Origin of the sequence: Bradyrhizobium sp. AT1 (assembly GCF_001590795.1) — a bacterium.
Classification (GTDB): Bacteria; Pseudomonadota; Alphaproteobacteria; order Rhizobiales; family Xanthobacteraceae; genus Bradyrhizobium.
This window is the reverse complement of sequence record NZ_JXDL01000001.1, coordinates 4101346-4152346: the sequence shown is the minus strand read 5'-3', so window position 1 is coordinate 4152346 and position 51001 is coordinate 4101346. Positions and strand designations below refer to the sequence as shown.

At 64.6% G+C, this 51001-nt stretch carries 43 protein-coding genes; 21 read left to right on the top strand and 22 right to left on the bottom strand.

The annotated features are described in order from the left end of the window. The 3 genes from SE92_RS19360 to SE92_RS19350 all read right to left on the bottom strand — a co-directional run bounded on the left by SE92_RS19360 (position 1) and on the right by SE92_RS19350 (position 3106). Positions 1-1227 carry an ABC transporter substrate-binding protein gene (locus SE92_RS19360; protein ID WP_063203636.1) on the bottom strand — a complete coding sequence of 409 codons (1227 nt, stop codon included), beginning with the start codon at positions 1225-1227 and terminating at the stop codon, positions 1-3. Positions 1228-1380: 153 nt separating this feature from the next. Next, positions 1381-2310: an alpha/beta hydrolase gene (locus SE92_RS19355; protein ID WP_063203635.1), complete on the bottom strand. Its 930-nt coding sequence runs from the start codon at positions 2308-2310 to the stop codon at positions 1381-1383. A 229-nt stretch (positions 2311-2539) separates the two neighbouring features. Next, positions 2540-3106: an alpha-ketoglutarate-dependent dioxygenase AlkB gene (locus SE92_RS19350; RefSeq protein ID WP_063197528.1), complete on the bottom strand. Its 567-nt coding sequence runs from the start codon at positions 3104-3106 to the stop codon at positions 2540-2542. 82 nt (positions 3107-3188) lie between these two features. On the opposite strand from SE92_RS19350, the gene SE92_RS36750 reads away from it, so the two are divergent. After that, positions 3189-3329, top strand: coding sequence for a hypothetical protein (locus SE92_RS36750; RefSeq protein ID WP_008133926.1), 141 nt, complete (start codon positions 3189-3191; stop codon positions 3327-3329). Here the strand turns inward: SE92_RS36750 and SE92_RS19345 are convergent. Genes SE92_RS19345 through SE92_RS19335 form a run of 3 tightly spaced genes read right to left on the bottom strand, consistent with a single transcriptional unit; the run spans position 3326 to position 7123 of the window. Next, positions 3326-4912 (bottom strand): ATP-binding protein, encoded by a 1587-nt coding sequence (locus SE92_RS19345; RefSeq protein WP_063197526.1) that lies wholly within the window; start codon positions 4910-4912, stop codon positions 3326-3328. The two genes, SE92_RS36750 and SE92_RS19345, sit on opposite strands and share 4 nt — an antisense overlap. Further along, a complete protein-coding gene (locus SE92_RS19340) occupies positions 4909-5613 on the bottom strand; it encodes a response regulator transcription factor (protein ID WP_063197524.1) in 705 nt (234 codons plus the stop codon). The genes SE92_RS19345 and SE92_RS19340 overlap by 4 nt, the downstream gene beginning before the upstream one ends. A gap of 16 nt (positions 5614-5629) precedes the next feature. Then, a complete protein-coding gene (locus SE92_RS19335; RefSeq protein WP_063203634.1) occupies positions 5630-7123 on the bottom strand; it encodes a DUF4153 domain-containing protein in 1494 nt (497 codons plus the stop codon). Positions 7124-7312: 189 nt separating this feature from the next. Here SE92_RS19335 and SE92_RS19330 point away from each other — a divergent pair, with 189 nt between their 5' ends. Further along, entirely contained in the window at positions 7313-8710 is a 1398-nt protein-coding gene (locus SE92_RS19330; RefSeq protein WP_063203633.1) for a glycoside hydrolase family 3 N-terminal domain-containing protein, read from the top strand. On the opposite strand, the gene SE92_RS19325 is transcribed toward SE92_RS19330, so the two are convergent. Both SE92_RS19325 and SE92_RS19320 read right to left on the bottom strand, forming a co-directional pair. Next, on the bottom strand, positions 8649-10271 hold the full coding sequence (locus SE92_RS19325) for an ABC transporter substrate-binding protein (RefSeq protein WP_063197523.1): 1623 nt from the start codon (positions 10269-10271) through the stop codon (positions 8649-8651). The genes SE92_RS19330 and SE92_RS19325 overlap by 62 nt on opposite strands. A gap of 75 nt (positions 10272-10346) precedes the next feature. Beyond that, positions 10347-11228 (bottom strand): LysR family transcriptional regulator, encoded by an 882-nt coding sequence (locus SE92_RS19320; RefSeq protein WP_063197521.1) that lies wholly within the window; start codon positions 11226-11228, stop codon positions 10347-10349. A 98-nt stretch (positions 11229-11326) separates the two neighbouring features. Here SE92_RS19320 and SE92_RS19315 point away from each other — a divergent pair, with 98 nt between their 5' ends. Then, positions 11327-12004: a peroxiredoxin-like family protein gene (locus tag SE92_RS19315; protein WP_063197519.1), complete on the top strand. Its 678-nt coding sequence runs from the start codon at positions 11327-11329 to the stop codon at positions 12002-12004. Between the two features lie 64 nt (positions 12005-12068). Here SE92_RS19315 and SE92_RS19310 read toward each other — a convergent pair whose 3' ends face one another. Next, positions 12069-12677, bottom strand: coding sequence for a TetR/AcrR family transcriptional regulator (locus SE92_RS19310; RefSeq protein WP_084251852.1), 609 nt, complete (start codon positions 12675-12677; stop codon positions 12069-12071). Between the two features lie 103 nt (positions 12678-12780). Here SE92_RS19310 and SE92_RS19305 point away from each other — a divergent pair, with 103 nt between their 5' ends. The 3 genes from SE92_RS19305 to SE92_RS19295 all read left to right on the top strand — a co-directional run bounded on the left by SE92_RS19305 (position 12781) and on the right by SE92_RS19295 (position 14176). Next, on the top strand, positions 12781-13476 hold the full coding sequence (locus SE92_RS19305) for a PspA/IM30 family protein (RefSeq protein WP_063203632.1): 696 nt from the start codon (positions 12781-12783) through the stop codon (positions 13474-13476). Between the two features lie 40 nt (positions 13477-13516). After that, on the top strand, positions 13517-13792 hold the full coding sequence (locus SE92_RS19300; RefSeq protein WP_063197515.1) for a YiaA/YiaB family inner membrane protein: 276 nt from the start codon (positions 13517-13519) through the stop codon (positions 13790-13792). Positions 13793-13969: 177 nt separating this feature from the next. Further along, positions 13970-14176, top strand: coding sequence for a hypothetical protein (locus SE92_RS19295; RefSeq protein ID WP_008145196.1), 207 nt, complete (start codon positions 13970-13972; stop codon positions 14174-14176). Between the two features lie 43 nt (positions 14177-14219). On the opposite strand, the gene SE92_RS19290 is transcribed toward SE92_RS19295, so the two are convergent. Beyond that, positions 14220-15065, bottom strand: a complete 846-nt coding sequence (locus SE92_RS19290) for an SDR family NAD(P)-dependent oxidoreductase (protein ID WP_063197513.1) — start codon at positions 15063-15065, stop codon at positions 14220-14222. 183 nt (positions 15066-15248) lie between these two features. Here SE92_RS19290 and SE92_RS19285 point away from each other — a divergent pair, with 183 nt between their 5' ends. The 5 genes from SE92_RS19285 to SE92_RS19265 all read left to right on the top strand — a co-directional run bounded on the left by SE92_RS19285 (position 15249) and on the right by SE92_RS19265 (position 21699). Beyond that, a complete protein-coding gene (locus SE92_RS19285; RefSeq protein WP_063197511.1) occupies positions 15249-16745 on the top strand; it encodes an aldehyde dehydrogenase family protein in 1497 nt (498 codons plus the stop codon). A 201-nt stretch (positions 16746-16946) separates the two neighbouring features. Beyond that, positions 16947-17810 (top strand): outer membrane protein, encoded by an 864-nt coding sequence (locus SE92_RS19280; protein ID WP_063197509.1) that lies wholly within the window; start codon positions 16947-16949, stop codon positions 17808-17810. Positions 17811-17964: 154 nt separating this feature from the next. Continuing rightward, positions 17965-19092, top strand: coding sequence for an alkene reductase (locus SE92_RS19275; protein WP_063197507.1), 1128 nt, complete (start codon positions 17965-17967; stop codon positions 19090-19092). Between the two features lie 171 nt (positions 19093-19263). After that, on the top strand, positions 19264-19767 hold the full coding sequence (locus SE92_RS19270) for a GFA family protein (protein WP_063197505.1): 504 nt from the start codon (positions 19264-19266) through the stop codon (positions 19765-19767). 270 nt (positions 19768-20037) lie between these two features. After that, positions 20038-21699: a thiamine pyrophosphate-binding protein gene (locus SE92_RS19265; RefSeq protein ID WP_063197503.1), complete on the top strand. Its 1662-nt coding sequence runs from the start codon at positions 20038-20040 to the stop codon at positions 21697-21699. 152 nt (positions 21700-21851) lie between these two features. Here the strand turns inward: SE92_RS19265 and SE92_RS19260 are convergent, their stop codons facing one another. After that, complete coding sequence (locus SE92_RS19260) at positions 21852-23231, bottom strand: LLM class flavin-dependent oxidoreductase (protein WP_063197501.1); 1380 nt, start codon at positions 23229-23231, stop codon at positions 21852-21854. 277 nt (positions 23232-23508) lie between these two features. Between SE92_RS19260 and SE92_RS19255 the strand changes: the two genes are divergently transcribed. From SE92_RS19255 to SE92_RS19230, 6 genes are all read left to right on the top strand, one after another. After that, positions 23509-24894, top strand: coding sequence for a M20 family metallopeptidase (locus SE92_RS19255; RefSeq protein WP_063197499.1), 1386 nt, complete (start codon positions 23509-23511; stop codon positions 24892-24894). A 99-nt stretch (positions 24895-24993) separates the two neighbouring features. Continuing rightward, positions 24994-25905 (top strand): amino acid ABC transporter substrate-binding protein, encoded by a 912-nt coding sequence (locus SE92_RS19250; RefSeq protein WP_063203631.1) that lies wholly within the window; start codon positions 24994-24996, stop codon positions 25903-25905. A gap of 130 nt (positions 25906-26035) precedes the next feature. After that, the gene (locus SE92_RS19245) at positions 26036-26767 is read left to right on the top strand and encodes an amino acid ABC transporter permease (RefSeq protein WP_063197497.1); all 732 of its coding nucleotides are present in this window, start codon (positions 26036-26038) and stop codon (positions 26765-26767) included. Positions 26768-26770: 3 nt separating this feature from the next. Next, positions 26771-27463 (top strand): amino acid ABC transporter permease, encoded by a 693-nt coding sequence (locus SE92_RS19240; RefSeq protein WP_063197495.1) that lies wholly within the window; start codon positions 26771-26773, stop codon positions 27461-27463. A 12-nt stretch (positions 27464-27475) separates the two neighbouring features. Then, complete coding sequence (locus SE92_RS19235; RefSeq protein ID WP_063197493.1) at positions 27476-28207, top strand: amino acid ABC transporter ATP-binding protein; 732 nt, start codon at positions 27476-27478, stop codon at positions 28205-28207. Positions 28208-28395: 188 nt separating this feature from the next. Further along, the gene (locus SE92_RS19230) at positions 28396-29256 is read left to right on the top strand and encodes a D-amino-acid transaminase (protein ID WP_063197491.1); all 861 of its coding nucleotides are present in this window, start codon (positions 28396-28398) and stop codon (positions 29254-29256) included. Between the two features lie 113 nt (positions 29257-29369). Here SE92_RS19230 and SE92_RS19225 read toward each other — a convergent pair whose 3' ends face one another. The 3 genes from SE92_RS19225 to SE92_RS19215 are packed head-to-tail and all read right to left on the bottom strand — an operon-like array spanning position 29370 to position 32652. Next, positions 29370-29831, bottom strand: coding sequence for a carboxymuconolactone decarboxylase family protein (locus SE92_RS19225; RefSeq protein ID WP_063197490.1), 462 nt, complete (start codon positions 29829-29831; stop codon positions 29370-29372). A 30-nt stretch (positions 29832-29861) separates the two neighbouring features. Next, a complete protein-coding gene (locus tag SE92_RS19220; RefSeq protein ID WP_063197488.1) occupies positions 29862-31472 on the bottom strand; it encodes an MDR family MFS transporter in 1611 nt (536 codons plus the stop codon). A 4-nt stretch (positions 31473-31476) separates the two neighbouring features. Then, complete coding sequence (locus tag SE92_RS19215; protein ID WP_063197486.1) at positions 31477-32652, bottom strand: HlyD family secretion protein; 1176 nt, start codon at positions 32650-32652, stop codon at positions 31477-31479. 212 nt (positions 32653-32864) lie between these two features. On the opposite strand from SE92_RS19215, the gene SE92_RS19210 reads away from it, so the two are divergent. Beyond that, entirely contained in the window at positions 32865-33773 is a 909-nt protein-coding gene (locus tag SE92_RS19210) for a LysR family transcriptional regulator (protein ID WP_063197484.1), read from the top strand. Between the two features lie 324 nt (positions 33774-34097). Continuing rightward, on the top strand, positions 34098-35147 hold the full coding sequence (locus SE92_RS19205; protein ID WP_084251851.1) for a DUF3616 domain-containing protein: 1050 nt from the start codon (positions 34098-34100) through the stop codon (positions 35145-35147). A gap of 30 nt (positions 35148-35177) precedes the next feature. Here the strand turns inward: SE92_RS19205 and iaaH are convergent, their stop codons facing one another. Both iaaH and SE92_RS19195 read right to left on the bottom strand, forming a co-directional pair. Continuing rightward, complete coding sequence (gene iaaH, locus SE92_RS19200) at positions 35178-36599, bottom strand: indoleacetamide hydrolase (protein ID WP_063197480.1); 1422 nt, start codon at positions 36597-36599, stop codon at positions 35178-35180. Between the two features lie 73 nt (positions 36600-36672). Beyond that, positions 36673-40122, bottom strand: a complete 3450-nt coding sequence (locus SE92_RS19195; protein ID WP_063197478.1) for an indolepyruvate ferredoxin oxidoreductase family protein — start codon at positions 40120-40122, stop codon at positions 36673-36675. Between the two features lie 154 nt (positions 40123-40276). Between SE92_RS19195 and SE92_RS19190 the strand changes: the two genes are divergently transcribed. After that, positions 40277-40732, top strand: coding sequence for an Lrp/AsnC family transcriptional regulator (locus tag SE92_RS19190; protein ID WP_063197476.1), 456 nt, complete (start codon positions 40277-40279; stop codon positions 40730-40732). A gap of 104 nt (positions 40733-40836) precedes the next feature. Here the strand turns inward: SE92_RS19190 and SE92_RS19185 are convergent, their stop codons facing one another. Genes SE92_RS19185 through SE92_RS19175 form a run of 3 tightly spaced genes read right to left on the bottom strand, consistent with a single transcriptional unit; the run spans position 40837 to position 44079 of the window. Further along, on the bottom strand, positions 40837-41622 hold the full coding sequence (locus SE92_RS19185) for a fumarylacetoacetate hydrolase family protein (RefSeq protein ID WP_063197474.1): 786 nt from the start codon (positions 41620-41622) through the stop codon (positions 40837-40839). Between the two features lie 15 nt (positions 41623-41637). Continuing rightward, a complete protein-coding gene (locus SE92_RS19180; RefSeq protein WP_063197472.1) occupies positions 41638-43005 on the bottom strand; it encodes an LLM class flavin-dependent oxidoreductase in 1368 nt (455 codons plus the stop codon). 21 nt (positions 43006-43026) lie between these two features. Beyond that, entirely contained in the window at positions 43027-44079 is a 1053-nt protein-coding gene (locus tag SE92_RS19175; protein ID WP_063197470.1) for an Ldh family oxidoreductase, read from the bottom strand. Positions 44080-44375: 296 nt separating this feature from the next. Here SE92_RS19175 and SE92_RS19170 point away from each other — a divergent pair, with 296 nt between their 5' ends. Beyond that, a complete protein-coding gene (locus SE92_RS19170; RefSeq protein WP_063197468.1) occupies positions 44376-48491 on the top strand; it encodes a sensor domain-containing phosphodiesterase in 4116 nt (1371 codons plus the stop codon). A gap of 80 nt (positions 48492-48571) precedes the next feature. Here SE92_RS19170 and galE read toward each other — a convergent pair whose 3' ends face one another. The 3 genes from galE to SE92_RS19155 all read right to left on the bottom strand — a co-directional run. Beyond that, entirely contained in the window at positions 48572-49564 is a 993-nt protein-coding gene (galE, locus tag SE92_RS19165; protein WP_063197466.1) for a UDP-glucose 4-epimerase GalE, read from the bottom strand. Between the two features lie 19 nt (positions 49565-49583). Further along, entirely contained in the window at positions 49584-50387 is an 804-nt protein-coding gene (locus SE92_RS19160; RefSeq protein ID WP_063197464.1) for a WecB/TagA/CpsF family glycosyltransferase, read from the bottom strand. Beyond that, a partial coding sequence (locus SE92_RS19155; protein WP_502686769.1) for a nucleotide-binding protein occupies positions 50380-51001 on the bottom strand: 622 nt, incomplete at its 5' end. The genes SE92_RS19160 and SE92_RS19155, both read right to left, overlap by 8 nt.

The following is a 51001-nucleotide window of genomic DNA, read 5'->3' as shown; positions in this document are numbered from 1 at the left end:
TCACCGCACCGCCCCTTCCGTGAATGCCGTCTCGATCACATCCCCAAAAGGCTGCCACGACCGTCCGTCGAACTGCACCAGCCGCATCTGCTTGATCGGCAAATAGTTGCTCGGCGAAGTGTTCATTCTGATGTCGGGCAGCGCGACGGAGGGATGATAACTGCTCAGCGAAGCCGCCTGGCGCATGATGTTCTCGCGCGACAGGTCGTCGCCGCATTGCGTCAGCACCTTGGTCAGCGCTTCGGCCGCGGCATAGCCATAGAGCGCGGCGCTGTTGTTCGTGCTTTCGACCTGATGGTACTTGTCCATGAAGCTGAACCAGTCCTTCATGGCGGCGTCGTCCTTCCAGGCGGGATCGCTCGGATCCTTCAGGAAGGCTGCCGAGATCACGCCGGCCGAGTTCTCCAGGCCCGCGGGCGCCATCGCATTGGCGATCGAGGCGGAGGAATCGTTGACGATGAACACCGGATGCCAATTCAGTGAGGCCGCCAGCTTGATCACCTTGGACGCCGTCGACGGCACGCCGAGAAAGACGAAGATGTCGGCCCCAGTGCGCTTGAGGATCGAGACGTGCCCGTCGAGATGTTCGTCGTTGATGTCGAAGGCGATGTCGACGAGGACATGCCGGTTCAGATCGCCGAGCCCTTCCTGGATGCCCTTGTAGAGCATGCGTCCGAACTGGTCGTTCTGCCAGAGCACGACGATCTTCTTCCGGGGGTAATAGGCCTGGATGTAGTTGGCGTAGATGCGCCCCTCCGACCGGAACGACGGCTGCCAGCCCATGGTCCAGGGAAACGCCTTTGCCCGGCTCAGCTCCTCGTCGCCGGAGGCCACGAACAACTGCGGGATCTTCTTCTCGTTCAGATACCAGCGCGCGGCGAGATTGCCGGGCGTGCCGAACGAGCCGAACATCAGGTGCACATCGTCCTTCTCGACCAGATTGCGCGTCAGCTCCAGCGCGGCAGCCGGATCGGAATTGTCGTCGCGCGTGATGAAGCGGACCTTGCGGCCGTTGATGCCGCCGCGCGCATTGATCATGTCGAAATAGGCGGCTTCCGCCTGGCCGATCGCGCCGAATTCCGAGAGCAGCCCCGAATACGGCATGACATTGCCGATGCGGATTTCCTTGTCGGTCGCCGGTTGCTCCGCGTGTTGTTGCTGCGACATCGCGCCTAGCGAGGCTAGAGCGGCGATCAAAACGAACAGAACTCTTCCGGTGACGCGCATGCTCGGCACCTTGTCGTTGGCCCCCAACGAGGTCGGCTTAGTCCGCACCAAGGCGAGTTGATCTACGTCAAGCGTTTGGCGATCGTGTGGCTTGGCGGCCCGCTTCCACAGAGCGCGAGTCCGGGACGAAATGGCAGGCGTGCTGACACGCCGCTACGGCAGCCCACGCGCCTCGAGCTGATGCACCAGCAGCAGCGTCGGCTCGGCGAGGCTGTCGCCGGAGCCGTCGAGGCCGAAGGCGCCAGCGATGCCGTCGCGGCTGCGCAGCATCGCGCTGCGCGGGCAATGACCAGCGCCGCAGAGCGTCTTCTTCAGGGTCTCACCCTGTTTCATGACGCCGGCGGAATCGTCCGCGGCCCAGGCCAGCACGATCGGAACGTCGACGTTCAGGATGCCCGGAAACACCGATCGCTTGTCGTATTGCGTCGCGTCGCTGCCGAGATAGGCCTTCTCGCTGTCGTTCGCGTCCTTGCCGGCGCGGTAGATGCCGGACACCAGAACGACGGCGGCAACATCGGCGCGATCGGTCTGAAACTCGGGATGCGCCAGCAGGGTTGCGACGTGGAAGGCGCCGGCGCCGTAGCCGACCGCGACGATCTCGCGGGCATCGCCGTTGAACAGGTCGATATTGCCGTGAACCCAGGACAGCGCGGCCGCCACGTCCGTCGCCCCCATCGGCCAGGTCGCCGAAGGAGCCAGGCGATAATTGACGCGCACCCCGATCATGTCGTTGCGGGCGGCAAAGCACATGACCTGGTCCTGGATCTGGCGCGACAGCTCGGGGGCGGCGCGGTCGCCGGTGAAGGTGTCGCCGGCCACGAACAGCAGCACCGGCCGCGGCGTATCCGCCTTGGTCGTGCTGGCGGCGACGTCGAGCACATTGGCTTCGCTCTCGCCGTAGCGCAGGCCGCGCGAGAAGGTGACCTGCTCGCAGAGCCGCGCGGTGCCGCCTGCGCTGGTGTCGGAATCGGTGAGGCCGACCCGGATGAGATCGGAGGGCGGCGACAGCCGGGCCGGCAAGGGGCCGTGGGCGGAGGCCGTGGTCATGGTCAGAAGCAGGAAAAGCGTCAGAAAATTCTTCATGATGATGCCGGCCTTGGGGGCCGATATTGGCTCGCTGATCTGGCCTGTCTTTTCAATTCGCATCATTTCTCGGCTGGGCTTGAGGCGAATTCACGGCACCTTTGGCAGGTCCGCGGCCGGCGCGGAACGGGCGGCCGGTGCGACATGCCGCCGCGTTCGGGGCGCAAAAGCGGGCTTGCGCTCTACTGTGCATGGGGTTGTTTTCGCAAATTTTGCTTTGGGCGGGCTGTCAGGTCCGATTCATGGTCCGGAACGTGACGGAATAACGACGCGCCTCGACCGGCGGGATGCTGTGCTCCCATTGCGAGCGCGCCTCGCCGTCCATCATGTAGAGCGAGCGCGGCAGGGCCTCGAGGGTGTGGCGCTGCCATTTGTCGCTGCTGCGGCGGCGGAAGCGGAACTTGCAAGGAGAGCCCAGCGACAGGCCGAGCACCTTGTCGAAATGCGGCTTGTCGCGGTGCCAGCCGATGCCGACCCCGACCTCATATTCGGTACAGAGCACCTGCCGGACGCTCCCCTCCCGCAGCCCCGCCCAATGCTCGACCTGGCGCGCGATCGGCAGGAGCCAGTCCGGGATCGGCTCCGCCTCGGTCAACCGCTGCAGCGCATAGTCAAAGCGATAGCCGAAGGACGCCACCCGGCGATGGCCCTCGAACACCCCGAACTGGAAGCGCTGTAGCGGCAATGCTGCGATGCGGCCGATCAGCGCCTGCTCGCTGGCGGCTTCGATAAAGTTGTCCGCATAGCGAAGGCCGGCCGGTCCTGCGTCCGGTTCGGCGAACAAGCCAAGCTGCATCGTTCCTCGCATTTCCGTGACGGAACCTTTTGGCGCCCCAAGCGACTTACATAGGACGCGGGGAGTAACGTGCGAGGCTGTCATGGCACATAAGCATACCGCCGATCCCACGGAGATCATGCGGGCGACCGGTCATCCCGAGCTGGAATATGCCGCCGGCTGGACCATCGCCGGTCTGGTCACCATCGGCACCATCGTCGCCGCCTGGGTGTTTGCGATCTAGGCAATCGGAAACTGAAGCTCGAAGGCCGCGCCCTCGTCGGTCGGCCTGAGGCTGATCGAGCCGCCATGGCTCGCCATCACCGCGCGTGCGATCGCCAGCCCCATCCCGGTGCCGCCCTGATCGCGGCGGGTGGTGAAGAACGCATCAAAGATCCTGTCGCGGTTCGGTGCCGAGATCGGTTCGCCGTCATTGCTCACCGTCAAACGCAAGGTCGTCCGCTCAAAGCTCGCCTCCAGCCGGATCGACCGCGCCTTGTGCCGCACCGCGTTATCAGTGAGATGCGACAGCACGATCAGTGCCTTCTCGCCGGACATGCCGATCGGGCGGTCCAGGCTGCCACTGGCCGAGATGTCGGTGGCCGGAAACTGGCTTCGGAGGTCGGCGATCACGGGTGCGAGCTCCGTGCGCTCGTTTTGCGGCAAGCTCTCTGCGCGAGCCAGTTCGCGCAGCCGCTGCGCCATCGCCTCCAGCCGCTGCGTGTCGGACAGGATGTTGGCGATGAACGTGTTCTGCTCGGCCGGCGTCAGGCCCTCGGACTTGCCTTGGACCGAATCCTGCAACAGCTCGGCCGCGCCCTTGATCGAGGTCAGCGGCGATTTCAGCTCGTGGGTGAGATGGGCCGAAAAGGTCGCGATATAGTCCGAGCGCCGCGCCAGCTGCTCGGCCATGCCGAGGAAGCTGTGCGAGAGCTGGGCGAACTCGCGCGTGCCGTAATGCCGCAACGGCTGAAACGCCTCGCGGTCGCCGCGGCCGATCCGTGCGGCCCGGTCGATCAGCTCGCGCATCGGCAGCGTGATGGTGCGGGAGAACACGAGGCCGATCGCGATGGTGCCGAGGATCACGGCGAGGCCGGCCAGCACGAACTTGGTCCGCTCCTGGTAGAGATGATCGAAAATGTTGCTCGGCGTCCGCGTGGTGTAGATCACGCCGGCGACGCGGTTGTTGACGGTGACGGGCATCGCCGAGAACACGTGCACGCCGAGGCCGCGGCTGAATGAGTAGATCGGCGGCGGCGGCTTGTCCGGCACGCGGTTGCGCAAGGTCGCGCGGTATTGCCCGTGCAGCGCATCCGCGACCTCCTCGATATGGGCGAGCGACTGCCCGACCTCCTGCCGCCCGGCGATGACGACACCTTGCGGATCGAGGATCCGGAAGCCCGCCAGCGTCACCTTCTGGGTCTCGCGGATGATCGGCGTCAGTTTTGCGCCGATCTCGACATAGGCAGGCTGCGCGGGCCGGGAGGCGGGCAGCGCATCCGGTCGCCGCCGCAGCAGGTCGTTGGCGGTGAGATCGAGCGCGGGCCGGATCGGCGTGACGGGGTCGCCGGGGTCGGGCAGCACGTTCGGAGGCACCTCGGCCCCGAGTGTCAGGCCATCGTCGAGCCGCGCCGTGACCTCCTGCGCATAGATCGTCGCCAGCACGCGGCTCTGCGCGATCAGCTCGGCCTGGGTCTGGCGGATCAGCTGGTTGTCGTAGAGGCGGAAGAAGAACAGGCCGACCAGCGGCAGCACGGCGACGGTCGCCAGCACCGTGAAGATCACGAGGCCGAGCGACGGCCGCCATTTGTCAGGCGCCGCGCTCATGCCTCTTTCTCGCAGCGGCCAAGCTTGAAGCCGACGCCGTGGATGGTCTCGATCACGTTCTCGCAATGCTGCGCCGCGAGCTTGGCGCGGATGTTGCGGATGTGGCTGTCGATGGTGCGGTCGGAGACCTGGATGTTGAGCTGATAGGCCGCCCGCATCAGCTGCTCGCGGTTGAACACCGAGGTCGGCCGGGTCAGGAACGCACGCAAGATGCCGAACTCGATCGCGGTCAGCTTCAGCGGCGTGCCTGCAAACGTGGCGACATGCTGCTCGGGATCGAGCAGCAGGCCCCCTTGCACGAGCGCGGTGGGACCGGCCTTGGCCTCGCCATTGCGCGGGGTGAGGCGGCGCAGGATGACGTTGACCCGCGCCACCAGCTCACGCGGGCTGAACGGCTTCGTCACATAGTCGTCGCCGCCGATCTCGAGGCCGAGGATGCGGTCGATCTCCTCGTCGCGCGCCGACAGGAACAGGATCGGCACGTCGGAGCTCTTGCGGATCTCGCGGCAGACGTCGAGGCCGTCGAACTCGGGCATGCCGATGTCGAGCACGATGAGATCGGGCCTGTCGGCGGCAAAGCGGGCGAGCGCCTCCCTGCCGTCGCGAGCCTCGATCACGTCCATGCCGGCCTTCTTCAGCGCAACGCGGATGACCTCGCGGATGTGGCCCTCGTCGTCGACGATGAGAATGCGATGCGCCAAGAAACTCTCCGCCTGCTCAGCCGGCCGGCTGATCCTTCACTTGCGCCGCCAGCCTATGCTGGAGCCGCCAATTCCTGAAACCCCAGCTCCGCCAAGCCAGATCCTGGCGCTGCTGTTCTACAAGGCGGTCGCGGCGCGACACAAGGCAGCTCTCGGGATTGCCCGGCCTGAGCATGATCGCCCTGTCGATGGCGGGCAGCGCCTGTGGTCCGAGCGTCAGGAGATAGTTGATGTCGACTTGCAATCCGTTGCCCGATGCTTCCCGGCTGTGGGCGACATTGTAGTCGGCAATGAAGGCGTCGAAGTTCACCAGCGAGCAGCCATAGAGCACGATCGTGAGCGCGGCCAGATTGATGCCCACGAGCCATTGGTTGGACCGGTTGAGGGCGATGCGGGCGACGATCAGGATCAGCCCCAGCGCGACCAGCCCCATCCAGATGAAAGCCGCGATGCGCCAGTAGGTCAGCATGTAGATGTCGACATAGAGGTCGAGCCGAAGGATGGACGAGGCGACCAGCAGCACGTTCTGTCCGACCCACACATAGACCAGCGGCCGGATCACCTTCGATTTCTCGGCCGGCCCGCCCGGCCGCATCGCCACCAGCACGAAGGCCGCGGCGAGCAGGGCGGTTGCGATCAGCGGATAGGCGCCACGATGCGCATAGCCCGCATAGGTCAAATTGTCGGGCAGCGCCACATGGCCCCAGAGATAGATGCCGTCGAGAACGGACTGCGCCGCGAACAGCAGGTTGAACAGGATCAGCGAGCGCAGGATGGTGGAGGGGCCAAGAAACTCCGCCGACACCAACGGCGGCAGCGGCGGCGGGAGGGGGCCGTCCGCGACGGTGCTGACCATCGTCCTGCTCCGCCAGCGCACATGAATGAACGGCCAGACCAGTGCCATCATCAAGGCCCAGAACAGCACGCGCGGGATGCTGACATATTGCAGGATGAGTTTCGGATTGAGCAGGGAGACCCACTGTTCGATCACCGGATTGGCCGCGGCGAAGAGCGCGACGAAGACGGTGCTGAGCGCTGCGGGGAGCAGCCAGCGCGCGATGCCACGCGTCAACGCCGTTGCGTTGAATGCCTGGGGCGCATCGAGGAAGAACCGGAAGGGTCCGAGCAGTACGAAATTGCGCAGCGCGCGGGCGCGCTCGGCAAGCCCGGTCGTTTCCGCATTGGTCACGAGCAGCAGCGCAATCGCCAGCGACGCGACGAGGATCAGGAACGACAACGTGTTGAGCTCTTCGACAACAGGCACGAGTCCGGCGGCGAGAACGGCCGAGCCGACCATGGCTCGGCGCAGATCCAGGGCCGCGCGATTGAAGAGCACCGATACGCCGGCGAGCGCGATCGCAAAGAGCGTCAGCGACAGCCCGATCCGCTGCCCGTAGAACAACCAGTCGGCGAATGCGGCCAGCGCCAACGCGAGACCGACCTTGGCCGGGATCGAGGAATGATTGATCGGCTTGATCTCTTCTCCGATCGTCGAAGCCAGGCTCGTCATGTCCGGAAGACCTTTCGTGATGGTTGGCATCACGAAGTCTGAACGTCGTTTGTGCAGAAGGCGGGATCGCCGTCTGCACGGTTTCAGGAGTCTTTTGCAGTTTTCGTGCAGGCCCGCGTTTGCCTCTCGCGCAGGCCAAATCGCTTTGATAGGTGCGAAGCATTCGTTCCTCATCGCATGTGGCACATCATGCAATTCCTCCGTCGCACCGGTCTCGTCCTGCTCTGGCTTGCCGCGCCTCTCCTTGCATTCGCGGCCGCGAACAAGAACGATCCCTATCTGGTCCCGCTGCGCGGCGCCGGAAACATCGCGCTTGTCGCTGCAAGCATCATGATCGTCATCCTGCTGTTGCGTCGAGGGCGCTGGCGTACCATCGCGGGCAAGCTGCTCGTCATGTTCTGGTGTCTGCCGCCGGTGCTGATGTCGGCCGCGCATCTGAAGTACGAGCTGCGCAAGAACGAGGTTCTCGGTGCGAGCGCAGCCGAAGCGCGTCAGCTCGGGCCGCACTTCATGGTCGGCTATTCCTCGTTCCCCGAGGTCGCGCGTCTGGCCAGGCTGGGTCTGATCGGCGGCATCTATGTCACCCGGCACAACATCCGAGGACGGACGGTCGAGGCGCTGCGTGCTGAGATCGAAGCGCTCCAGGACGTCAGGCGCGCCGCCGGCCTGCCGCCGCTTGTCGTCGCCGCAGACCAGGAAGGCGGCATCGTCGGGCATCTCGCACCTCCGCTGACAAAGGTGCCGGCGCTCGCGACGCTCGCCGGGCTTGCTCCCGACGAGCAGCAGGCCAAAGCGGAAGAATTCGGCCGCATCCATGGCCGCGAGCTCGCAGGGCTCGGCGTCAACCTCAATCTCGCCCCGGTGCTCGACCTCAAGCCGCCACAGCGGCGCAACCGGCTCGACTTCCACACGCTGATCGGCCAACGCGCGATCGCGACAGATCCCAGCGTCGTCAGCACGATCGCGAGCGCCTATGTCCGCGGGCTGGAGGAGTCGGGCGTCGGCGCCACGCTGAAGCACTTTCCCGGCATCGGGCGCGTGCGCACCGATACGCATCATTTCAGCGCCAATCTCGACACGCCGGTGAGGGAGCTCGAAACCACCGACTGGCTGCCGTTCCGCGAGGTGCTGTCGCATTCGCGCAGCGCGCTGATGGTGGGCCATGTCACGCTTACGGCGGTCGATCCCGATCGCGCCACCTCGCATTCGAAGCGCGTCGTCGACGGCATCATCCGCGAGACATGGGGTTACCAGGGCATGGTGATGACCGACGATCTCGTGATGGGCGCGATCTACCAGAACGACGTCTGCAAGGCCGTGGTCGAGGCCATCAATGCCGGCGTCGATATGCTGCTGGTCGCCTATGACGGCGCGCAGTTCTACCGGGTCTTTGCCTGCGCGCTGGAGGGATCTCGGCAAGGCGGGCTCGATGCGGCCATGTTGCATGCGAGCGCGGCGCGGCTGGAGCGCGGTTTTCCGACCGAGCAGGCGCGAGCCGCCTCGGGCGCAATCCACCTCGTCGAAACTAGCCCTTCGCGAACTGGCGGTAGTCCGGCTCGCGGTGAAACCAGAATTCGTAGCCGGTGACGGCCTTCTGCATCGCGACGTCGTGGATCGGCTGGTTGAGCGGAACGACGGGAACGTCGCGCATGCAGAGCGCGATGAAATCCTTCACGCACCGGTCGTACTCCGCGCTATCTGCGGTGAACCGCGCCTTGTCGATCAGCGCGTCCATCGCCTTGTTCTGGTAGGACGAGATGTTGAAGATCGAGTTGTTGCCGTGGAAATTCCAGTAGAAGTAATATTCGGGATAATCCAGCCAGCCAGAGAAACGATTGAGCGCGAGCGGCAGCTCCTTCTTGTTCAGCGTCGTGCGCCAATTCGCGCCGGGGATCTTTTCGATGCCTGCCTTGATGCCGATCTTGGCGAGGCTCTCCTGGATCAGGATCGCGGTCGGCTCGCCGACGGTGGCGGTGCCCGTGTCGAGCGACAAGGTCGTCTCCAGGCCGGATTCGAAGCCGGCTTCCTTCATCAACGCCTTGGCCTTGTCGAGGTCGGTGACATAGGGAAACGGTTGCGGCCAGACCGGCTTTGAGACTTCCGCCGCTCCGCCGTACATCGGAACGGCGCGCCCGAAGAACGCGCTGCTTTGGATCTGCTCGTACGGCATCGCCCAGGCAATGGCCTGGCGCAGCTTCGCATTGTCGAACGGCGGCTTGGCGGTGTTGAGCGCGACATACCAGAGCGCGTTCGGGATCGGCACGCCTGAGACCTTGACCTTGCCCTCCCTGATGATCTGCTCGAAATCGCGCGGCGCGAAGCCGCTGGAAATGTCCGCATCGCCCCGTTCCAGCATGGCGCGGCGGGTACCTGCGGAGGGAACGTCGCGCGCGATCACGCGCTTCACCTTCGGCAGCGGGCCGCTCTTCCAGTCGTCGAACCGCGCCAGCACGGTCTCGCTGCCGGGCTTCCAGCTTTCGATCTTGTAGGCGCCGCCGCCGGCCTCGTTGGTCCTGAGCCACGCCAGTGCCCAGGGGTCTTCAGCCGTCGCATTCTTCTTCGCCAGCTCGGAGTTGATGATGAAGGGCACGACGACCGCGACGTTGAACAGCAGCATCTTGTCCTTGCGGACATAGTCGATGCGGAAGGTGTGGTCGTCGACCACGACGAACTGCTCGGGCTTCTCCAGCGACCCCGCCGACATCTGGAAGGTCGGAAAGCCGCCGACCTTCACCGCGCGGTCGAACGACCATTTGACGTCCTTGGCGGTCACAGGCGTGCCGTCATGGAATTTTGCATCTTTCCGCAAGCGGAAGGTGCAGGACATGCCGTCGGTGGCGACCTCCCAGCTCTCGGCGAGCTCGGGCGCGAGCTTCTCGCGATCGTACGAGATCGTGCCATCGGGCAGCGTCTTCGAGGCGTAGCTCAGCAGGCGATCATAGCAATTCCAGGACAGGCCGTTCACGGTCTGGTTGGAGCCGACGCCCTGCATGTCGAGCGAGTTCGGCCCGAGCTCCTGCACCACCAGCAGCGTCTCGCTGCGCCCCTGCGCCAGGGCATGGGGAGACGTGATGGCCGTCATTGCAGCGGCGCTCAAGCCGCCGAGGACGACGTCACGGCGGCTGACATGGAAGGTTGAATCGCGCATCGCTGTCCCCTGAGAGAGTTGTCCCGGGATCGAGAGGCAAGGCGTGTGCCATCAGCGCGCTTCGAGATGCCGCAACTATCTCAGTTCCTCCGCGAGGAAATCGACCAGTGCCCGTATCTTGGTCGAGGGACGCGGGCCGCCCGGGAAGACGGCGTGCACGGCGAGGGGCGAGGCCTTGTAGCCTTTCAACAGTGGAACGAGCGCACCCGATTTGATTTCGGGCGCGGCCATCACGGACGTTGCCATCGAAATGCCGAGGCCCGCCAGGGCACAGGCGAATACGCCCGGACCTGAATCGGTATGGATACGGCCGCGCACGTCCACCGACGTTTCCGCGCCGTTGCGCGTGAACACCCAACTCGCCCGGCCGGAATGACCGGGCCCGAAGATGCAATCATGTGAAGCGAGATCGGCCGGCGTTTTCGGCGTGCCGCGGGCGGCGAGATAGGACGGGGACGCCACCAGGAGGCGCTGCAAGGTTTCGAGCTTGCGTGCGCCGAAAGCGGAATCGTCGAGCTCGCCGAGGCGGATGGCAAGATCGGCGCCTTCGGCCACGAGATTCTGCCGTTCGTCGACCACCGACAGCTCGACGTGCAGCATCGGATGCATCGCCAGGAATTTCGGCAGATGCGGAATGATTTGCCGCATGCCGTACATGATGGGCATGGCGATGCGGATGGTTCCGCGCAACGAATCGATGCCGCGTGCGGCGTCCTCCGCGTCCTCGATGTCGGCGAGGACCTCACGTGCGCGCGCGAGGAAGAGTGCCCCAGCGTCGGTCACGGTGATGCGGCGCGTGGTCCGCAGCAGCAGCTTGACGTCGAGCCGCGCCTCCAGCTCGCCGATAATGCGGGATACCGAGGGCTGCGACAGGCCGAGCTCACGGGCCGCCCTGGAAAAGCTGCCGCATTCGGCGGCCCGCACGAACACCGTCATTTCCTGAAGCCGGTCGCTCATTTGGATTCCAAATAAATCTTCTCCGGCCGAGCGGTATACCCCTCGGCTTCCAAATGATCCAGATAGGCCGGGCCAACAGCAATCGACGGAGTTTCGCCATGGCCCTGCAAGACAAGCTCGATGCCTTCAAAGCCGATTTCGAAGGCGGCCGCCTGCCGCTCAAGCCCAGCCGGGAGGTGCTCGACATCATGCACCGCGCCACCGCCGAGCTGATCGCGAGCGGTCAGGCACAGCGGGCGAAGAGGGCCGGTGACGCCGCGCCGGAATTCACCCTGAAAGACCCCGAGGGCAGGCAGGTCGCCTTGCGTGAGCTGCTCGCCAGGGGACCGCTGGTCGTGTCGTTCTATCGCGGCGTTTGGTGCCCCTATTGCAATCTCGAGCTCCAGGCGCTCCAGGAAGCGCTGCCGGAGATCGTCGCCCGCGGTGCCAGCCTCGTTGCGATCTCACCGCAGACCGCGCCGAACAGCCGGAAATCGGAGCGCGACAACAAGCTGTCCTTCCCCATCCTGAGCGACGTCAGGAGCGCGGTTGCCGAGGCCTTCGGCATCCGTTTCGCGCTGCCGCAGGAGCTCGTCGCGCTCTACCAGTCCTTCAAGAACGATCTGCCGACGTTCAACGACGATCCGGCCTGGGTGCTGCCGATGCCGGCGCGTTACGTCATAGGCCGCGACGGAATCATCGCCTATGCGGAGGTGAATCCGGACTACACGCACCGTCCTGATCCGTCGGAGCTTATGCCGGTGCTGGATCGTCTAAGCGCCGGCAAGGCGGCTTGAGACTTACGATGTGATTGCTCCGCGCGCCGCTACGCGCGGGGCGGTTGGATTCCGCCGGAGATGGCTACCGCTGGCGTGCGATCAATCCGTCGATCATCGCGCGCACCAGGTCCGCGATCTCCCTGCGTAGCGCCGGCAGCGGCACGGCAACCAGCTTCTGCTCCAGTCCCAGTGCCACCATGCCATGCACGGCCGAGAACAGGCTGCGCGCGGTGATGCCGAGCTCCTCGGGGCTTCGCTTCGGAAACAGTGCGGCCAGCGGCTGGTAGATGTGGCGGAACAGCTGCATCTGGTCTGCGACGGACCAGTCGGGGACGGCCTTGTCTGCCTCCATGCGATGCTCGAACAGCGCGCGCCAGAGTTGGAGATTCTCCGCGGCGAAATCGCAATAGGCGAGGGCGATGCGGACCAGGCTTTCCTGCGGTGATGGCTCGCCTGCGCTGACCGCTGCGCTGAGCACCTCGTCGAGCCGGAGTAACGTGCGCGAACCCACACGCAGGATCAGCTCGTCCATGTCGGCCACGAGATTGTAGACCGCGCCGTTGGCGCAGCCGATCTCGCGGGCGAGATCGCGGGTTTTCAGGCCCGACAATCCGCGATCGGCGATCATCCGCTCCGCCGCCAGGATCAGGGCGGATCGAAGTTTTTCTCGTCGTTCCAAGGCCTTAGACATCAATTGCAAAATTCTTTGAGCATTGCTCAAAATATCCTTGAACGATGTTCAAGTTTGCTGCTACAAACGGCTTGTGAGCAACGCTCATAACAGGGAGCTGAAGATGTTCAAGACCGTCGTGACACTTTTCCGCGGCAGCGTGGCCGCCGCCGGCGAGGAGCTGGAGGACCGGACGGCCCTCCTCATTCTCGACCAGCAGATGCGCGATGCGGCCGCGGCCGTCGAGCGCAGCAAGCGGACGCTGGCGCTGGCGATCGCGCAGGACCAGCAGGAGGGCCGCAAGCTGGAGGCCACCGTCGCCCGCATTGCCGATCTCGAGACCCGCGCGGTTGCGGCGCTCGATGGCGGCCGTGAGGATCTCGCCAGGGACGCCGCCGAAGCCATCGCGGGCCTTGAGGCCGACCGCGATGCGGCGATGACGGCTCGCGCCCTGTTCGCAACCGAGATCGCCCGGCTGAAGCGGCACGTTGCAACCGCGCAGGCCCGCATCACCGAGCTCGATCGCGGCCGCCGTCTCGCCCGTGCCTCGGAGGCGGTGCGCTCGCTTCGCCGCAGCGGCATCGAGGCCGCACGTCCTTACGAATCCACGTTGCCGGAGGCGGAGGGCACTTTGCGGCGTCTGCGCGATCGGCAGATGGAAGCCCAGGCTGCCGACGATGCGCTGGTCGAGCTCGATGTGGCCACGGGTCCCCTCGCTACCGCCGAGAGACTCGCCGAGCAGGGCTTTGGTCCGCGTCTGAAGACGACCGCGGACGACGTATTGGCGCGGTTGAAATTCAAGCAATCGCCGACCGCCTGACCTCATCCCCCCATCATCATCGCACCAACAGGAGACCATCATGAACCAGAACGGCCAGCCCCACAGCAGCGCCTGGGTGACCTTCACTTACGCGTCCTTTGCAGCCTCCGCATTCCTCGTCGCCATCGGCGTCTTCTTCCTGCCGATCGACTTCTGGATGAAAGGCTATCTCACCATGGGTATCGTCATGCTGATCCAGACCTGCATCACCCTGACCAAGACCGTGCGTGACAATCACGAGAGCAGCCGGCTGGTGAACCGCATCGAGGACGCGAAGGCCGAGCGGCTTTTGATGGAGGTGTCCAAGGCCGCCTGAAAAAGCGCCTTGATCCGATCCGTACGAAAGCAGGGAGCCGCGAAGGAACACGCGCCGCGGCTCTCGCATCCGCAACCATCCGGAACGACGTCCTGATGGTCGTGATCCGCATCACGCATTGTACTTCGGCTGCAGGTGGGATATGGCTCTCGCGCTTTTCAGAGGCGGAGACGAGCTTTGTCGAAACAATCGCTGCGTGAAGAGGCCGAGCGCCTGATCCGCGAATCGATGGAAAAGAAGACCATCGTCGTCAAGCAGGGCGCGACCCGCATCGAAGCCGTCTGCGGCAAGTGCGGCGCGCCGAACCGGGTGCAGGCGGAGAAAGGCCAGACCCGGGTCAAGTTCGCGTGCAAGAATTGCGGACACCAGCAAGAGACGCTGTAGGGCGTCTTCTCTTCCTCTCCCACAAGGGGGAGAAGGAAAAGCGTCACTTCCCCTCCACGAACCTCTTGAACGCATCCGCATAATCCGGATGCCAGCGCGACAGCGGCGGGCGGTTCTCGATGACGTCGCCGGCGGCCCATTCCATGCGCTTCTCGTCGAGCGCGCGTGGCACGTCATTGTCCGGGCACAGGATGTAGAAATCGCCGGTTTCCAGCCGCGCCAGCATGAAATCGACCGTCTGCTCCGGCGTCCAGGCGCCGGCGGGTTTTTCGGTGCGGCCCTTCGCGGTGAGCCCGGTGAAGACGAAGCCGGGGATCAGCAGGTGCGCCGTGACGTGGCAGTCCTTTGCGTTGCGTAACTCGTGCTGGAGCGCCTCGGTAAAAGCCTTCACACCGGCCTTGGAGACATTGTAGGCGGGGTCGCCGGGTGGCGTGGTGATGCCCTGCTTCGAGCCGGTGTTGATGATGAGGCCGCATTTGCCGCGCGCGATCATGCCGGGCGCGAAGATTCGCGAGCCGTTGATGATGCCCCACATGTTGACGGCGATGATGCGCTGCCAATTGTCGGGTTCGTCGAACAATGTGCTGCCTGGCTGGATGCCGGCATTGTTCATGAGGATGTCGGTTCCGCCGAAATGCGCGCCCACGGCGCGCTCCAGTTCCTTCACGCTCTCCGCTCTGGCGACATCGACGGCGAAGGACATCACGTTTGCGGCAGGCGTGACGGATGACAGTTTTGTCGCTGCCTCGGTCAGTCGAGCCTCGTCGACGTCAGCGATACACACCTTCATGCCTGCGCGTGCGAAGGCCATGGCCGCGGCAAATCCAATGCCGGATGCGCCACCGGTGATCACGGCAACATTGTCTTTCACGATGGCGGCATGTGGCATGGCAAGGTCTCCGGGGAGGGCGCGGTCGAGCTATAACATGGCATGCGTGCGACCCTGCACAAGTCGGCATGGGAGGTCTTCGTTCCACGCTGCCTTTACGCTCCTCGGGCAGCGCTGTATTCTCCACGACCTAACGATCCCGCCCAGATCGAACCAATCAATCACCTGACAGGGAGTGCAGCCATGGCTGTGTCGCAGGCTATTCCGATCACGCGCCATCCGTTCGCGAACGGGTCCTACAAGCAGATGCTGATCGACGGGAAGTGGGTCGATGCGGCCTCAGGCAAGCGCTTCGAGACCCACAATCCCGCGACGGGTGAACTGCTCGCGACCGTTGCCGAGGGCGACAAGGAAGACATCGACCGTGCGGTCGCCGCCGCCCGCCGCGCCTTCGAAGGTCCCTGGAGCAAGGTCAAGCCGTTCGAACGGCAGAACCTGCTGCTCAAGCTCGCCGACCTCGTCGAGAAGAATTTCGACGAATTGTCGCAGCTCGATACGATGGATATGGGTGCGCCGCTCAGCCGCACCCGCGCCTATCGCCTGCGCGCGGTCGGCATGCTGCGCTATTATGCCGGCCAGACCACCGCGATCCACGGCGAGACCATCGAGAACTCGCTGCCCGGCGAAATCTTCTCCTACACGCTGAAGGAGCCGATCGGCGTCGTCGGTGCCATCATTCCCTGGAACGGTCCGCTCACCGCGACGATCTGGAAGATCGGCCCGGCGATCGCGACCGGTTGCACCGTGGTGCTCAAGCCCGCCGAAGAGGCGCCGCTGACCTCGCTGCGCATCGCTGAGCTCGCGATGGAAGCCGGCATTCCCCCGGGCGTCGTCAACGTCGTGCCCGGCTATGGCGAGACCGCGGGCGCCGCGCTCGCCTCGCATCCCGACGTCGACAAGGTCGCCTTCACGGGCTCGCATGTCACGGGCCAGTCGATCATCCGCGCTTCGGCCGGCAACCTCAAGCGTGTCTCGCTCGAGCTCGGCGGCAAGTCGCCGGACATCGTGTTCGCCGATGCCGATCTCGACGCCGCCGTGCCGGGCGCCGCGATGGCGGTGTTCGCCAATTCCGGACAGATCTGCAGCGCCGGCACGCGGCTGTTCGTCGAGCAGGCGATTTATGAGGAGTTCGTCGGCCGCGTCGCCGAGTTCGGCAAGAAGCTGCAGGTCGGCAACGGCCTCGATCCCAACGTGCAGATCGGCCCGCTGGTGTCCGAGCAGCAGCTCGAACGCGTCACCGGCTATCTCGACATCGGCCAGAAGGAAGGCGCACGCGCGCTCGCCGGCGGCGGCCGCGTCACCGAGGGCGCATTGTCGAAGGGCTTCTTCGTCTCGCCGACGGTGTTCGCGGGTGTCCAGGACAACATGCGCATCGCGCAGGAGGAGATCTTTGGCCCGGTCATCTCCGCGATCGCGTTCAAGGACATGGACGAGCTGGTCAAGCGCGCCAACAACACCACCTTCGGTCTTGGCTCGGGCTTGTGGACGCGCGACGTCACCAAGGCCCATGCGGTCGCGAAGCGCCTGCGCGCCGGCTCGGTGTGGGTGAACTGCTACCAGGCGATGGACCCGGCCGTGCCGTTCGGCGGCTACAAAATGAGCGGCTACGGCCGCGAGTCCGGCAAGCAGCATGTCGAGGAATATCTCAACGTGAAGGCCGTCTGGATCAAGACGGCTTGACGCGCCATCGCGTCCGGACTTCAGCGACTCGTTTGCTTGCGGCGACGAGAGGCTGCTAGCGACGACCAGAAGTTGTTGCCCGGACGCTACAAGCGATTTTGAAACGACTGTCGTCAGTGATCTCACAAGGATTGTTATCCCATTTCGAAGGTTGGCTCGTTACTGCTGGTCAACGTCAATGTTCGGGTTGGGATATCGAGAATGCTTCGTTTCGCTTCGACAATGCTTGTGGCTTTGGGCATCGCCTCGGTGCAGTCCGCGACCGCAGCCGATCTCGCTGCACGTGGGCCGCTCTACAAGGCGCCGCAATTGCCCGTCGCCTACAACTGGTCCGGCTTCTACGCCGGCGTGAATGTCGGGTACGGCTGGAGCGATGATGCTATCAAGCTCGCGCCGCACGATCCGGTTTTCACGGCGGGCGTGCTCGACGTGGCTCTCGCCGGCGGCCTTGTCCCGCCGTCTCTGGCAACGGACCCGCGCGGTGTGCTGGGCGGCGTGCAGGCCGGCTACAATTTGCAGACGGGTTCGCTGGTGTGGGGCGTCGAAGCCGATATCGCGGCGGCCGGCATCAAGGGCAGCTCGACGGTCTCGCGAACCCTGCCGGTTTTCCCGGACATCATGACCAGGCAAGAGCAGAAGGTCGATTGGTTGGGGACCGTGCGCGGCCGGATCGGTGCCACCGTTACACCCGATTTGATGCTCTACGCGACCGGCGGTCTTGCCTATGGGCACGTCAAGGCGTCGACGTCGATCGTGGATCCCACGCTTGCGGCCGGCACGCCCTGCCTCAACGTGATCTGTGGCGCGGGGACGTCGGAAAGCTGGCGCGTGGGCTGGGCCGTCGGCGGTGGCGGCGAGTACCGCATTTCGTCGAACTGGAGCGTCAAGCTCGAATATCTCTACTATGATCTCGGCAGCGAGAAATACACCTTCTTCAATCCGCTGTTCCCGTTCACTCCGGGTCCCGCGCGCGGCTTCGACGCAACTGCGGATTTCACCGGCCACATCGCCCGGGTCGGCCTGAATTACAAGTTCGGCTCGGGCCCGGTCGTCGCGAAATACTGATCCCGACGTTCTGGACAGATAGTAAGCCCCGGGCGCGGCCCGGGGCTTTTTTCTGCCGCCTGTTTCGGCTGGCCTGCCATCCACCCAAGCGGCTTCCGGGCCGCCACCCTTTCTCATATGATCCCCGTCCTCTCATCGATCATCCGGGGATCACATGAAATTCGAGGCGTTGTTCAAACCGTTGCAGGTCGGTCCGTACAGGCTCGCGCATCGTGTCGCGTTGGCGCCGCTGACGCGCATGCGCGCCGAACGCGAGAGCTTTGCGCCGCGGCCGCTCAACGCCGAATATTACGGCCAGCGTGCGACCAAGGGCGGTCTGCTCATCGCCGAAGCCTCGCCCGTGGTCTCGCATGGCCGCGGCAATCCGGCGACGCCGGGCATCTATTCGGAGGCGCAGATCGCCGGCTGGCGCAAGGTGACGGACGCCGTGCATGCCAAGGGCGGCATCATCTTCCTCCAGCTCTGGCATGTCGGCCGCGTCTCGCACTCCTCCTTCCATGGCGGCGAGTTGCCGGTTTCAGCCTCGGCGATCCCGATCAAGGCGGAGGGCATGAAGGCGATGACGGCCGACGGCAAGATCTCCGATTATGAGACGCCGCGCGCGCTGGAGACCGCGGAGGTCAAGGGCATCGTCGAGGCCTTCAGGCAAGGCGCGAAGAACGCGCTCGCCGCCGGCTTCGATGGCGTCGAGATCCACGGCGCCAACGGCTATCTGCTCGAGCAGTTTCTGCAATCGCGCAGCAACCAGCGCAGCGATCAATATGGCGGTTCGATCGAGAATCGTGCGCGGCTGCTGCTCGAGGTCACGCAGGCCGCGATCGACGTCTGGGGCGCCAACCGCGTCGCGGTGCGGCTGTCGCCCCACGGCATCGCCAATGATTCCGGCGAGGCCGACCCGATGCCGCTCTATACCTATGTCGTGAAGGCGCTCGACAAGCTCGGTCTCGCCTATCTGCATTTCATCGAGCCGCGCTCCAGCGGCGCCGGCCGTGCCGATGTCCATTGGGAGAACGTGCCCTCGGCGATGGTGCTGTTCCGTCCGCACTACAGCGGCGTGCTGATGACCGCCGGCGGCTTCACCGGTGAGACCGCGAACGCGGCGATCGCCGACGGCCACGCCGACATCATCGCCTTCGGCCGCATCTTCATCTCCAACCCCGACCTGCCGCGCCGCCTGCAGCACGGCTACCCGATCACGCCGTACAATCGCGCGACGTTCTATGGCGGCGAGGAGAAGGGGTATACGGACTATCCGATTTATGACGAGCTGACGCCGGCGTAGGTCCCTCCGTCATTCCGGGGCGACGCGAAGCGTCGAGCCCGGAATCCATCTCACGTACTGGCTTGCTGTTCGAGGGATTCTCAGGTGCGCAATTGCGCACCATAGCTCGCGACTTCGTCGCGCCCTGGAATGACAAGCGCATATCGCGTACATGACGACGGAGAGACGTCCATGGCCAAAGCCGCAGCCGCCGCAGGGATCGCCACCGGCCAGTGCCTTTGCGGCAAGGTCACCTTCGAGATCGACGTTCCCGCGCGCTGGGCCTGGCACGATCATTCGGCCGCCAGCCGCCGTGCTCATGGTGCCGCCTACGCCACTTATGTCGGAAGCTGGAAGAAACGCTTTCGCATTACGTCCGGCAAGACCTCGCTCACCCGCTACGAGGACAAGTCCACCAAGACCACCCGCAGCTTCTGCTCGCAGTGCGGCACGCCGATCGCCTATGAACGCCCCCGCGGCCCCCACATGGTCAATATCCCGCGCGCTCTATTTCGGGAACGCACCGGCCGCCAGCCGCTCTATCACATAGGGATCGAGGAGCTGCAGGAATGGGCCTATACCGGCGAGCCCCTGGTGCCGTTGAAGGGTTTTCCGGGCGTGGTCTGGCAACGCTCGAAAAAGAAGAAGCGCGCGGGCGGCGAGGATCCGTTCGAATTGGGGCGGGATGAGAGGTAGCTCTATTCGCTCGTTCTCGTGTCCCGGACGCGCTGCAGCGTGAAACGCTGCTGCGCAGTGCCGGGACCCATGTGTCAGCAAACTCGGCGCCAATCTGGGTCCCGGCTCTGCGTCGCATCACTGCGTGCTGCGCCGCGTCCGGGACACGAGAGCTGAAATCGATTTGGGCCCCACGCAACGCAGCCATGAGCGCGCTTCCTTGCGCGCCTCGCAAAAATTCGGCCATCATGCCTTCCGTCCTTGCGGCAACGTCCGCTCCCTGGAGGAAACATGAAGAACAAGATCACCGGCCGCTCCGCCTTTCTCGCGCTGCTCAAGGACGAGGGCATCACGCATCTGTTCGGCAACCCCGGCACCACCGAGCTGCCGATCATGCATGCGCTGAAGGACCATCCTGATCTCACCTATGTGATGGCGATGCAGGAGAGCCTGGTGGTCGCGATCGCCGACGGCTACAGCCGCGCCTCCGGCAAGCTTGTCGCCTGCAATGTCCACGTCGCCCCCGGTCTCGGCAACGCCATGGGCTCGCTCTACAACGCGCAGTTCACGGGCACGCCGATGATCCTGACCGCCGGCCAACAGGAGCAGGGCCATGGCCTGATGGAGCCGGTGCTGTATGGTCCGCTGGTGCGGATGGCCGAGCCGCTGGTGAAATGGGCGGTCGAGGTGACGCGGCTGGAGGATCTGCCGCGTATCGTCCGCCGCGCCGCCAAGGTGGCGATGACGCCGCCGACCGGGCCGGTGTTCATTTCGCTGCCTGGCGATATTCTCAACGCCGAAGCCGGCATCGATCTCGGCCGCTCCACCCGCATCGATGCACGCGTCAAGCCGTCGGACGAGGCGTTGAAGGCGTTTGCCGCGCGCCTGCTCAAGGCGGAGCGCCCCGTCATCGTCACCATGGACGAGGTGGTGAAGAGCGACGCGCTGAAGGAAGCCGCGGAGCTGGCCGAGCTGCTTGGCGCCGCCGCCTACCAATCCTCGACGCCCTATGGCTCGCACTTCCTCTCGGAGAGCCCGAGCTTCGCCGGCACGCTCGCGCGCGTGCAGAAGGTCGCGCGCGATACGCTTGCGCCCCACGATCTCCTGATCGCGCTCGGCGGCGACCCCTTGCGGATGTCGGTCTATAGCGAGGTCGATGCATTGCCTGATGGCCTCGGCATCGTGCAGATCGGCCTCGTCGATTGGGAGATCGCCAAGAATTACGGCGCCGAGATCGCCCTGAAGGCGGATTTGAAGGAAACGCTGCGCGCGCTGATCCCGGTGCTGAAGGAGATGGGCGGTGCGGCACTCGCGAGCCGTGCCAAGCAGCGCCTTGCCGAGCTTGCGCCGAAGAACTGGACCGCCCGCCGTGCCGCGCTGGTCGAGCAGATAGGCAAGAATGCGGGCCGCAGCCCCATCGATCCGGACTTCCTCGTGCTGCAAATGGTCGAGGCCATGCCGGGGAATGCCATCCTGGTCGACGAAGGCCTCACCTCCAGCCGGCAAGTTACCGCGCTGCGGCCGCACCGCGACCGCTACGGCTATCACGGCCTTGCTTCCGGCGGCATCGGCTGGGGCCTGCCGGCCTCCGTCGGCGCCAGCATCGCCAACCCGGATCGCCCCGTGGTGTGCTTCTCCGGCGACGGCAGCGCGATGTATTCGATCCAGTCGCTGTGGACCGCGGCGCATCACAAGCTTCCGCTCAACGTCGTCATCGCCAACAACGGCGGCTATCGCATCATCAAGCAGCGCCTGCTCGCCTTCCACGGCGACGACAATTACGTCGGCATGGATTTCGTCGATCCGCCCGTCGATTTCGCGGGCGTTGCGAAAGCGCTGGGATGTGAAGCGATCAAGATCAGCGACCCCAGGGAATTGAAGGCGACGCTGGCGTCGGCGTTCAATCGGCCCGGCACCAAGCTGATCGAGGTGATGGTGGATGGGAAAGTGTAGGGCGCACTGTCGTCCCCGCGAACGCGGGGACCCATACCGCGTAATCCATCGATGACGGTGGTGGGAGTACCGAACTCCGAGCCGTCGTCAAACTACTCCCTGGGGTTATGGGTCCCCGCGTTCGCGGGGACGACACCGGAGTACGTGGCAAGCTACCCCTTCTTCCCCACCCGATACCCCGCCGCAGGATGCGGCGCGTCGAGCCGTGCACGTCCGGTGCCGAACAGTTTTTCGCGCAGCGTGCCCTTGGCGTATTCCGGCTTGTACCGCCCGCGCTTGGTCAACTCCGGCACCAACATATCTGCGATATCCTCGAAATCGCCAGGCGAGATCGCAAAGGCCACGTTGAGGCCGTCGACGTCGGTCTTCTCGAACCAGTCCTCGATCTTGTCGGCGACGCTTTCGGGCGTGCCGACCACGACAGGGCCCGCGCCGCCGATGCCGACATGCTCGATGACGTTGCGCACGGTCCAGACGCGATCGGGATCGCCGCGGGTGACGTTGTCGAGCGCGCTGCGGCCGGCGTCGTTCTGGACGTGTCGCACTTGCTGGTCGAGCTCGTAGCCGGAGAAGTCGATGCCGGTCCATCCCGACATCAGCGCCAGCGCGCCTTCCGGATTGATGTGCGCGCGGTAGTCGGCGTATTTCGCAGCCGCTTCGGCCTCGGTATGCCCGAGGATGATCGTCATCATGTTGAACATCAGGATCTCCGCCGGGTTGCGGCCGATCCTGGCGGCTTCCTCGCGGATCGCCGCCACGCGCGGCGCAATGATCTTGGCCGAGGGGCCCGACATGAACACGCATTCGGCATGCCTGGCCGCGAACTGCCGGCCACGCGGCGAGGTGCCGGCCTGGTACAGCACCGGCGTGCGCTGGGGCGACGGCTCGCTGAGATGGATGGTGTTGTTGATGCGGTAGTTCGCGCTCTCATGATTGATGCGGTGAACCTTGCTGGGATCGGTGAAGATGCCGCGCTTGCGGTCGCGCAGCACCGCGTCGTCCTCCCAGCTTCCTTCCCAGAGCTTGTAGACGACGTCCATATATTCGTCGGCGATGTCGTAGCGGTCGTCGTGCCCGATCTGCTTGTCCTTGCCGGCGCCGCGCGCGGCGCTGTCGAGATAGCCGGTGACGACGTTCCAGCCGATCCGCCCCTCGGTGAGGTGATCGAGCGTCGACATCCGCCGCGCGAACGGGTAGGGCGGCTCGAACGACAGATTGCTGGTGACGCCGAAGCCGAGATTTTGCGTGACGGCGGCCATCGCCGAGAGCAGCAGCAGCGGCTCGTTCGACGGTGTCTGTGCCGCGTTGCGTAAGGCCGCGTCAGGGCTGTTGCCATAGACGTCGTAGACCCCGAGCACGTCGGCCAGGAACAGTCCGTCGAAACGGCCCCGCTCCAGCGTCTTGGCGAGATCGATCCAATAGGGCAGGCGGTTATACTCGGCGGTGCGGTCGCGCGGATGGGTCCACAGGCCCGGCGACTGGTGCGCGACGCAATTCATCGCGAAGGCGTTGAGCCTGATCTCTTTGGCCATGCTGGTTCCCCGGCGCTCTGTACCGAGCGCTCTTCGAATGGTAGACGTGCGCCCGAACTTGGTGCCCGAACTTGGCGAAGTTCTTGCATATGGCTTGCGCTTGGCAAGGCCAAAATCAGCGTCGCAGCTGTGCTTGGCAAGCCAACCTCAAGGATGCAAGGACGAAATCCCAAGAGAAGTACAAGCAAACTGCAAGAACTATCCAAGTCCCCGCCACTTTCGAAGGCCAGCCCGTATCGGGTAAGGTCCTTCGCCTCAACGTCTCGAAAAGCAAGTCATGACCAGAGCCGACGCCATCGCCCGCGCCCGTGAGGATTTCAAGTCCGGCGCGTTTCTCGCCGAGCTCGACCGCCGCGTCGCCTTCAAGACCGAAAGCCAGAACCCGTCCCGCGGCGCCGAGCTGCGCGCCTATCTGGAGCAGGAGATGCAGCCGGCGTTCGCCGCGCTCGATTTCACCAGCCGCATCGTCGAGTCCCCCAGCGGCAAGGCGCCGTTCCTGTTCGCCGAGCATCACGAAAGCGCCTCAGCGCCGACCGTGCTGATCTACGGCCATGGCGACGTTGTCGACGGCATGGAGGGCGAGTGGCGCGACGGGCGCGATCCCTGGCGCACCACGGTCGCGGGCACGCGGCTCTATGGCCGCGGCACCGCCGACAACAAGGGCCAGCACAGCATCAACATGGCCGCGCTTCGCGCGGTGCGCGACGCCCGCGGCGGCAAGCTCGGCTTCAACGCCAAGTTCATCGTCGAGATGGGCGAGGAGATCGGCTCGCCGGATCTCGGCAAGGTCTGCGACCTCAATCGCGACGCGCTCAAGGCCGATCTGTTCATGGCTTCCGATGGTCCGCGGCTGTCCGCCGACCGCCCGACGCTGTTCCTGGGATGCCGCGGCGGCATCCGCATCCATCTCGACGTGAATCTGCGCGACGGCGGCAACCATTCCGGCAATTGGGGCGGCGTGCTGGCCAACCCCGCGACCATCCTGGTCAACGCGATCTCGACGCTGGTTGACGGTCACGGCCGCCTCCAGCTCGAGGCCCTGAAGCCGCCGCGCCTCACCAACCAGATCCGCTCCTATCTCGCCGACGTGCAGGTGGTGCCGGGTGCGGACGAGCCCGCACTGGCCGAGAACTGGGGCGAGGAGGGGCTTTCAGCGGCTGAACGGCTCTATGCCTGGAATACGCTGGAAGTGCTGGCGATGTCGTCGGGCAATATCGAGAAGCCCGCCAACGCCATTCCGGGCCATGCCAATGCCGTGCTGCAATTGCGTTTTGTGGTCGGCACCAAGGTTGATGGGTTGATCGACGCGATCCGCGCGCATCTGGTCGACAAGGGGTTTCCGATGATCGAGGTGCGCGCGGCCCAGAGCTTTGCTGCATCGCGCACAGACTTCGACAGCCCCTGGATCAAATGGGCGGCGGATTCGGTGCAGGAAACTACCGGCAAGGCGCCGGCGGTGCTCCCGAATTTCGGTGGCTCGCTGCCCAACGACGTGTTTTCCGAGATCCTGGGCCTGCCGACGATCTGGGTCCCGCACTCCTATCCCGGCTGCTCCCAGCATGCGCCCAATGAGCACATCCTGCTGCCATTGACCGAAGAAGCCTTGACGGTGATGGCGGGGCTGTTCTGGGATCTGGGCCAGCTGCCGAAACCCCTCGCCTGAGCCGTTAACCTGAGCCGCGATCCAGCCAAAAGTCACATTCTAATCCAAGCCGTTTTGTGCTTGCATCCCGCCCGCATCATCCTGAAAGGGGACAAAAAAGTGAAACACTTCCGTAGCATTGGGCTCGCGCTCGCCGCGACCTTCGCCGTCAGCCAGGCCGGGGCCCAGGAGCTGACCGGCACGCTGAAGAACATCAAGGACACCGGCGCGATCACGCTCGGCTTCCGCGACTCTTCGATCCCATTCTCCTATCTCGACGACAATCAGAAGCCCGTCGGGTTCGCGATGGACATCTGCTACAAGATCGTCGACGCCGTGAAGAAGGAGCTCAAGCTCGACAAGCTCGAGGTCAAGCTCAACCCGGTGACCTCGGCGACCCGCATCCCGCTGATGGCCAACGGCACCATCGACCTCGAATGCGGTTCGACCACCAACAACGCCGAGCGCCAGAAGCAGGTCGCCTTCACCAACACCCACTATCTGACCGCCAGCCGCTACGTCTTCAAGAAGTCCAGCGGACTGAAGTCGATCGACGACCTCAAGGGCAAGACGGTGGTCTCGACCGCCGGCACCACCAACATCAAGCAGCTCACTGAGGCCAACGTCGAGAAGAAGCTCGGCGCCAACATCATCCCGGCCAAGGACCACGCCGAAGCGTTCCTGATGGTCGAGACCGACCGCGCGGTCGCCTTCGTCATGGACGACATCCTGCTCGCGAGCCTCGTCGCCGGCTCGAAGTCGCCGGGCGATTATGAGATCTCCAAGGACGCATTCTCCAAGCCGGAGCCCTACGGCATCATGCTGCGCAAGGATGACGCGGCCTTCAAGAAGGCGGTCGATGCGGCGACCGCGGCGCTCTACACCTCCGGCGAAGCCCAGAAGATCTACGACAAATGGTTCACGCAGAAGATCCCGCCGAAGGGCCTGAACCTGAACACGCCGATCTCGGCCGAGCTGAAGAACGAGTTCGCCAAGCCGACGGATTCGCCGAACCCGGACGACTACAAGTAAGATAAAACCTCGATCTTTCGATCGGGATCATGTCCGGCCACTCTTGACATCAGGGTGGCCGGACATTTGCATAGGCGCCAAGACCTTACTCTAAGGTCATCCATGACTGGCGCGTTCGCGCGGGGGACACGTGAACTATAACTGGAACTGGGGAATCTTTTTCCAGCCGAACCCGATGGGGACCGGCACCTATCTCGACATGCTGTTGTCGGGCCTGGCGCTGACCCTGCAGACCGCGGCGCTGGCATGGGTCATCGCGCTGATCACCGGCTCGCTCGTTGGCGTGATGCGTACGTTGCCATCGAAGGGAGCGAACTGGTTCGGCTTTGCCTATGTCGAATTCTTCCGCAACATGCCGCTGCTCGTGCAGCTCTTCCTGTGGTACTTCGTGCTGCCGGAACTGTTGCCAAAGGCCGCCGGCACCTGGCTGAAACAGCTCCCGAACGCGCCGTTCTGGACGGCGGCGATCGGCATAGGCTTCTTCATGTCGGCGCGCGTGGCCGTGCAATTGCAGGCCGGCATCTCGTCATTGCCGCGCGGACAGAAGATGGCGGCAACGGCGCTGGGCCTGACCACCGCGCAGGGCTATCGCTACGTGTTGCTGCCGATGGCGTTCCGCATCATCCTGCCGCCGCTGACGTCCGAGTTCCTCAACACCATCAAGAACACCGCCGTCGCGATCACGATCGGCCTGCTCGAGCTGACCGGACAGGCGCGCTCGATGCAGGAATTCTCGTTCCAGGTGTTCGAGGCCTTCACCGCCGCGACCATCCTCTATCTCCTCGTCAACGCCGTCGTCGTGACCGCGATGCGCTTCCTCGAGCGCTGGGTCGCGATCCCCGGCTACATCACGGGGAAATAAGCGATGTTCGCCAATCTCGATTTCGACGTCATCCGCCGCGCGCTGCCTTACCTGTTCTTCGAGGGCATGACGTTCACACTGACGCTGACGGGCCTCGCGGCCCTCGGCGGCCTCATCTTCGGCACGACGCTCGCCCTGATGCGGTTGTCCGGCTACAAGACTCTCGGGCGCATCGCCGGCCTCTATGTCGATTTCATGCGCTCGCTGCCGCTGGTGCTCGTCATCTTCTGGTTCTACTTCCTGGTGCCCTATATCGGGCAGTGGGTGACCGGCGCCGCGCGCCCCATCAGCGTCGGCGCGTTCGCATCCTCGCTCATCACCTTCATCATGTTCGAGGCGGCGTATTTCTCCGAAATCATGCGCGCCGGCATCCAGTCGATCTCGCGCGGACAGCCGGCCGCGGCCAACGCACTGGGACTGACCTACGCCCAGACCATCCGCTACATCGTGCTGCCGCAGGCCTTCCGCAACATGCTGCCGGTTCTGATCACGCAGACCATCGTGCTGTTCCAGGACACCTCGCTGGTCTACGTCCTGTCGATCACGGACTTCCTGGGAGCGGCAAGCAAGGTCGCGCAGCGCGACGGGCGCCTCGTCGAAATGTACCTGTTCGCAGCGGTCGTCTACTTCACCATTTCCTGTATCGCGTCCTTCGGCGTCCGCCGCCTGCAGGCGCGCATCGCCATCATTCGCTAGGGCTAGAAGCTCATGATCGAAATCAGCCACGTCAACAAATGGTACACGCCGAGTTTCCAGGTGTTGACCGATTGCACCACCAGCGTGACCAAGGGCGAGGTCGTGGTGGTTTGCGGTCCCTCGGGCTCTGGCAAGTCGACGTTGATCAAATGCGTCAATGCGCTGGAGCCGTTCCAGAGCGGTGAGATCACCGTCGACGGCACCAAGGTGCACGATCCCAAGACCAATCTGCCCAAGCTGCGCTCGCGCGTTGGGATGGTGTTCCAGCACTTCGAGCTGTTTCCGCACCTCAAGATCATCGACAACCTCTGTCTTGCGCAGGAGAAGGTGCTGGGCCGCCCGCACGACAAGGCGCAGACCAAGGGCATGCAGCTGCTGGAGCGTGTCGGCCTCAAGGAGCAGGCGCAGAAATTTCCCGCGCAGCTGTCCGGCGGCCAGCAGCAGCGCGTCGCCATCGCACGCGCGCTCGCGATGGATCCGATCGTGATGCTGTTCGACGAGCCGACCTCGGCGCTCGATCCGGAAATGGTCAGCGAGGTGCTCGACGTCATGGTCGATCTTGCCCGCGAAGGCATGACCATGATGGTCGTCACCCACGAGATGGGCTTCGCCCGCAAGGTCGCCAACCGGGTCATCTTCATGGATCGCGGCGAGATCGTCGAGGACGCCCAGAAGGACGATTTCTTCGGCAAGCCGCGCAGCGACCGCGCGCAGAAGTTCTTGTCGAAGATTCTGTCGCACTAAGCACCGCCGTCATTCCGGGATGCGCCGAAGGCGCAGGCCCGGAATCCATCGGGCGGCAATCCAAGGGGCGAAATGGATTCCGGGCTCATTCGCTTCGCGAATGCCCCGGAATGACCGATCGAGGGTTTATCGCGCCCGCCAAATCTCCTATACCGGGAGCCAAATCCCCTTCCCCCAGGAGACCTGCCTTGGACCCGATCGCCTACGTCAACGGCTCATTCGTCCCGCTCTCGGACGCCAAAATCTCGGTCCTCGATCGCGGCTTCCTGTTCGCCGACGGCATCTATGAGGTCTCGGCCGTGCTGGACGGCAAGCTGGTCGACAACGCCTCGCATCTGGCGCGGCTGGAGCGCTCGGTCGGCGAGATCAAGCTAAAGCTGCCGGAGACGCTCGATCGCATCACCGAGCTGCAGAAGGAGCTGATCGCGCGCAACAACGTCGTGAACGGTCTCGTCTATCTCCAGGTGACGCGCGGCGCCGACAAGGGCCGCGACTTCGCCTTCCCGAAGAGCGACGTCAAGTCGAGCCTGGTGATGTTCACCTCTGAAAAGGACATCATCAACGCTGCCTCGGCGAAGACCGGCATCAATGTCATCACGGTGCCCGACATCCGCTGGGAGCGCCGCGACATCAAGAGCGTGGCCCTGCTGGCGCAGGTCTTGGCAAAGCAGGCGGCGGCCGAAGCCGGCGCGGGCGAGGCCTGGATGCTGGAGGACGGATACGTCACCGAGGGCGGCTCGTCCTCGGCGTTCATCCTTACCAAGGACGACGTCATCGTCACCCGCAAGAACTCCAACGCGATCCTGCCGGGTTGCACCCGCAAGGCCGTGGTGGCGCTCGCCGAAGAGCGCCAACTCCGCGTCGAGGAGCGCTCCTTCACGGTCGCCGAGGCGCTGGCCGCCAAGGAGGCCTTTGCGACCTCGGCCTCGCTGTTCGTCCAGCCTGTGGTCGCCATCGACGGCAAGAAGGTCGGCGACGGCAAGCCCGGCCCGATGGCAACGCGCCTGCGCGAGATCTACGTGGAGTTCGCCAAGGCGACGGCGGTCTGATTTGTCATTGCCGGGCCTGACCCGGCAATCCATCGAGAGTCAGAGGTTCTTTTGGACGGATGCGCGGGTCGAGCCCGCGCATGACAAATCCGTATTTGCGTCAATGTCGCGCCTCACGCCACCGACGCCTTCACCTTCACCGGATGCACCGCGCGGAACGCGATCGCGATCCTGTTCCAGGCGTTGATGGCGCCGATCAGCATGGTCAGGTTCACCGTCTCCGCATCGGAGAACTGCGCGCGAACCTGCTCATAGACATCGTCGGGCGCGTGCGTCTGCGAAATCAACGTCACCGATTCCGTCCAGGCCAGCGCGGCGCGCTCGCGGTCGGAATAGAGCGGGGATTCGCGCCAGGCGTTCAGCAGATAGATGCGCTGCTCGGTCTCGCCGCGTTTGCGCGCGTCTTCGGTGTGCATGTTGATGCAGAAAGCGCAGCCGTTGATCTGCGAGGCCCGGATCTTGACCAGCTCGATCAGCGATTTCTCGAGCCCTGTCGACTGGATCTGCTCCTCCAGCGCCATCAATGCCTTCATCGTATCAGGGGCGGCCTGGTAGAAATTCATGCGGGGCTTCATGGTCGTTCTCCTTGCTTCCTACGGTTGATGTCAGTGGGCGCCGCCGGTCGAGGTCTGGCCCGGCTTCTTCAAAAGGAACACGGCCACCAACGCCACGATCAGGGCCATGCCGAGCAGGTAAAAGGTGTCGCTGAAAGCGAAGATATAGGCCTGCTTCTGCACGGTATGGCCGATCGCGACATAGGCACGACGCGCTGCGTCTGCGCGGTCGAGGATGCCGTGATTGACGAAATACTGCGTCAATTGCTCAAGCCGCGTGCGGGTAGCCTGCTCGAACACCGAGACCGACTGCATCATCACGTTGGAGTGATACTGCTCGCGCTTTGTCAGTACCGTCTGAAGCATTGCGATGCCGACAGCGCCGCCGAGATTGCGCATCATGTTGAACAGGCCGGAGGCTGAGCCCGCGTTCTCCGGCTCTATGCCCGCGGTTGCGACCGCCGACAGCGGCGCCATCACCAGCGCCTGGCCGATCGCGCGGACGACGTTGGGCCACAGCAGCTGGTCGGCTGCATAATCGTTGGTCATATAGATGTTCATGAAGTTCGAGGCCGCGAACAGCACGAAGCCGACGCCGATGATGATCCGCGCATCGAGTTTCTGCATCAGCCGCGGCACCAGCGGGATCAGCACCAGTTGCGGCAATCCGGTCCAGGCCAGCACCATGCCGATCTGCTCGGCATTGTAGCCCTGGATGCGTGCCAGATATTGCGGCAGGATGAACACGGAGCCGTACAGCGCGATGCCGAGCAGGAAGTTCGCGAGCATGCCGAAGCCGAAATTGCGGCGGACCAGCAGGCGCAGATTGAGCAGCGGCTTCCTCACCGTCAGCTCGATGATCAGGAAGGCGGTCAGTGCGATGGCCGCGATCACGGAGAGTTTGACGATGAAGGGCGAGCCGAACCAGTCGTCCTTGTTGCCTTCCTCCAGAACGGTCTGCAGCGCCGACAGCCCGATCGCCATGGTGACGATGCCGGCCCAGTCGCCCTCGCGCAGGAGCGACAGCTTCATCGGCTTGGCGTCGAGCGCGTACCAGAGCATGCCAACCATGATCGCGCCGGGAACGAGGTTGACGTAGAAGATGTACTCCCAGCCGAAATTCTCGGTGAGATAGCCGCCGATGGTCGGGCCGATCGCGGGCGCGAACGTCGCCGACAGTGCGAACAATGCCAGGCCCACCGGCTGCTTGGTGCGCGGTAGAAGCGTGATGATCAGCGTGAACGCCATCGGGATCAGCACGCCACCGGTAAAACCTTGCACGGCGCGCAGCACGATCATCTGCGATAGATCCTGAGCGAGGGCGCAGGCCGCTGAAAGAACCAGAAACAGGATCGCGTTGGTGAGGAGATAGATGCGGATCGAGAACACCTGCGCCAGCCAGCCGGAGAGCGGGATCACCACGATCTCGGCGACCAGATAGGAGGTCGAGATCCAGCCGCCGTCGTCGATGCCGGCGCCGATCGCGCCCTGGATGTCGGCGAGCGAAGCGTTGACGATCTGGATGTTCAGCACCGCCATGAAGGCGCCGAGCGTGGCGCCGATGACCGCGATCCAGGTCTTTGCGGACACCGCCGGTGCGGCGGGTGCAGCGGAGGCAGACAGCTCCCTGGCGGCGTTGACGGTCGGTTGCAGCGTGCTCATGGGTTCAGCCGCCATTCGCGCGAGAGGTGGTGTCGGCAAAGTGCTTGGCCGTTTCGCGCTCGGCCAGCACCGCCTGCTTGGTGTCGACGGTCGGCACCGCGGACATGCCGGGGCGCAGCAGCCCGGTGAGGCTGCGGTCGTCGAGCACGATCTTCACGGGAACGCGCTGCACGATCTTGGTGAAATTGCCGGTGGCGTTGTCCGGCGGCAGCAGCGCGAATTCGAGCCCGCTCGCCGGCGACAGACTGTCGACATGGCCGCGCAGGGTCTTGCTACGGAAGCTGTCGACCTGCAGCTCGACCGGCTGTCCCGGCCGCACATGCGTGAGCTGGGTTTCCTTGAAGTTCGCAACGACATAAACCGCATCGAGCGGCACGACTGCCATCAATTGTGTGCCGGCTTGCACGTACTGGCCGACCCGCAAGCTCCGGGCACCGACCGTGCCTTCGACCGGTGCGGTGATCTCGGTATAGGACAGGTTCAGCGCCGCCTGCTGCGCTACCGCGCGGGTCCGTTCGAGCTGGGCCGTGGCCTGGGCGCGCTGGGTGGTGAGCACGTCGATCTTGCGCTGCGCGGCCAGCAGGCCGAATTTCGCGTGCTGCAATTGCGCGCTGCTGGCGCGCAGCGCCGCGTCGGTCTGCTGCGCGCGCTGGATCGTGCCGGAGCCCGACTTCATCAGCTCGTCGGAGCGTGCGCGCTCTTCCTGCGCGAATTTCAGATTGGCGTCCGCGGCAGCGACGTCGGCCGTGCCTTGCTCGATGATCGGCTGCTGCAGTTCGAGCTGGGCATCGATGTTGCGCACCGAGGCTTCGGCGGCGGCGACGTCGGCTCTCGCCTGGTCGAGCGCCGCCTTGAAGTCGCGGTCGTCGATTTTTGCGAGGAGCTGGCCCGCTCTGACCTTCTCGTTGTCGCCGACCAGCACCTTCGCGATATAGCCGGAGACCTTCGGCGCGATGATCGTGGAGTCGGCCTTCACATAGGCATCGTCGGTTGTCTCGAGGTAGCGGCCGTTGGTCCAATAGTCGTGCCCGTAATAGACAATGGCTACCGTGCCCGCGAGCAGCGCGAGCACTAGCGCCACGCGCCGGGTGCGGTTCCGGGCCGGAACAGCCGCTTTGGCGTAATCTCGCGTGATTTCAGTGCCTTGCTGGAAGGTCTCGGTGCGGGGCATCTCAGACATTACGGTCTCCTCTCGCTCGCTGAGAGTATCGGTCTTGCCGCCTCGCGAGATAATTGGCTAAATTCCGGAAGGATTATCCCTTGAGAGTGGATAATCTGAGCGGGCGCCTGGTTCGTGATGTCTACCGAGTCAGGCTCGCGACTGCGCCAGCGCAATTGCCGTCTCTGACGCGCGATTGCTGCTGAGGCGTACATCCCAGCGCAAGGGAAGCCATGGACCGATTGACCAGCCTCGAAGTCTTCAGCCGGGTGGTAGAGACTGGCGGGTTCTCCGCAGCCGCCCGCAAGCTCAACATGTCGACCACCATGGTGAGCAACCACGTGCAGGCGCTGGAGGACCGGCTCGGCGTGAGGCTGCTTCACCGCACCACACGCAAGGTCAATCTGACGGAGATCGGCAAGGCCTATTACGACCGCTGCGTCCAAATCCTCGCCGACATCGAGCAGGCCGACGATATCGCGGGCGAATTGCAGTCGGTGCCGCGCGGCACGCTGCGCATTCACGTCGCTACCCATATGGTGCCGTTCGTGGCTCCGGTCGTCGCAAAGCTCCTGGCCTATCCGGAACTCAAGATCGATCTGCGCATGGGTGAGGCGGATGTCGATCTCATCGAGGAAGGCTACGATGTTGCCTTGCGCATGACCCCGCCGCCGGATTCGAGCCTGATCGTGCGCAGTCTCGCCACCTGGCGGCACGTGCTGTGCTGCTCCCACGATTACATCGAGACGCATGGCCGGGTGCAGAAGCTCGACGAGCTCGCCGCGCATAATTGCGGTCGTCATCTCAATTACCCGTTTGGCGATGAATGGCGTTTCCTCGACCGCAAGGGCGTGCCGGCTTCCGTGCGCATCTCCGGCAGCTTCGTCACCAACAGCGGGGAAGCGCTGCGGAAGGTCGCGCTGGAGGGCGCCGCCGTCTGCCTGATGGCCGGATTTCTCATTCAGGACGACCTCGAAGCTGGCCGCCTCGTGCGCCTCCTGCCGGAATACCGTACGGTGGAGCTGTCCATGAACGCGGTCTATCCGCACCGGCATCATCTGTCGGCGAAGGTCCGGACCTTCATCGACATGCTCGTGCACCACAGTGCCGAGCAGCAGAAGCTCATCAATCCGTATTCATGAAGCCTCTCGCCGGCGACGCCATGTCGCTCGCAAAGCGAGTTGACATCGCCGCGATATCTGGAACAATACAACCTCAGATATGAGTGATTTACTCTGGACCGAATTGGCTCGGCCCGATCCTGTTTTGCGATGTGACGTTTCGTTCAGGCCGGCTTTCGGCTTCTGCTTCTCCAACTCTTACTTTGTTTGGCACATCGGCAGGCGGCAAGCCGATCGGTATCCGATGGCATGCAGAGCTTCGCAGGGGACGGGCGAGCGACATCTTGCGGTGAAGCTGGGCGGCTTGGCCGTATCTGAACCGGCAAGCGCTGAAGGAAGGCTTCGATGACCCCTGCCAGAACGGGATGGATTGCGATCTTGCTGCTTGGCGTCATGGCGGCGGGCATGCAGCCTTCTGTCGCCGCAGCCGACGATGCGTGGCCGGTCAAGAAAAGGCTGATCGGCGAAGACGGCGGCAAGTCCAAGGATGTCAGTGGCATCGCCTGCACGACCACAGATGGGTTTCCCCGGTCATGCCTCGTCATCGACGACAATCTCCAGGACGCCCAATTCATCAAACTGACCGACGGCAAGCTCGTTGCCGGCAGCTCGGTCAAATTGATCGACAACACCTTCAAGGACAAGGCACTCGAGCTCGATGGCGAGGGCGTCGCCTTCTCCAAAGGGTACTATTACGTCATCGGCTCCCACGGCCATCCCAGGGACAAGGACCACAAGCTTAATCCCAAGAAGCACGCCGCCAAGATTCGGGCGAAGATCGCCGCAAGCAGCCAGATCGTCCGGTTTCGCACCACGGGTGCAGATGGCGATGCGTCGGGCTTCGAGCGTACGGCGCAGCTGCGAGAGGTCATCGCGGCCGAACCCGTGCTTCGCGACTTCATGGATCGGCGGCTCGAGAATAACGGCCTGACCATCGAAGGCGTGGCGATCAAGGACGACCGGACGCTGCTCGCGGGATTCCGGGGCCCCGTGCTGAACGGCAAATGTGCCGTCGTTCTAGCGGTCGAGGTGACTTCGCTGTTCGGCAATGGAAAGAGCTTGGACCACCGCCTGTACCGGCTGTCGCTTGGCCAAGGCCGTGGCGTGCGCGATCTCGCGCCATTTGGGGATCGCATTCTCGTCCTGGCAGGTCCGGTTGCGGACGGACCCGGGTCCTATGCCGTCTACGCCTGGGACGGCGCATCAGAATCTGTCGAGCTGTTGAAGGATTTGCCGTTTGATGCCAAGCGAAAGCCGGAGGGGCTGCTGCCGCTGGACAAGACGTCAACCGGACTGCGTGTCCTGATCGTGTTCGACGGCGACAAGAAAGGTCGGCCCACCCCGATCGAAATATCGGAGTCGGGGCCGCGATCGTCATCCTGTCACGCCGGCTAGGCGTTTGGAGCCCGCGCCTCGTACCATTCCCTAAGAGGTCGGCGGCGGTAGCCGACCGAACACACCGTCGAGCGCCATGCCGATCGCGAGCAGGTGGCGGTCGCTGCCGGCGGGGCCGTCGAGTTCAAGCCCGATCGGCAATCGGCTGCTGGCGCCGAGCGCGATCGGGATCTGGATCCCGGGAATACCGGCATTGCTGCCGGGATCGGTGTTCTGGATGAAGAGCCCAAAGTTCTCGAGGCTGCTGGAGTCGGGATTGGAGGCAATCGCCACGCGCGGCGTGGTCGGAAACGCAATGGCGTCGAGCCGGTTGTCGGCAAAGGTCTTGGCGTAGAGTGCCTGCAACGCAGGTCGCGCGGTCTTGATCGCGGCGTCGTAGACCGGCTTGGCATCGACAAGCGTGCCGTCAGGGGCCGGCAGTTTGCGCGGGATGACCAGGCCGTCATAGGTGCCCTTCACATCGGCGCTGGCGATCTGCGCCGCGACTGCCTCGATGGTGAGACCCGTGCCGGTGTGCTTGAGATAGGCGACCAGATCGTCATACGCCTCGTACAGCGCGACCGGAAAACTGACCTGGCCGTTGAGTTCGGCCAGTTGCGGCATCTCGATCTCGACCACCGTGACGCCTTGGGCCCTGACTTTCGCGACGGCGCCTTGGAACGCAGCTTCGGTATCCGCATCGAGGTTGACCAGCATCGATCTGGCGATACCGACGCGGACCTGGCTCAAATCGGCCGGCGCGATCGCGTCGCCACCCGCGATCACGCGATCGAGCAATGCGACATCGGCCATGGTCGCAGCCATCGGGCCCGCGGTGTCGCGGGTGTGCGAAATCGGCGCGATGCCCTCTTGCGGATAGCGCCCGACGGTCGGGCGCAGCGAAGCGCATCCGTTCAGCGCGCCCGGCACCCGGACCGATCCGCCGGTATCGGTGCCGAGCCCGCCCGCGACGATGCGTGCGCCGATCGCAGAGCCCGTGCCCGACGAGGAGCCGCCCGCGATCAGGGCGCGGTCATAGGCGTTGCGCACGCCGAACTCGGCGCCGGTCTTGAACGCCGTGTTGTAGCCGGAGATGCCGAAGGCCAGCTCGTGCATGCTGGTCTTGCCGATGATGATAGCGCCCGCGGCGCGCAGCCTTGCCACGACCGGGGCATCGGCTTTTGGAACGTAGTCCTTGAGCGCGGGCGTGCCAGCGCTGCAAGGCAGTCCCGCGACCTCGATGTTGTCCTTGATCACGATGGGCACCCCGCCGAGCGGCTTGTCCTTGTCGCTTGTGGCGTCGAATGCCGCGGCGGCCTTCAGGGCGCCGGCCTCGTCCAGCGTGACGAAGGCATTGAGATCGGCGTTGGCCTTGGCGCGGGCGAGCGCCTGCGTCGTCAGCGCGGTGCTCGTGACTGTCCCTGCCTGAAGGTCCGCGGCGGCCTGGCTCAGGGTCAACTGGTCGAAATCCATGATGCATCACCCGATTGACGGGGCCATCAGCGCGCCCCTCCGGCTTGGAGGCTGAGGCCTCGGCGGCCCGGCGTCAACCGGCGGCGCGCATCTTTGCCGGCGTTGGCGTGCGGAGCTGACCGAACAGCCGCTCGACCTCTGTCTTCACCGTCCCGACCGCGCTGTCCTTGACCGGACCGTAGCCGCGGATCTCCATCGGTGCCTTTGCAATTGCGATGAGATCAGGAAGACGCGCCGGATCGAGCTCGCCCAGCATCCGCTCGATCACGCCTTCGTACCACGCGATCAGTTCGCGCTCGACGCGCCGTTCCCGGGTGTAGCCGAACGGATCGAACGGCGTTCCGCGCAGCCCCTTCAGGCGCGCCAGCAGGGCGAGAGGGGTCTGGATCCATTGACCGAACGCGCGCTTGCGCGGGCGTCCACGTGCGTCGCGCGGTGACGGCAGGAACGGCGGAGCGAGGTGATACCAGATCTTGAAGCCGTCCTCGAACTCGCGTTTCAGCTCGTCGAGGAATCCGCTTTGCATGTGCAGGCGCGCTACCTCGTACTCGTCCTTGTACGCCATCAGCTTGAACAGGGCGCGCGCGACCGCCTCGGTCAGAGCCTCGCTGTTCAGGGCAGCCTCGGCACTGCGGACCCTTGCGATTGTCCGTCGGTAGCGTGCCGCATAGGCGCTGTCCTGATAGGCAGTGAGAAAGTCGACGCGACGGTCGATGATCTCATCGAGCGTCTCGGTTGCAAGCGCGTTGCGCGCCTTCGGCAGGAAGTCCGGATCGGACGCCGCGATCCGGCCCCATGCGAAGGCCTGCTTGTTGCGCTCGACCGCGACGGCGTTGAGCTCGATCGCGCGCAGCAGCGCCGCAAGCGAGATCGGAACAAGCCCGCTCTGCCAGGCAAAGCCGAGCATGATGATATTGGCATAGACGGCATCGCCGAGCAGCCGTTCGGCCAGCGCGTTGGCATTGATCGTGCCGAGATTGTCTTCACCGACGACCCAGCCGATTGCGCGCAGGCGGGCAGGGGAGGCGAGATCGGCATCGCGGAAGCGGACGACGTCGCCGGTCGGCATCTCCGCGGTGTTGACCACGGCGCGCGTGCCGCGGCGATAGGTGCCGGACGCCTTTGGCGAAGAGCTGACGACGAGGTCGCAACCGATCAGCGCATCGGCCGCGCCCTGGTCGATGCGCACTTGGTGCAGCGCCTCGGGACTTGGTGCGAGCCGGATATAGCTCAGCACCGGCCCGAACTTCTGTGCAAAGCCGGTGAAATCCAGCACCGAGACGCCGCGACGTTCGAGATGTGCGGCCATGCCGATCAACGCGCCGACCGTGATCACGCCGGTGCCGCCGACCCCGGTCACGAGCAGGTCGTAGGGGCGGTCGAGCGTTGCGGTCGCGGGCAGGGGAAGCGTGGCGGCGTGGCCGACCGCGTCGATCCCGCTCGCGCTCTTCTTCCGGCGCGTCGCGCCCTCGACGGTGACGAAGCTTGGGCAGAAGCCATTGAGGCAGGAAAAATCCTTGTTGCAGGACGACAGGTTGATCTGGCGCTTGCGGCCGAACGGCGTCTCCTTCGGCTCGACGCTGAGGCAGTTGGATTCCACCGAGCAGTCGCCGCAGCCCTCGCAGACGAGATCGTTGATCATGGCGAATCGCTTGGGATCGGCCATCTGTCCGCGCTTGCGCCGGCGCCGCTTCTCCGTGGCGCAGGTCTGCTGATAGATCAGGACCGAGACGCCGGGAATGTTGCGCAGCTCGCGCTGCACGGCATCCATGTCCTCGCGCGGATGGATGGTGACGCCATCAGGCAGGTCGGCAGGCGCGAACTGCGCGGGATCATCCGACACCAGCGCGATGCGCGCCACACCTTCGGCGCGAACGCTGTGCGCGATGGCGTGGACGCTGACCGGGCCGTCGACCGGCTGACCGCCCGTCATCGCCACCGCATCGTTGAACAGGATCTTGTAAGTGATGTTGGCCTTGGCGGCGATCGCCTGCCGGATCGCCATCGAGCCGGAATGATAGTAGGTGCCTTCGCCGAGGTTCTGGAAAATGTGCTTGTGCCCGGTGAATCGCGACGAAGCCGCCCAGTTCACGCCTTCGCCGCCCATCTGGATCAGCGACGAGGTCTCCCGGTCCATCCAGCTCGCCATGAAATGACAGCCGATGCCGGCCAGCGCCTTCGATCCCTCCGGCACCTTCGTCGACGTGTTGTGCGGGCAGCCCGAGCAGAAATAGGGCGTACGCGTTGCACCCGGGACGTTGATGCTGCGTGCCGCCTCCGGCATCAGGGCGGCGGCGCGTGCGGCAAGATTGAGGCCGGGGAACATCGGATCGAGCCGCCGCGCCAGCACGCCTGCCAGCGCGCGCGGCGACAGTTCCCCGATCCAGGAGATCAGCCTGGCCCCGGTTTCGTCATGCTTGCCCATCATGCGTTCGGGCTTGCTGCCGGGATAATCGTAGAAATATTCCTTGAACTGGCTCTCGATGATGCCGCGCTTCTCCTCGACCACCAAAATCTCGCGCTTGCCCTTCACGAAGGCCATGGCGTCGTGCAGCGCCAGCGGCCAGACCATGCCGACCTTGTAGATGTCGATGCCGATGCTGCGGCAGGCGGCTTCGTCGAGGCCCATCAGCCGTAGCGCCTCCATCAGATCGAGATGGGCCTTGCCCGTGGTGACGATGCCGTAGGTCGCATCCTTGATGTCGTAGATGTGGCGATCGATCGGATTGGCCTTGGCGAAGGCGTAGACCGCGTGCTTCTTCGCCTCCAGCCGCTCCTCGATCTGTGGGCCCGGCAAATCGGGCCAGCGGTAGTGCAGGCCGCCGGGCGGCGGCGCGAAGTCGGGCGTGCGGAAGCTTCGCGGCGGGCGGAGCGCGACGGAGGCGCCGGACTCGACGATCTCCGAAATCGCCTTGAAGCCGACCCACATGCCGGAGAAGCGGCTCAGCGCATAGCCATATTCGCCGAACTCGAGATATTCGCTGACGCTGGCTGGATGCAGCGTCGGCATGAACCAGCTCATGAAGGCGACGTCGGACTGGTGCGGCATCGAGGAGGAGACGCAGCCATGGTCGTCGCCGGCCACCACCAGTACGCCGCCATGCGGCGAGGAGCCGTAGGCGTTGCCGTGCTTGAGCGCGTCGCCGGAGCGATCGACGCCGGGGCCCTTGCCGTACCAGAGCCCGAACACGCCATCGACCTCGCGATCTCCTTGGGTCTCGACCTGTTGCGAGCCCAGCACCGCGGTGGCCGCGAGGTCCTCGTTGACGGCGGGGAGGAATTCGATGCGGTCTTGCTTCAGTCGTTCCTGGATACGCCAGAGCTCGAGATCGACGCCGCCGAGCGGCGAGCCGCGATAGCCGGAGATGAAACCGGCGGTGTTGAGGCCGCTCACGCGGTCGCGCCTCGCCTGATCGAGCGCGATACGGACGATGGCCTGCGTGCCCGTCAGGAAGACGCGGCCCTCCTCGCGATCGTAGCGATCCGAGAGCTCGTAAGCATCAAGTGAGGGAATGGCGTCCATGACGGACCTCGCGCGGCATCCTGCCCAATGGTGAGAGGTTATGCCTGGGGCGCTGGTAGGTCTTACCTATTTATCCGTCTGACGATGCATATCCGGTAGGATTTTGCATGAAGAGGTAAATTTTGGTAGATTCTGGCAAAAATGCGAGGTTCCCATGATCGAAGACCAGGACACCCGGATTCTCGCCTGCCTCCAGAAGGACGGCCGCGCCACCAACCAGCAACTCGCGGACGAAGTCGGCATGTCCACCTCGGCCTGCTGGCGCCGGGTGCGCGCGCTGGAGGAGGCCGGGGTCATCCAGGGTTATGCGGCGCTGGTCGCGCGCGAGCAGGCGGGCTTTGCGATGTCCGCGATTCTCCACGTCTCGCTGGAGCGGCACGATGCCAAATTCGTCGACGAGTTCGTGACGCGAGTGACCAAACGACGCGAAGTGCTGGAGTGCTTCGCCACCACGGGCGATGCCGATTATCATCTGCGCGTCGTCGTGCAGGACATGGTCGCGTATAACCGCTTCCTGGACGAGTTCATGTTTCGCATCCCCGGCATCCGCTATGTCCGCAGCAACGTGGTGCTGAAGGAGATCAAGACCGGCGTGGCGCTGCCGTTTTGAAGGAGCCTTCGTAGGATGGGTAGAGCGATAGCGAAACACATCGAGGTCTATCCGGGCCGACTGCAGATGATGGGTTTCGCTCCGCTCTACCCATCCTACGAGAGCTATGGCTGCTCCCGCACAAACCTGTTCCGCAACGTCCCGATGCCGCTGATATCGATCTCCACGACATCGCCGTGCCTGATATCCGGCGAGGCACCGTCGGTGCCCATCCAGATCACATCGCCGGGCCATAGCGTGAAATACCTGGTCAGCTCGACCAGGAACGGCACCACGCCGAAGATCATGTCGTTCGTGCGGAAGCGGTTGGTCTCCTTGCCGTTGACCCGGACGATCGTTTCCATCGTGTCGAGATCGGCCTCGGTCTCGATCCACGGTCCCATCGGCTTGAACGTGTCGGCGTTCTTCGAACGCCACAGGCCGCGGTCGGCCTTCTGCCAGCTGCGTTCGCTGACGTCGTTGCCGATGGTGTAGCCGAACACGCAATCCATCGCGTTGGCTTCAGTGAGGTGCTTCACTTTCTTGCCGATGACGACGACGAGCTCGCCCTCATAGTGGATCTTCTCCGTCGCAAAGGACGGGATCACCACGTCCTCGTCATGCGCGATCAGCGCGTTTTGGGCGCGATAGCCGATCTCGGGACGGTCAGGCACGGCCGGCACGGTGCCGGCCTTGTCGGCGGCCTCCTTCAGGTGCTTGAGGTAATTCAGGCCGACGCAGTAGAAGGTGCGGGGGATCAGCGGCAGCTCGATCTTCACCTGCGCTAGCGGGTGCGTGCGCGAGCTGCGCTGCCATTCACTGAAGGGATCGCCGTCGACTGCGATCACACGGTCGCCTTCGACGATCCCCCACGACGTCTTGCCCGCGGTGGTGAATTTCAGCCAGCGCATAATTTGTCCTCGTCGTTATTCCGCGGCATCGCGCGGCTGTACCTTCCAGGCGCCCGCCGCCGGTCGCCTGAGCCCGAGATTTTCGCGAAGCGTCTTGCCGCGATAGTCCTTCTGAAACAGGCCGCGTCGCTGCAGCTCCGGCACGACATGCTGGACGAAATCGGCATAGGAGCCGGGCACGTAGGTTGCGGCGATGACGAAACCGTCGCAGCCGCGCTCGACGAACATTTCTTCGAACTTGTCGGCGATCTCCTTGGGGCCGCCGACCATCGCGTCCTGCACCTGGCCGCGGCCGGAGAAGGTGACGAAGTCGCGCGCGCTCGGGTTGCTCTTGCCTGAGGCCTTCAGCACGCCGTCGCGGATGCCCAGAATGCCCTGCATGCTCTTCAGCTCGTCCGTGGTCAGCGGCTCGTCGAGGTCCTTGGAGGCGAAATCGTAGTTGAGGGCTTCGGCGAGCAGCGATAGCGCGTCGATCTGCAGCGGCAGCTTGTTGATCAGCGCCATCCTGTCCTCCGCCTCCGCCTTGGTGGCGGCGCAGACCGGCGTCGTCAGATTGCAGAGGAACATCTGGTCGGGATCGCGGCCGGCCTTGGCGGCCTCGTTGCGCACGGCGGCGTAGCCTTCCTTGGCGGCAGTGAGATTGCGCGCGGCCGTGAAGATCACTTCGCCCCAGCGGCCGGCGAAGCGCTGGCCGCGGCCGGAGGCGCCGGCCTGGATGATGACCGGATGGCCCTGTTGCGAGCGCGGCACGGTGAACGGTCCGCGCGACTTGAAGGCCGGCCCCTTGTGATCGAGCCGCTTCACCTTGGTTGGATCGGCAAAGCGACCGCTCTTCTTGTCGATGATGAGCGCGCCGTCCTCCCAGGTGTCCCAATGGCCGAGCACGACCTCCATGAACTCGTCGGCCTTGTCGTAGCGGGAATCATGTTCGGGATGGGAGTCGCGCCCCATGTTGAGGGCTTCGCCGTCGTTGAGCGAGGTGACGACGTTCCAGCCCGCGCGCCCGCCGGACATCAGATCGAGCGTCGCGAACCGGCGCGCGACGTCGAATGGTTCGTAATAGGTGGTCGAGCAGGTCGCGCCCAAGCCGAGCTTCTCGGTGACCATGCCCATCGTGGTCAGCACGATCAACGGATCCATCTTCACGCAGCGGATGCCGTATTCGACGGTGTGGGCGTGGTCGTTGCCATAGCGGTCCGGCATCGCCAGGCGATCGTCGAAGAAGGCCATGTGGAACTTGCCGGCTTCGAGAATTTTGGCGATCGCCTGATAATAGTCCGCCGACATGGAATCGTCGCGCGAGTCCGGATGCCGCCAGGAGCTCGGCAAATTGGTGCAGTTCTGCGCCTGGAGGAAGCCGACCAGGACCATCTGTCTCGTCATGCTGCTGTTCTCCTGATGCCGTCAGCCCAGATCGAGCACGGTGTCGAGCCGGTATTCCCTCGCCAGCGCGCGCAGTTTCTCCCACGTGGCATCCTCGATCTCGATGCCGTCGCGCAGGCGCTGCTGCTCGCGCAGGCCCTCGATCTCGCCGGGATAGTAGACGCCCTTGCTGCCCTCGGACGGCGGCGTCGATTTGAGATAGTGCGCGAACTCCGCGACCTCGCACTTGAAGTCCGCTAGCTGCCGGAACGCGGCGACGTTGAACACCGCCATGAAGCAGCCGTCATTGTGCCGCCCCGTCGGCTCGACGCCGAAACCGAGCCCGGTGAGCAGGCCGCACAGCACTTCGACCATGGCGGCGAGGCCGCTGCCCTTGTAGCCCTCGGTGCCGCCGAGCGGCAGCAGCGCGCCGCCTTTGCGGTATTGCGTGGGATCGGTGGTGTGCCGTCCCTCGGCGTCGATGATCCATCCCGTCGGAATCTCCTCGCCGCGTGCGACCGCGAGCTGGATCTTGCCGGCCGCGACCGCCGAGGTCGCCATGTCCAGATAGAACGGCGTATCGAGATCGGACGGCACCGCGATCGAGATCGGGTTGGTGCCGAGCCGCGCCTCCTTGCCCCCGAACGGCGCCACGTGCTTCGGCGAGCGGCCCGAATCCGCCGTCGCGATCCCGATCATGCCCTCGCGCATCGCCATCAAGGGATAGGCGGCGAGGCGGCCGACATGGCTCTGCCGGAATACGGTGCACGCCGCGACATTCGCCGTCTTGGCTTTCTCGATCGTCAGCGCCATCGCCTTGGCGTTGACGTGGAAACCAAAACCCCAATGACCGTCGATCACGGTCGTGGTCGGCGTTTCCTGGACGATGGTCCATTTGGCGCCGGGCACGATGTGGCCGGCCTTGATGCGGTCGACATAGGTGGGAACGGCGATCACACCGTGGGAGTCGTGGCCGGCGAGGTTGGCGTTGACGCAGCCCTTTGCGACGGCGTCGGCCTCTTCCTCGGAGGCTCCGGCGGCGCGGAGCAAGGCGGCGCTGATGCGCGTGAGGCGATCGGCCTTGACGATCGGCATGGCGTTCCCCGAGCTTCGTGCCCTTGTCGGGCGCTGATTGTTGAAGTCATCGTCTCAAAGCGCAGCGGCGATATCAATCTCCCGTAAACCAATACAGGGCTGCAAAATCGTAAAGAGAACCCGCCCTTGACGAGGATTCGTCCCGCGCGGCGGTATTTCCGTCAGGTTTGCCGCAGGTCGTTCGTAGCTCGTTCACTTTGATCGCTGGTTTGCAGCGCGCAATAACGACCACTTAGGCGATGGTCGTTCATAAAGTCACCCGGGAGAAACTGGCAGAATGCCCGGGAGCTGAGATCGTGTCGACGACACTCGCGCGCACATTTGCGGCGTTGAGCGCCATCAACGAAGCGATTCTCTATGCGAAATCGCCGGACGAGCTGTACCAGAAGGTCTGCGACGCCGGGTTTTCGAGCGGAGATTTTTTGGCGGTCGCCGTGTTCCTGGTGGGACCGGATGGCAGCCGCTTGCGTTTCGTGGCCGGCTGCGGCGACGACATCCCGCGACTCCGCTCGCTCGTCATCACGACAGAAGCCGGTACACCCGAAGGCTCCGGTGTCGGTGGCGAGGCGTTTCGCGAACAGAAGCTGTGCATCAGCAACGATTATCTGAACGATCCGCGTTCGCTGGCGTGGCGCGCGGGTGCGGCTTCGGCCGCCATCGGCGCGGCTGCGGCGTTGCCGCTGCTCTGCAACGGCAAGAGCGTCGGCGTGCTCTACGTGACCCGCCGCGAAGCCGGCTCGCTGAACGAGCAGATGGTGTCGCTGTTCGAGCGCATGTCGGCCAACATTTCCTATGCGCTCGAGAATTTCGAGCGAGAGGGAGCGCGTCGGGAGAGCGAAGCGGCGATGCGGCGGCTCAATCGCATGTTCGGGGCGCTGAGCGCGACCAACGAGGCGATCCTCAAGGCCAATACCGAACTGGACCTCTATCAGCGGGTCTGCGACGCAGCAGTGCATGGTGGAAAATCGCTGGCGACTTTCGTGCTGCTGCGCGAGGAAAACTCGCACTGGCTGACACCGGTGGCCGCGACCGGACAGAATCTCGACCTGATCCGGCAGGCGCGCTACTCAATCGACCCTGAGAATCCTCACGGTCGTGGCATCTCCGGCCAGGTCTTCCGGACGCAGAAGGCGATGGTCGAAGACGACCTTGTCGGTCGCACCAAGGGAACCACCTGGGAGCGGGCCAATATCAATGCCGGGGCGGTCGCCTGCGTCGCGGCGCCGCTGATCAAGCGCGGAATCAGCGTCGGCGTGATGTTCTTCTTCGTGAGCAAGTCCTGGGCGAAGGACGAGGGCATCGTCGCGCTGTTGCTGCGCATGACCGAGAACGTGTGCTTTGCGCTCCAGAACTTCGACCGCGACGAGGAAAAGGCTGAGATCGCGCGCGAGGAGGAGCGGCTGGCGCGCATGTACGCCGCGCTGAGCGCCACCAATGAAGCGATCATCCGGGCGACGTCGCGGGCCGAGCTGTTCGATCTCGTCTGCGAAGCGTCGGTGCAAGGCGGCAAGTTCGGCTCGGCTACGATCGCGCTCGCTGAGCCTTCCTCCGAGCTGCTGCGCGTCGTCGCCTCCGCGGGACCGAATTCCGATGAGGTGCGCAGTCTGAAATTTGCGACGACGGACAAGGTGCCGGAAGGGCGAGGCCTGACCGGTACGTGCTTCCGCACCGGCAAGCCGTGCCTGACCAACGACCTGCTGGCCGACGACCGCCTCAAGCCGTGGTACGACAGCGCGCGCCGCACCGGCGTCAAATCCTCCGCGGCGCTGCCGTTGCTCAACGGTGATCGCACTGAGGGCGTGTTCCTGTTCAATTCCCTGGAGATCGGCACGTTCACGCCCGAGCTGGTCGAGCTGCTGGAACGTCTTGCGCGCAACGTGTCATTCGCGATCGCAAATCTCGACCGCGCTGAGGAGAAGGCCAAGGCCGACAAGCAGCGAAACCGGCTGAGCGGCATGTTCGAGGCGTTGAGCGCCACCAACGAAGCCATCATGCGTGCCGAGACCCGCGAGGAGCTGTTCGACGTCGCATGTCAGGCAGCCGTGCTGGGCGACGTGTTCGCCTCGGCGACGATTGGAATCATCGACGAGGCATCCGAGCTGGTCCGGGTCGTCGCCGTGAAGGGGCGGCTCCAGGAGCGGATGGTCGGACGCACCTGCGTGATCTCCCCGGATCATCCCGAAGGCCAGGGAATCATCGGAATTTCGCTGCGGACGTGCCGGCCGAGCGTCATCAACGACTACATGCACGATCCGCGATCGGCGCACTGGCGCTCCAAGGCCGTCGAGGACGGGACCCGCGCGGCTGCGAGCTTCCCGCTGCTGCGCGACGGCCGGAAGCCGATCGGCATCCTGCTCTTCCTCGCTCCGGAGGAGGACACATTCACGCCCGATCTGGTCGAGCTGCTGGCCCGTCTTGCAGAAAACGTCTCGTTCGCACTCGACAATTTCGAGCGTGCCGAGGAGAAGGCCCGCACCGAGGCGCAGAAGGAGCGCCTGAGGCGCATGTTCGCGGCGCTGAGCGCGACCAACGAGGCGATCATGCGGGCGAAGTCGCGCGCCGAGCTGTTCGATCTCGTGTGTCTTGCGGCGTCGAACGGTGCCAAGTTCACCTCGACCACCATCGCGCTGGCAAGGGCCGACAGCGATCAGCTGGAAATCGTGGCGAGCGCCGGCCCCTCCGCCGACACCACGCGCAACGTCCGCCTCTCGATCGATCCGGAGCGGCCCGAAGGGCGCGGCATGAGCGGCACGGCGTTCCGCACGCGCCAGCCCTGCATCAGCAACGACTATCTCAACGACCAGCGCGTGAGCGCCTTCCACGCCGTCGTGCGCGGCGACGGCGCGCGCTCCGGCGCGGCATTTCCGCTGATCGTGCACGACCAGGCCGTCGGCGTCATGATCTACATGTCGACGGAGCCGGGGACTTTTACGACCGAGTTCGTCGAGCTGTTGCAGCGTCTTGCCGACAACGTGTCCTTTGCGATGGAGAATTTCGATCGCGCCGACGCCAAGAACGAGGCGGACGAGCGGATCGAGTACCTCGCCTCGCATGACAGCCTGACGGACCTTCCGAACCGCGAGACCTTCAACGGGCTCTTGCGCGAGGCGATCGCCACGGCGGAGCGACACGATCACCGTTTTGCGGTGCTGTTCATCGACCTCGACCGCTTCAAGGTCATCAACGATTCGCTCGGGCACGAGGCCGGCGACCTGCTGCTGCTCGAGGTCGCCAATCGCTTGCGCGGGGCGCTGCGGGCAAGCGACGTGGTGGCGCGCCTCGGCGGCGACGAGTTCGTGGTGATCCTCGACCAGTGCGGCGAGATCGACGATGTCCAGCACATCGCGACCGACCTTTTGACCGCGCTCGCCCAGCCCATGGAGCTCGCCGGGCACGAGTGCCACACCACGGCGTCGATCGGCATCGCGATGTATCCGGCCAACGGTTCCGACGCGCAGACGCTGACCAAGAACGCCGACATGGCGATGTATCTCGCCAAGGAAGACGGCAAGAACGGCTATCGCTTCTTCTCCAAGGAAGTGAAGACGCAGTCGATCGAACGGCTGTCGCTGGAGAGCGCGCTGCGCCGGGCGCTGGAGCGCGGCCAGTTCTCGCTGAACTACCAGCCCAAGGTGGAGATGGAGACCGGCCAGATCACCGGCGTGGAAGCGCTGCTGCGCTGGACGCATCCCGACCTCGGCAGCGTCTCACCGGCGCAGTTCATTCCGCTCGCGGAAGAAACCGGGCTGATCGTGCCGATCGGCCGCTGGGTGCTCAACGAGGCCTGCTCGCAGGCCATGGCCTGGCAGCGTCGCGGCCTGCTGCCGCTGTCGATGGCGGTCAATCTGTCGCCGCGGCAGTTCGCCGACGAGCATTTGTTGCAGGACGTCGACGAGGCGCTCGCGGCCAGCGGCATGTCCCCCGTGCTGCTCCAGCTCGAGGTCACCGAGAGCATGATGATGCGCAACGTCGGACGTGCGCTCAAGGTGCTCGACGCCATCCAGAGCCGCGGCATTCGCCTTGCCATCGACGATTTCGGCACCGGCTATTCGTCTATGTCGCTGATGAAGCACTTCCCGATCGACACAATCAAGATCGACCGCTCCTTCGTGCGCGACCTGCCGCACGATTCGGAAGACCAGGCGATCGCGCAAGCGATCATCAGCATGGGCAAGGCGCTCGGCATGACCGTGGTCGCCGAAGGTGTCGAGAACGTCGAGCAGGAGGCGTTCCTGCGCGCCCATGGCTGCGACGAGATGCAAGGCTTCCTCATCGCCAAGCCGTTGCCGGCGCGGCAGATGGCCGAGCTGCTGCGGCCCATGGTTCTGCCCATCGCGCCGCCGCTCCAGCCGGAGCCGGACGTTGCAGTCACGGAAGCTGCGGCGTCACGCCTGAAACGCGCCGTCGTCTGATGGCTGCGGCTCGTTCACCTCTCCCGCAAGCGGGAGAGGTGCACAGCTCCAACGTGTCAACCAAATCTGTTTTACAGGCTCTAACGCGACTTAAGCGGATGCGCCTTCTGGTGCCAGGCCCAGGCGGTGCGGATGACCGTAGGCAAATCGGAGTGACGCGGCACGAAGTTCAGCACCTTCCGTGCCGCGGAGGGGTCAGCGACCAGATAAGTGGGATCGCCGGCGCGGCGCGGCCTGACGGTGTGCGGCACCTCGCGCCCGGTCTCCTGCCTGATGGCGTCGAGGATCTCGCGCACCGAGAAGCCGGCGCCGGTGCCGAGATTGAAGCTGCCGCCGGCATGTCCCTGTTCCAGCAGCTTGAGTGCCGCCACATGCGCTGCCGCCAGATCGGTGACGTGGATGTAGTCGCGGATCGCGGTTCCATCGGGCGTGTCGTAATCATCGCCGAACACCGCGAAATCGACATGGCCTTGCAGCGCCATCATGGCGCGGGGAATGAGATGGGTTTCGTTGTCGCGCAGTTCGCCGATGCCGCCTGAGGGATCGGCGCCGCTGGCGTTGAAATAACGCAGGCAGAACGCGCCGAAGCCGTAGGCTGAGCGGTAGTCAGCCAGCATCCGCTCGATCATCCATTTCGAAGCGCCGTAAGGATTGATCGGAGCGCAGGGAAAGTCCTCCGGCAGTTCCTTGGAATCGGCATTGCCGTAGACGGCGCCGGTGGAGGAGAACACGATGCGGTGACAGCCGGCATTGCGCATCGCCTGCAACAGCGACAGCGTTCCCTGCACATTGTTGACATAGTATTTCTGCGGATCCGTCATGGATTCGCCGACCAGGCTTGCCGCCGCGAAATGCATCACCGCCGTGATCTCGTGGTCGGCGAAGGCGCGCGCCAGCGCCGCGCCGTCGAGCAGGTCGCCGATGACCAGGGGGCCGGCAACGAAGCTGCGATGACCTGTCGAGAGATTGTCATAAACGACGGGCTGATAGCCGGCGGCAGTCAATGCGCGGCAGGCGTGCGAGCCAATGTAGCCCGCGCCTCCCGTGACGAGGACAGTCGGTCGATCGGTCATGTCGTCTGGTGCTCTTCTCTTAGCGGAGGGGTCGGTTGCGGCTGAAGAGAAGATAGAGCGCGCGGGGGTTGGTGGTCAAATAGCGCCAGAACAGCCGGCGCGGCTCAAGCAGGGTGCGCCAGGCCCATTCCAGCCCGATCTTCTGCATCCATTGCGGCGCGCGAGCGCGGCTCCCTGACAGGAAGTTGAACAGCCCGCCGGATGTCTTGATAACGCCAACATTGGTGAGATGCGGCGTGAATTCCTTCACGAATGCCTGCTCGTTGGGCACGCCGAGCGCGACCCACAGATAATCAGGCGCAAGCGCGTTGATCTCCTCGACCTTCGCGCGCAGCGCATCGCCTTTGAGATAGCCGTGGCTGTAGCCGACGATCTTCAGGTTCGGATACAGCTTCCGGACATTCTCGACGGCCGCGAGGTTTTCGTCCTCGCTGGCGCCGAACATGTAGAAGCTGCGGCCCGCTGCTTCCGCCTTGCGCGCGACGACGTGAAACAGGTCGGTGGTCGCGACGCGTTCGGGCAGCGGAAACCAGGATTGCAGCTTCGAGGCCGCCACCAGCGGCTGGCCGTCGGCATTGATCAGGTCGGCGGCGCGGAACAGGCGCTCGGTCTGCGGCTCGGTCGAGCAGCGCGCCAGCACCTCGCCATTGGCCGAGGTCAGGAACAACGGACGGCCGATGCGATGGTTGGGGTCGGTCGCCTCGATCATGAAGTCGGCGGTGGCTTCCAGGTCGATCGCGGCCATGCGCAGCCCGCCGACGGTGATCCGCGGCACTTCGGCAGTTGCTGCCCGTCCGTCGATGTTGACGCGGCGCTCAAGCATATTGTTTGCCTCGCTGGCGCGCTTCGACTGCAGGGGTGAGCTCGTCGAGCACGACGCCGACGAGCTTGCGCTCGGCGCGGCCGAGCGCGGTCAGGATCTCTTCCAGGCTGTCGTTGATGTCGAGGCTGGTCGGCAGCACCGCAACCAGCGCGTCCGTGTCGTCGAGCAGCTTGCGGCTGGCGGCGAGAAGCGGCATCGCCGGGCCGTCGAGGATCACGAGGTCATAGCCGCCCGCGGCGCGTGCCTGGGCGATCGCCTTGCGGATCGCATCAGTAGCCTTGCCGGCATCACCTTCGCCGGCCGGCAGCACCGAAATGCCGTTGACCGTCTTGATCTCGCGTGCAGCCTTGCTGCCGATCGAGAGCCAGCCGAGCCTGCTCGGCTCGCTCTTGCCGGGACGGCTGACCTTGTTGGAGAGCGCGTGCATCTGATGGTCGGCGTCGATCATCAGCACGCGGGCGCCATCGCGGGCCGCCGCGAGCGCGAAATTCAGCGCGCTTACGCTGCGCCCGGTGGTCTCGCCGCCGCCGACAAGCGCGATCACCGGCATCGCCTTGCCGCCGGCACGCCGCGCCACGGCGGCGCGCATGTCGCGCCAGGCGTTGAGCAGCTTC

Coding starts and splice junctions, on each gene's coding strand:
- SE92_RS19310 (WP_084251852.1), bottom strand. CDS start 12,677: ATGTCTAAGGCCTTGGAACGACGAGAAAAACTTCGATCCGCCCTGATC.
- SE92_RS36750 (WP_008133926.1), top strand. CDS start 3,189: ATGGCACATAAGCATACCGCCGATCCCACGGAGATCATGCGGGCGACC.
- SE92_RS19190 (WP_063197476.1), top strand. CDS start 40,277: ATGATCGAAGACCAGGACACCCGGATTCTCGCCTGCCTCCAGAAGGAC.
- SE92_RS19220 (WP_063197488.1), bottom strand. CDS start 31,472: ATGAGCACGCTGCAACCGACCGTCAACGCCGCCAGGGAGCTGTCTGCC.
- SE92_RS19275 (WP_063197507.1), top strand. CDS start 17,965: ATGAAATTCGAGGCGTTGTTCAAACCGTTGCAGGTCGGTCCGTACAGG.
- SE92_RS19255 (WP_063197499.1), top strand. CDS start 23,509: ATGACCAGAGCCGACGCCATCGCCCGCGCCCGTGAGGATTTCAAGTCC.
- SE92_RS19335 (WP_063203634.1), bottom strand. CDS start 7,123: ATGACGAGCCTGGCTTCGACGATCGGAGAAGAGATCAAGCCGATCAAT.
- SE92_RS19240 (WP_063197495.1), top strand. CDS start 26,771: ATGTTCGCCAATCTCGATTTCGACGTCATCCGCCGCGCGCTGCCTTAC.
- SE92_RS19205 (WP_084251851.1), top strand. CDS start 34,098: ATGACCCCTGCCAGAACGGGATGGATTGCGATCTTGCTGCTTGGCGTC.
- SE92_RS19300 (WP_063197515.1), top strand. CDS start 13,517: ATGAACCAGAACGGCCAGCCCCACAGCAGCGCCTGGGTGACCTTCACT.
- SE92_RS19260 (WP_063197501.1), bottom strand. CDS start 23,231: ATGGCCAAAGAGATCAGGCTCAACGCCTTCGCGATGAATTGCGTCGCG.
- SE92_RS19175 (WP_063197470.1), bottom strand. CDS start 44,079: ATGCCGATCGTCAAGGCCGATCGCCTCACGCGCATCAGCGCCGCCTTG.
- SE92_RS19345 (WP_063197526.1), bottom strand. CDS start 4,912: ATGAGCGCGGCGCCTGACAAATGGCGGCCGTCGCTCGGCCTCGTGATC.
- SE92_RS19185 (WP_063197474.1), bottom strand. CDS start 41,622: ATGCGCTGGCTGAAATTCACCACCGCGGGCAAGACGTCGTGGGGGATC.
- SE92_RS19305 (WP_063203632.1), top strand. CDS start 12,781: ATGTTCAAGACCGTCGTGACACTTTTCCGCGGCAGCGTGGCCGCCGCC.
- SE92_RS19225 (WP_063197490.1), bottom strand. CDS start 29,831: ATGAAGCCCCGCATGAATTTCTACCAGGCCGCCCCTGATACGATGAAG.
- SE92_RS19210 (WP_063197484.1), top strand. CDS start 32,865: ATGGACCGATTGACCAGCCTCGAAGTCTTCAGCCGGGTGGTAGAGACT.
- galE (WP_063197466.1), bottom strand. CDS start 49,564: ATGACCGATCGACCGACTGTCCTCGTCACGGGAGGCGCGGGCTACATT.
- SE92_RS19280 (WP_063197509.1), top strand. CDS start 16,947: ATGCTTCGTTTCGCTTCGACAATGCTTGTGGCTTTGGGCATCGCCTCG.
- iaaH (WP_063197480.1), bottom strand. CDS start 36,599: ATGGATTTCGACCAGTTGACCCTGAGCCAGGCCGCCGCGGACCTTCAG.
- SE92_RS19315 (WP_063197519.1), top strand. CDS start 11,327: ATGGCCCTGCAAGACAAGCTCGATGCCTTCAAAGCCGATTTCGAAGGC.
- SE92_RS19195 (WP_063197478.1), bottom strand. CDS start 40,122: ATGGACGCCATTCCCTCACTTGATGCTTACGAGCTCTCGGATCGCTAC.
- SE92_RS19355 (WP_063203635.1), bottom strand. CDS start 2,310: ATGAAGAATTTTCTGACGCTTTTCCTGCTTCTGACCATGACCACGGCC.
- SE92_RS19330 (WP_063203633.1), top strand. CDS start 7,313: ATGCAATTCCTCCGTCGCACCGGTCTCGTCCTGCTCTGGCTTGCCGCG.
- SE92_RS19290 (WP_063197513.1), bottom strand. CDS start 15,065: ATGCCACATGCCGCCATCGTGAAAGACAATGTTGCCGTGATCACCGGT.
- SE92_RS19215 (WP_063197486.1), bottom strand. CDS start 32,652: ATGTCTGAGATGCCCCGCACCGAGACCTTCCAGCAAGGCACTGAAATC.
- SE92_RS19180 (WP_063197472.1), bottom strand. CDS start 43,005: ATGACGAGACAGATGGTCCTGGTCGGCTTCCTCCAGGCGCAGAACTGC.
- SE92_RS19350 (WP_063197528.1), bottom strand. CDS start 3,106: ATGCAGCTTGGCTTGTTCGCCGAACCGGACGCAGGACCGGCCGGCCTT.
- SE92_RS19160 (WP_063197464.1), bottom strand. CDS start 50,387: ATGCTTGAGCGCCGCGTCAACATCGACGGACGGGCAGCAACTGCCGAA.
- SE92_RS19325 (WP_063197523.1), bottom strand. CDS start 10,271: ATGCGCGATTCAACCTTCCATGTCAGCCGCCGTGACGTCGTCCTCGGC.
- SE92_RS19285 (WP_063197511.1), top strand. CDS start 15,249: ATGGCTGTGTCGCAGGCTATTCCGATCACGCGCCATCCGTTCGCGAAC.
- SE92_RS19320 (WP_063197521.1), bottom strand. CDS start 11,228: ATGAGCGACCGGCTTCAGGAAATGACGGTGTTCGTGCGGGCCGCCGAA.
- SE92_RS19270 (WP_063197505.1), top strand. CDS start 19,264: ATGGCCAAAGCCGCAGCCGCCGCAGGGATCGCCACCGGCCAGTGCCTT.
- SE92_RS19360 (WP_063203636.1), bottom strand. CDS start 1,227: ATGCGCGTCACCGGAAGAGTTCTGTTCGTTTTGATCGCCGCTCTAGCC.
- SE92_RS19235 (WP_063197493.1), top strand. CDS start 27,476: ATGATCGAAATCAGCCACGTCAACAAATGGTACACGCCGAGTTTCCAG.
- SE92_RS19265 (WP_063197503.1), top strand. CDS start 20,038: ATGAAGAACAAGATCACCGGCCGCTCCGCCTTTCTCGCGCTGCTCAAG.